Annotated in this window: 56 protein-coding genes and 1 tRNA gene (1 of these 57 only partly in view); 16 read left to right on the forward strand and 41 right to left on the reverse strand. The window is 66.3% G+C overall.

What is annotated here, in order from left to right; all coding sequences use genetic code 11:
- Nucleotides 1-201: 201 nt before the first annotated feature.
- The gene (locus ABIB28_RS15850; RefSeq protein ID WP_010185313.1) at nucleotides 202-1002 is read right to left on the reverse strand and encodes a LytR/AlgR family response regulator transcription factor; all 801 of its coding nucleotides are present in this window, start codon (nucleotides 1000-1002) and stop codon (nucleotides 202-204) included.
- Nucleotides 999-2123: a sensor histidine kinase gene (locus ABIB28_RS15855; protein ID WP_133186092.1), complete on the reverse strand. Its 1125-nt coding sequence runs from the start codon at nucleotides 2121-2123 to the stop codon at nucleotides 999-1001. Before ABIB28_RS15855 ends, ABIB28_RS15850 begins: the two co-directional genes overlap by 4 nt.
- A 186-nt stretch (nucleotides 2124-2309) precedes the next feature.
- On the opposite strand from ABIB28_RS15855, the gene ABIB28_RS15860 reads away from it, so the two are divergent.
- Nucleotides 2310-2900 (forward strand): HD domain-containing protein, encoded by a 591-nt coding sequence (locus ABIB28_RS15860; protein WP_354289046.1) that lies wholly within the window; start codon nucleotides 2310-2312, stop codon nucleotides 2898-2900.
- A gap of 65 nt (nucleotides 2901-2965) precedes the next feature.
- Here the strand turns inward: ABIB28_RS15860 and ABIB28_RS15865 are convergent, their stop codons facing one another.
- Nucleotides 2966-5716 (reverse strand): TonB-dependent receptor, encoded by a 2751-nt coding sequence (locus ABIB28_RS15865; RefSeq protein WP_133186096.1) that lies wholly within the window; start codon nucleotides 5714-5716, stop codon nucleotides 2966-2968.
- Between the two features lie 190 nt (nucleotides 5717-5906).
- Nucleotides 5907-8042 (reverse strand): NAD-dependent DNA ligase LigA, encoded by a 2136-nt coding sequence (gene ligA / locus ABIB28_RS15870; RefSeq protein WP_354289047.1) that lies wholly within the window; start codon nucleotides 8040-8042, stop codon nucleotides 5907-5909.
- A 409-nt stretch (nucleotides 8043-8451) separates the two neighbouring features.
- Here ligA and ABIB28_RS15875 point away from each other — a divergent pair, with 409 nt between their 5' ends.
- Nucleotides 8452-8868 carry a hypothetical protein gene (locus ABIB28_RS15875; protein WP_354289048.1) on the forward strand — a complete coding sequence of 139 codons (417 nt, stop codon included), beginning with the start codon at nucleotides 8452-8454 and terminating at the stop codon, nucleotides 8866-8868.
- 937 nt (nucleotides 8869-9805) lie between these two features.
- On the opposite strand, the gene ABIB28_RS15880 is transcribed toward ABIB28_RS15875, so the two are convergent.
- Nucleotides 9806-10012, reverse strand: coding sequence for a cold-shock protein (locus ABIB28_RS15880; protein WP_010185321.1), 207 nt, complete (start codon nucleotides 10010-10012; stop codon nucleotides 9806-9808).
- Nucleotides 10013-10363: 351 nt separating this feature from the next.
- Here ABIB28_RS15880 and ABIB28_RS15885 point away from each other — a divergent pair, with 351 nt between their 5' ends.
- Entirely contained in the window at nucleotides 10364-10696 is a 333-nt protein-coding gene (locus ABIB28_RS15885; protein ID WP_354289050.1) for a hypothetical protein, read from the forward strand.
- 141 nt (nucleotides 10697-10837) lie between these two features.
- Here the strand turns inward: ABIB28_RS15885 and recN are convergent, their stop codons facing one another.
- Together recN and ABIB28_RS15895 are read right to left on the reverse strand one after the other, a co-directional pair.
- Nucleotides 10838-12502, reverse strand: coding sequence for a DNA repair protein RecN (gene recN / locus ABIB28_RS15890; RefSeq protein ID WP_354289051.1), 1665 nt, complete (start codon nucleotides 12500-12502; stop codon nucleotides 10838-10840).
- 76 nt (nucleotides 12503-12578) lie between these two features.
- A complete protein-coding gene (locus ABIB28_RS15895) occupies nucleotides 12579-13535 on the reverse strand; it encodes an outer membrane protein assembly factor BamD (protein ID WP_133186104.1) in 957 nt (318 codons plus the stop codon).
- 113 nt (nucleotides 13536-13648) lie between these two features.
- On the opposite strand from ABIB28_RS15895, the gene ABIB28_RS15900 reads away from it, so the two are divergent.
- A complete protein-coding gene (locus ABIB28_RS15900; protein WP_322162345.1) occupies nucleotides 13649-14473 on the forward strand; it encodes a class I mannose-6-phosphate isomerase in 825 nt (274 codons plus the stop codon).
- 70 nt (nucleotides 14474-14543) lie between these two features.
- On the forward strand, nucleotides 14544-15716 hold the full coding sequence (locus tag ABIB28_RS15905) for a glycosyltransferase (RefSeq protein ID WP_354289053.1): 1173 nt from the start codon (nucleotides 14544-14546) through the stop codon (nucleotides 15714-15716).
- Here the strand turns inward: ABIB28_RS15905 and ABIB28_RS15910 are convergent.
- The 5 genes from ABIB28_RS15910 to yajC all read right to left on the reverse strand — a co-directional run bounded on the left by ABIB28_RS15910 (nucleotide 15702) and on the right by yajC (nucleotide 20317).
- Nucleotides 15702-16883: a DUF3089 domain-containing protein gene (locus ABIB28_RS15910; protein WP_354289054.1), complete on the reverse strand. Its 1182-nt coding sequence runs from the start codon at nucleotides 16881-16883 to the stop codon at nucleotides 15702-15704. The genes ABIB28_RS15905 and ABIB28_RS15910 overlap by 15 nt on opposite strands.
- A gap of 55 nt (nucleotides 16884-16938) precedes the next feature.
- Nucleotides 16939-17319, reverse strand: coding sequence for an Mth938-like domain-containing protein (locus ABIB28_RS15915; RefSeq protein ID WP_354289055.1), 381 nt, complete (start codon nucleotides 17317-17319; stop codon nucleotides 16939-16941).
- Entirely contained in the window at nucleotides 17319-18278 is a 960-nt protein-coding gene (secF, locus tag ABIB28_RS15920; RefSeq protein WP_354289056.1) for a protein translocase subunit SecF, read from the reverse strand. The genes ABIB28_RS15915 and secF overlap by 1 nt, the downstream gene beginning before the upstream one ends.
- A 103-nt stretch (nucleotides 18279-18381) precedes the next feature.
- Entirely contained in the window at nucleotides 18382-19968 is a 1587-nt protein-coding gene (gene secD / locus ABIB28_RS15925) for a protein translocase subunit SecD (RefSeq protein ID WP_189675958.1), read from the reverse strand.
- Nucleotides 19969-19972: 4 nt separating this feature from the next.
- Nucleotides 19973-20317 carry a preprotein translocase subunit YajC gene (gene yajC / locus ABIB28_RS15930; RefSeq protein WP_133186118.1) on the reverse strand — a complete coding sequence of 115 codons (345 nt, stop codon included), beginning with the start codon at nucleotides 20315-20317 and terminating at the stop codon, nucleotides 19973-19975.
- A 250-nt stretch (nucleotides 20318-20567) separates the two neighbouring features.
- On the opposite strand from yajC, the gene ABIB28_RS15935 reads away from it, so the two are divergent.
- The 3 genes from ABIB28_RS15935 to ABIB28_RS15945 all read left to right on the forward strand — a co-directional run bounded on the left by ABIB28_RS15935 (nucleotide 20568) and on the right by ABIB28_RS15945 (nucleotide 22032).
- Nucleotides 20568-21242 carry a hypothetical protein gene (locus ABIB28_RS15935; RefSeq protein ID WP_354289057.1) on the forward strand — a complete coding sequence of 225 codons (675 nt, stop codon included), beginning with the start codon at nucleotides 20568-20570 and terminating at the stop codon, nucleotides 21240-21242.
- Between the two features lie 69 nt (nucleotides 21243-21311).
- Nucleotides 21312-21388: transfer RNA gene (locus ABIB28_RS15940), tRNA-Pro, on the forward strand.
- Between the two features lie 233 nt (nucleotides 21389-21621).
- The gene (locus tag ABIB28_RS15945; RefSeq protein ID WP_133186122.1) at nucleotides 21622-22032 is read left to right on the forward strand and encodes a hypothetical protein; all 411 of its coding nucleotides are present in this window, start codon (nucleotides 21622-21624) and stop codon (nucleotides 22030-22032) included.
- A 10-nt stretch (nucleotides 22033-22042) separates the two neighbouring features.
- On the opposite strand, the gene ABIB28_RS15950 is transcribed toward ABIB28_RS15945, so the two are convergent.
- The 9 genes from ABIB28_RS15950 to ABIB28_RS15990 all read right to left on the reverse strand — a co-directional run bounded on the left by ABIB28_RS15950 (nucleotide 22043) and on the right by ABIB28_RS15990 (nucleotide 30368).
- Nucleotides 22043-23008 (reverse strand): hypothetical protein, encoded by a 966-nt coding sequence (locus ABIB28_RS15950; protein ID WP_354289060.1) that lies wholly within the window; start codon nucleotides 23006-23008, stop codon nucleotides 22043-22045.
- Complete coding sequence (locus ABIB28_RS15955) at nucleotides 23005-25701, reverse strand: fimbria/pilus outer membrane usher protein (RefSeq protein WP_354289062.1); 2697 nt, start codon at nucleotides 25699-25701, stop codon at nucleotides 23005-23007. The genes ABIB28_RS15950 and ABIB28_RS15955 overlap by 4 nt, the downstream gene beginning before the upstream one ends.
- Nucleotides 25702-25705: 4 nt before the next feature.
- Complete coding sequence (locus ABIB28_RS15960) at nucleotides 25706-26440, reverse strand: fimbrial biogenesis chaperone (RefSeq protein ID WP_354289064.1); 735 nt, start codon at nucleotides 26438-26440, stop codon at nucleotides 25706-25708.
- A gap of 52 nt (nucleotides 26441-26492) precedes the next feature.
- A complete protein-coding gene (locus ABIB28_RS15965) occupies nucleotides 26493-27089 on the reverse strand; it encodes a hypothetical protein (RefSeq protein ID WP_354289066.1) in 597 nt (198 codons plus the stop codon).
- A complete protein-coding gene (locus ABIB28_RS15970; protein ID WP_354289068.1) occupies nucleotides 27089-27697 on the reverse strand; it encodes a hypothetical protein in 609 nt (202 codons plus the stop codon). The genes ABIB28_RS15965 and ABIB28_RS15970 overlap by 1 nt, the downstream gene beginning before the upstream one ends.
- Entirely contained in the window at nucleotides 27694-28233 is a 540-nt protein-coding gene (locus ABIB28_RS15975) for a hypothetical protein (protein WP_354289070.1), read from the reverse strand. The genes ABIB28_RS15970 and ABIB28_RS15975 overlap by 4 nt, the downstream gene beginning before the upstream one ends.
- A 92-nt stretch (nucleotides 28234-28325) precedes the next feature.
- Complete coding sequence (locus ABIB28_RS15980) at nucleotides 28326-28961, reverse strand: hypothetical protein (protein WP_354289072.1); 636 nt, start codon at nucleotides 28959-28961, stop codon at nucleotides 28326-28328.
- A 41-nt stretch (nucleotides 28962-29002) separates the two neighbouring features.
- Nucleotides 29003-29665: a hypothetical protein gene (locus ABIB28_RS15985; RefSeq protein ID WP_133186138.1), complete on the reverse strand. Its 663-nt coding sequence runs from the start codon at nucleotides 29663-29665 to the stop codon at nucleotides 29003-29005.
- Nucleotides 29666-29807: 142 nt separating this feature from the next.
- A complete protein-coding gene (locus ABIB28_RS15990; RefSeq protein WP_189675949.1) occupies nucleotides 29808-30368 on the reverse strand; it encodes a hypothetical protein in 561 nt (186 codons plus the stop codon).
- A 287-nt stretch (nucleotides 30369-30655) separates the two neighbouring features.
- On the opposite strand from ABIB28_RS15990, the gene ABIB28_RS15995 reads away from it, so the two are divergent.
- A complete protein-coding gene (locus tag ABIB28_RS15995) occupies nucleotides 30656-31600 on the forward strand; it encodes a lycopene cyclase family protein (protein ID WP_354289074.1) in 945 nt (314 codons plus the stop codon).
- A 381-nt stretch (nucleotides 31601-31981) separates the two neighbouring features.
- Here the strand turns inward: ABIB28_RS15995 and ABIB28_RS16000 are convergent, their stop codons facing one another.
- Together ABIB28_RS16000 and ABIB28_RS16005 are read right to left on the reverse strand one after the other, a co-directional pair.
- The gene (locus tag ABIB28_RS16000) at nucleotides 31982-32602 is read right to left on the reverse strand and encodes a helix-turn-helix transcriptional regulator (RefSeq protein WP_354289076.1); all 621 of its coding nucleotides are present in this window, start codon (nucleotides 32600-32602) and stop codon (nucleotides 31982-31984) included.
- A gap of 237 nt (nucleotides 32603-32839) precedes the next feature.
- Entirely contained in the window at nucleotides 32840-33907 is a 1068-nt protein-coding gene (locus ABIB28_RS16005) for a helix-turn-helix domain-containing protein (protein ID WP_354289078.1), read from the reverse strand.
- Between the two features lie 136 nt (nucleotides 33908-34043).
- Between ABIB28_RS16005 and ABIB28_RS16010 the strand changes: the two genes are divergently transcribed.
- From ABIB28_RS16010 to ABIB28_RS16020, 3 genes are all read left to right on the forward strand, one after another.
- Nucleotides 34044-34625 (forward strand): hemerythrin domain-containing protein, encoded by a 582-nt coding sequence (locus ABIB28_RS16010; protein WP_354289080.1) that lies wholly within the window; start codon nucleotides 34044-34046, stop codon nucleotides 34623-34625.
- Between the two features lie 47 nt (nucleotides 34626-34672).
- Nucleotides 34673-36142: a diguanylate cyclase domain-containing protein gene (locus ABIB28_RS16015; RefSeq protein WP_354289081.1), complete on the forward strand. Its 1470-nt coding sequence runs from the start codon at nucleotides 34673-34675 to the stop codon at nucleotides 36140-36142.
- Between the two features lie 131 nt (nucleotides 36143-36273).
- Entirely contained in the window at nucleotides 36274-36531 is a 258-nt protein-coding gene (locus ABIB28_RS16020; RefSeq protein ID WP_354289083.1) for a hypothetical protein, read from the forward strand.
- A 13-nt stretch (nucleotides 36532-36544) separates the two neighbouring features.
- Here the strand turns inward: ABIB28_RS16020 and ABIB28_RS16025 are convergent, their stop codons facing one another.
- From ABIB28_RS16025 to ABIB28_RS16050, 6 genes are all read right to left on the reverse strand, one after another.
- Nucleotides 36545-36766: a hypothetical protein gene (locus ABIB28_RS16025; RefSeq protein WP_354289085.1), complete on the reverse strand. Its 222-nt coding sequence runs from the start codon at nucleotides 36764-36766 to the stop codon at nucleotides 36545-36547.
- Nucleotides 36763-37452, reverse strand: a complete 690-nt coding sequence (locus ABIB28_RS16030) for an HAD-IA family hydrolase (protein WP_354289087.1) — start codon at nucleotides 37450-37452, stop codon at nucleotides 36763-36765. The genes ABIB28_RS16025 and ABIB28_RS16030 overlap by 4 nt, the downstream gene beginning before the upstream one ends.
- Nucleotides 37449-38048 carry an FMN-binding negative transcriptional regulator gene (locus ABIB28_RS16035; protein WP_354289089.1) on the reverse strand — a complete coding sequence of 200 codons (600 nt, stop codon included), beginning with the start codon at nucleotides 38046-38048 and terminating at the stop codon, nucleotides 37449-37451. The genes ABIB28_RS16030 and ABIB28_RS16035 overlap by 4 nt, the downstream gene beginning before the upstream one ends.
- Nucleotides 38049-38064: 16 nt before the next feature.
- Nucleotides 38065-39183 (reverse strand): RluA family pseudouridine synthase, encoded by a 1119-nt coding sequence (locus tag ABIB28_RS16040; RefSeq protein WP_354289090.1) that lies wholly within the window; start codon nucleotides 39181-39183, stop codon nucleotides 38065-38067.
- Nucleotides 39180-39554, reverse strand: a complete 375-nt coding sequence (crcB, locus tag ABIB28_RS16045) for a fluoride efflux transporter CrcB (RefSeq protein WP_354289091.1) — start codon at nucleotides 39552-39554, stop codon at nucleotides 39180-39182. The genes ABIB28_RS16040 and crcB overlap by 4 nt, the downstream gene beginning before the upstream one ends.
- Before the next feature lie 92 nt (nucleotides 39555-39646).
- Nucleotides 39647-40426, reverse strand: coding sequence for a hypothetical protein (locus tag ABIB28_RS16050; protein WP_189675938.1), 780 nt, complete (start codon nucleotides 40424-40426; stop codon nucleotides 39647-39649).
- Nucleotides 40427-40548: 122 nt separating this feature from the next.
- Between ABIB28_RS16050 and ABIB28_RS16055 the strand changes: the two genes are divergently transcribed.
- Complete coding sequence (locus ABIB28_RS16055) at nucleotides 40549-40779, forward strand: hypothetical protein (protein WP_354289092.1); 231 nt, start codon at nucleotides 40549-40551, stop codon at nucleotides 40777-40779.
- Between the two features lie 55 nt (nucleotides 40780-40834).
- Here the strand turns inward: ABIB28_RS16055 and ABIB28_RS16060 are convergent, their stop codons facing one another.
- From ABIB28_RS16060 to ABIB28_RS16095, 8 genes are all read right to left on the reverse strand, one after another.
- A complete protein-coding gene (locus ABIB28_RS16060; protein ID WP_354289093.1) occupies nucleotides 40835-41392 on the reverse strand; it encodes a glycine zipper 2TM domain-containing protein in 558 nt (185 codons plus the stop codon).
- A 108-nt stretch (nucleotides 41393-41500) separates the two neighbouring features.
- Nucleotides 41501-41929: an OsmC family protein gene (locus ABIB28_RS16065; RefSeq protein WP_354289094.1), complete on the reverse strand. Its 429-nt coding sequence runs from the start codon at nucleotides 41927-41929 to the stop codon at nucleotides 41501-41503.
- Between the two features lie 72 nt (nucleotides 41930-42001).
- Nucleotides 42002-42325 (reverse strand): glycine zipper 2TM domain-containing protein, encoded by a 324-nt coding sequence (locus ABIB28_RS16070; protein ID WP_133186171.1) that lies wholly within the window; start codon nucleotides 42323-42325, stop codon nucleotides 42002-42004.
- Nucleotides 42326-42982: 657 nt separating this feature from the next.
- Entirely contained in the window at nucleotides 42983-43918 is a 936-nt protein-coding gene (locus ABIB28_RS16075; RefSeq protein WP_354289095.1) for a bifunctional riboflavin kinase/FAD synthetase, read from the reverse strand.
- Nucleotides 43919-43951: 33 nt separating this feature from the next.
- Nucleotides 43952-45118 (reverse strand): dipeptidase, encoded by a 1167-nt coding sequence (locus tag ABIB28_RS16080; RefSeq protein ID WP_354289096.1) that lies wholly within the window; start codon nucleotides 45116-45118, stop codon nucleotides 43952-43954.
- Nucleotides 45119-45218: 100 nt separating this feature from the next.
- Nucleotides 45219-45689, reverse strand: a complete 471-nt coding sequence (locus ABIB28_RS16085; protein ID WP_354289097.1) for a dihydrofolate reductase — start codon at nucleotides 45687-45689, stop codon at nucleotides 45219-45221.
- Between the two features lie 41 nt (nucleotides 45690-45730).
- Nucleotides 45731-46249, reverse strand: coding sequence for a hemerythrin domain-containing protein (locus tag ABIB28_RS16090; protein ID WP_189675932.1), 519 nt, complete (start codon nucleotides 46247-46249; stop codon nucleotides 45731-45733).
- A 58-nt stretch (nucleotides 46250-46307) separates the two neighbouring features.
- The gene (locus tag ABIB28_RS16095; protein ID WP_354289098.1) at nucleotides 46308-47102 is read right to left on the reverse strand and encodes a thymidylate synthase; all 795 of its coding nucleotides are present in this window, start codon (nucleotides 47100-47102) and stop codon (nucleotides 46308-46310) included.
- A gap of 97 nt (nucleotides 47103-47199) precedes the next feature.
- Between ABIB28_RS16095 and ABIB28_RS16100 the strand changes: the two genes are divergently transcribed.
- The gene (locus tag ABIB28_RS16100; RefSeq protein WP_354289099.1) at nucleotides 47200-47616 is read left to right on the forward strand and encodes a JAB domain-containing protein; all 417 of its coding nucleotides are present in this window, start codon (nucleotides 47200-47202) and stop codon (nucleotides 47614-47616) included.
- Here ABIB28_RS16100 and ABIB28_RS16105 read toward each other — a convergent pair.
- From ABIB28_RS16105 to ABIB28_RS16115, 3 genes are all read right to left on the reverse strand, one after another.
- Nucleotides 47611-48372, reverse strand: coding sequence for a class I SAM-dependent methyltransferase (locus tag ABIB28_RS16105; RefSeq protein ID WP_354289101.1), 762 nt, complete (start codon nucleotides 48370-48372; stop codon nucleotides 47611-47613). The two genes, ABIB28_RS16100 and ABIB28_RS16105, sit on opposite strands and share 6 nt — an antisense overlap.
- Nucleotides 48372-49499 carry a peptide chain release factor 2 gene (gene prfB / locus ABIB28_RS16110; RefSeq protein WP_133186187.1) on the reverse strand — a complete coding sequence of 376 codons (1128 nt, stop codon included), beginning with the start codon at nucleotides 49497-49499 and terminating at the stop codon, nucleotides 48372-48374. Before prfB ends, ABIB28_RS16105 begins: the two co-directional genes overlap by 1 nt.
- Before the next feature lie 140 nt (nucleotides 49500-49639).
- Complete coding sequence (locus ABIB28_RS16115) at nucleotides 49640-52183, reverse strand: penicillin-binding protein 1A (RefSeq protein ID WP_354289103.1); 2544 nt, start codon at nucleotides 52181-52183, stop codon at nucleotides 49640-49642.
- 111 nt (nucleotides 52184-52294) lie between these two features.
- Between ABIB28_RS16115 and ABIB28_RS16120 the strand changes: the two genes are divergently transcribed.
- A complete protein-coding gene (locus ABIB28_RS16120) occupies nucleotides 52295-52621 on the forward strand; it encodes a GIY-YIG nuclease family protein (protein ID WP_354289104.1) in 327 nt (108 codons plus the stop codon).
- Nucleotides 52622-52694: 73 nt separating this feature from the next.
- On the opposite strand, the gene ABIB28_RS16125 is transcribed toward ABIB28_RS16120, so the two are convergent.
- Nucleotides 52695-53909, reverse strand: coding sequence for an N-acetylmuramoyl-L-alanine amidase (locus tag ABIB28_RS16125; protein ID WP_133191849.1), 1215 nt, complete (start codon nucleotides 53907-53909; stop codon nucleotides 52695-52697).
- 566 nt (nucleotides 53910-54475) lie between these two features.
- Between ABIB28_RS16125 and ABIB28_RS16130 the strand changes: the two genes are divergently transcribed.
- On the forward strand, nucleotides 54476-55101 hold the beginning of the coding sequence (locus tag ABIB28_RS16130) for an Rne/Rng family ribonuclease (RefSeq protein ID WP_354289105.1). The gene runs 2215 nt beyond the window's last position; the window shows 626 of its 2841 coding nt (coding positions 1-626); the start codon lies at nucleotides 54476-54478; the stop codon falls past the right edge of the window.

The following is a 55101-nucleotide window of genomic DNA, read 5'->3' on the forward strand; positions in this document are numbered from 1 at the left end:
CGCGCGCGGGGGGGGGGGGGGGGGCGGGGGCGGGGGGGGGGGGGCGGGCGGCGGGGGCGCCCGGGGGGGGGGGGGGGGCGCCGCGCCCGCGGGGGGGGGGGGGGGGGGGGGGGGGCCCCCCCCGTGACTGCGGCCGTTGGTCTCGGTGAGACCCGGCCCCACCCCCAACCCCTCCCCTGAAGGGGAGGGGAGCAGCATCACTTAGTGCACGAACCGCGCGACCACGTCGCGATACGAGCGCGACACCTTCACTTGCGCGTTCGACTGCAACACCAGGAAACACTCGCCATTGGTGTGCGGCTTCACTTCCTTGACCAGATCGAGGTTGACGATCGTCGAGCGATGCACCCGCTGGAACCGGCGCGGATCGAGCCGCTTCTCCAGATCCTTCATCGTCTCGCGCAGGATCAGCGTGTTGTCGCCGGTGTAGATGCACATGTAATCGCCCGCGGCATCGATCCGCTCGATCGTGTCGACATCGACGCGGAAGATCTGCCCCCGATCCTTGATGTTGATCAGCTTCTCGAAGCGATTGGCCGACACCTGCTCGCCGCCCTCGGCAAGGTTCTCGACCGAATCGGGCGCGATCTCGGCGATAACTTCCTTCAAGCGGTCGACTTCCTCGACCCCGCGCTTCTCGGTCAGCCGCTGGCGCACGCGGTCGAGCGTATCGGCGAGGCGCGATTCCTCGACCGGCTTCATCAGATAATCGACCGCGTCGGTCTCGAACGCCTTCAAGGCGTGGTCGGAATAGGCGGTCACGAACACGAACAGCGGCGGCTCGACCTCCATCAGCCCCTGAACGACCGAGAAGCCGTCGAACCCCGGCATCTGGATGTCGAGGAAGACCAGATCGGGCTTGTGCGTCTTGATCGCACGGATCGCCTCGCGACCGTTCATGCAGGTGTCGACGATTTCCACGTCTTCGTGCGCGGCAAGGCGCAGCGCGAGCCCCTGGGTAGCTAGTTTTTCGTCATCGACGAGGATGGTGCGGATCGTCATGCAAACTCTTTCTTCGGTTCCTCGAGCTGGAACGGGATTTCAATCTCGACCCCGAAACCGCCCCCCGGGATCGATCGCGTCTCGAATTTGTGGTCCGGCCCGTAAGCCTGGGCCAGCCTCTCCCTGATATTGGCAAGGCCAACCCCGGTTGAAAGAGCCTGGCTTGGAGAAACGCTCTGCCGCGCCTTTGTTTCGTTCAAGCCGGGGCCGGTGTCGGATACGACGATCTGCACCCGATCCCCGGTGAGCCGCGCGGTAACGGCGATTTCGGCGCCATCTTCCTGCGGGGTCACCGCGTATTTGATCGCGTTTTCGACGAGCGGCTGGAGCAGCAGCGACGGCAGCCGCGCCTTGGCGACGCGCACATCGACGTCGAAGGTCGGCCGCAACCGCTCCTCGAAGCGCATCTTCTCGATCTCGAGATACAGTTTCAGCGTCTCGAACTCCTGCTGCACCGTGACGTGCGCGGTCGGCTCGTTGGCGAGCGTGTAGCGCAGGAACGACGACAGCCGCCCGAGCATCGCATTGGCGCGCTCGGTTTCCTTGAGCAGCACGAGCGTCGAGATCGAGTTGAGCGTGTTGAACAGGAAATGCGGGTTGAGCTGATAGCGCAGCATCGCGAGCTGCGCCGAGGATGCGGTGTTCTCGAGCGTGGCGAGCTGGTCGATCTGATCCTCGACGATCAGGTAGAAATTGATCCCGAAATAGAGCGCGGTCCACCCCGCGAGCACGGTGAAGTTGAGGAAGATCGTGCCGAGCACCAGGCTGATGTTGAGCCCCGGGCTCTGCAGCTTGATGAACGAGAAGGAGAAGGCGTCGAGCACCGCGTAGAGCAAGGTCGCGGCGGCGAGCGTGATGATCGTCAGGATCGCCATCGCGAAGCGCGGCTGGCGGCGGTAATAATGGTACACCGTCGCGAGCAGCAGCGTGATGCTGTAGCCGACGATCGACTCGATCACGACAGGCACCACCACCGACACGTCGGCGGCATTCGACACGCTCGAGACGCCGCGGAGGATGAGGTAGCCGGTCCAGCCGGCCGCTTGCAGCGTCCAGAAGGCGCGGCCCTTATCCTCGAAGAAGGGCCGCGAGAAGATCGCGGGTCGGGTGAAAAGCGGCATCGGGCCGTCTTAGCCCGGCTGGGCGCGTTGCGCAAAGTCGCGCGTATGGCACTCGCTATCGCGTCAGCTGCGACCGTCACCCCGGGCTTGTCCCGGGGTCTACCGTGCCGCATGTTCTGCCGGCGTTGCCTACGAGGCGCCGTGGACCCCGGCACAAAGGCCGGGGTGACGAGATAGGAGAGCATCATGAACGACCAGCCCGACCGCGCGCAGTTCACCGCAATGGAGCACGGCACCCAGGCCGACTGGAGCCTGATCGCCGGCCATTTCGGCCAGTTCGCCAGGAAGCTCCCCAACCGCGTGCTGACGCACCTCAAGCTGCTCGACGGCGATTATGGCGGCTTCCCGGTCGACCGGCTCGAACATTCGCTCCAGACCGCGACGCGCGCGCACCGCGACGGGCGCGACGAGGCCTATGTCGTGATGGCGCTCCTCCACGACATCGGCGACACGCTCGGCACCTACAACCATCCCGAGATCGGCGCGGCGATGCTGCGCCCGTTCGTGTCGGAGGAAGTCCACTGGATCGCCAACACCCACGGCGTGTTCCAGGGCTATTACTTCTTCCACTATATCGGCGGCGATCGCGACTTGCGCGAGAAATATCGCGGGCATCCGCATTTCGAGGCGTGTGCCGAATTCTGCGAGAAATACGATCAGGCGGCGTTCGACCCGACCTATGACAGCGCGCCTTTGTCGTTCTTCGAACCGATGGTCGGCCGCGTCTTCGCGCGCCCGATCCAGTCGCTCTACGCCAAGGCCGCAGCGGAAGCGTGAGGCCCAAACGAAAACCGCCGCCCCCTTGCGGGGACGGCGGCAATCGTGACGAACTGTAAGAAGGCTTAGAGCCCGATCACCAGCGAGCCGGTGATCGACCGCGGCGTGCCGATGACGGCATTGCCGATCGAGTAGCGGTTCGGCAGGCCGACAAAGCCGCCCGAGCCGCTCAGGCCGCCGATATAGACCTTGTCGAACAGGTTGCTGACGTTGACCTGGAAGAAGGTTTTGCGGTTGTTGCCGAGCAGCTGGCCGATGTTGATGCGAACGTCGAGGTCGACGATCGTGTAGCTCGGGATCTTCGCACCGTAGATCTGGTTCTGCGATGCCACCGGGCACAGCCCGCCCGAAACGGTGCCGGTGCAGGTGTAGACCGGCAGGTTCTCGTCGTTGACGAAGCGCGAACCGGTGTACTTGGCTTGCGCGCCGAGATCGAAGATCCCGACGGTGCCCTGCAGACGACCGCCGCCCATCCAGGTCGGCGCGCCGCCCTCGCGCTTGCCCGCCGTCTGGAAGTAGTTGATCGTCGTGCCGGTACGGCCCGCTTCGAAATTGTCGCGGATCTTCGAGTGCAGGTACGAACCGAACAGATACGCGGTCAGGTTGCGGACCGGCGTGTACGACACCGAGCCGTCGAAGCCGTATTTGTCGACCGTGCCGAGGTTGCGCGACACGCTGGCGTCGCTCTCGACGTCATAGATGGTGACGGTACGGTTCTTGAACTTGGTGTACCAGCCAGCGATCTGCGCCTGGACCTTGCCCGTCGTGTAGCGTGCACCGAGTTCGTAGCTGTCGGTCGTCTCGGGCTTGGGCTTCGACTGCGGCGAACCGTCGGCATAATAGAACGAGCTGTAGAGGTTGTCCGTGCTCGGCACCGACAGACCCTGCGAGAAGCTCGCATACATGCTGATCGCGTTGGTGAAGTTGTACGTCAGGCCGACGTTGGGCAGCGCGCGGTTGTAGTTGCGGATGCGGTTCTGCGGCGGCGCGAAGCCGACGACGCACGCCGAGGTCAACACCGCGCACGACGTACCCGCGACGACCGGACGGTTGACGCCGTTCACCGTCGTCACGCCCGGCGCGAAGTAGGTGTATGGGTTCGCCGCGGCATAGGCCGCCGTCTGCGTCGGCGAGACGCACGACACGTTGGTGTTGGCAGCGACCGTGAAGCAGTTCTGCGTCAAGTCGCGGCGGAAGAACGTGCCACGCACGCCGAGCGTCGCGACGAGCTTGTCGTCGAAGAACTTGCCGCGATATTCGGCCGAGACCTGGTTGAGGATCGCGAGCGACTTGCGGTTGCGCTTCTCGATCAGCGCGCCGTTCGCGTCCTTGACGCCGTTATTGACCGGGAACACGTCGAGCGGGGTGCCGTCGGTGTTGAGGAAGCCGGCTTCGCCGGTCTGACGATGGCGGCCATAGTCGCCGGTATAGGCGATGCGGACGCGGTTGTTCTCGTCGAACTCATAGGCGAGACCGGCGACGCCGACGAAGCGACGCGTCTGCGTCTGGCTCGGCGCGATTGCGAGAACGCTCGTCGTCGGGCTGATCACGCCGTCGCCGTTGAGATCGCGACCGGTGTAATAGCCGAAGCCGCCGGGCGCGCCGTTACCCGTGTTGCCCGTGGTGTTGATTACGCCGAGCACGCTGTTGGGGCCGCACGTGCGGACCGTCGTGCTGCCGAGATTGCCGCAACCTTCGAGCAGCGACACCGTGCCGCCGCCATTGGCCTTGACGTACTGATAGCTGGCATCGAGCGTGAGGACGAGCTTCGGCGTGAGCGTGAAGCGCGACCCGAAGCGGACGTTGCCGGTGTTCGACGGGTTGAAGCGACGGTCGAACTCGGTGCCGCAGGCAGCGCCGGCGGTCGCGCCGGTCGGCGTCGGGCCACCGATGACGCACGGATAGTTGATGTTGTAGAAACGCTCTGCCCCGGTGAGGGGGGCGCGATTCGAGGAGTTCGGACCGACGACGCGTGCAAAGGCGCCGTTGGTCAGATCGTTGCGCAGCGGCACCGAACCGAGGAAGTTGTTGCGGTTCTCGTTCCACTGGCCGGCGAGCGACAGGAAGTCGCCATTGTCGCCGAGATCCTTGAAGATGCGCGCGTTATACTGCTGCTTCTTCAGGCGCGAATAGTTGCTGAAAGGGTTGTCGGCGCTGATGCTCGACCCCGTGAAGAACGCGCGGACGCCGGTGTGCGCGATTTCGCCGGTGTCGACCGAGCCGTAGACGCGGAAGATCGAGCGGTTGAGCGGGTCGCCCTGGCCGAGATAGGTGCCGTAGGTGCCGCTCATCATCGCGCTGAAGTCTTGCGTCGGCTTGCGCGTGCGGATGTTGACGGTGCCGCCGACGGCCGAAGCGGTCGGGCTGTCGACGTCGGTCGAGCCGAGGTTGACGCTGATCGAGTCGAGCGTCTCGGGATCCTGCTGCTGGTTCGAATAGATCGCGTAGTTGCCGGTGTCGTTGAGCGGGATACCGTCGAGCGTCTGCGAGATGCGCGAGCTGTCGAAGCCGCGGATCGTGAAGGTGCCGCCGGCGGCGCCGGTCGCGTCGTTGTTCTGGAAGCTGACGCCGGGGACCAGATTGATGATCTCGTTGACGGTCTGGCCCGGACGCTGGCGGCTGATCGTGTCGGCGCCGACGGTGATGCGCGTCTTGGGGACGTCGGGAACGGTGATGCCGCCCTTGCCGGTCTTCGTGCCGGTGACGACGATGTCGGTGCCCGCGTCAAAGTCGGTCGAACCCGACGACTGCGCGAAGGCTACGCCCGGAATCAGGAGCGCGGCAAACGCCACGCCAGTGAATAGCTTCGTGTTCATGCTCGTTCCCCACAGAATATCGTGATCGTCGGCGTTCGGCCTCTAGCCGTCACGCTCCGTCGACCGGAGCCCCTGCACGCGTTATATTTCTGTTCAATGACAAGTCATGCAGACTGTTCATCTTCGGTTAAAAACGGTTGGGAACCGTTGCATATTAGCATCACAGGGTAACCGACTGGGAGTCCGGGACTTAGCGGGCGGCGGCGACGATCTCGGCCCAACCTGCTTCGTCGATCACCGTAACTTTCAGATCCGCCGCCTTTTTCAGCTTCGATCCTGCGCCAGGTCCCGCGACGACAAGATCGGTCTTGGCCGAGACCGATCCTGCCACGCGCGCACCGAGCAGTTCGGCCTGCGCCTTGGCCTCGTCGCGACTCATCGTCTCGAGGCTGCCGGTGAACACCACGGTCTTGCCCCTGACCGGCGACTCGCGGGTCTGATGGACGACGTCGGTCGGCGTCACTTCGCGCAGCAGCGCCGCGACGACGTCGCGATTGTGCGGCTCGGCGAAGAACTCGATCAGCGCGTCGGCGACTTCGGGGCCGATCCCCGCGGTCTCGATCGCATCGGCGAGCACGCGCCCGCGCCGCACGACGAACTTCGCCTCGGTCTCGCCGAGCGCGGGCACCGTCGCTTCGCGCACCGCAAGCACGCGCGCGATCATCTCGGCGAACGCCGCATAGCTGACATAGCGACGCGCAAGGTCACGCGCGGTGATCTCGCCGACATGGCGGATGCCGAGCGCGAACAGGAAGCGGTCGAGCCCGATCTGGCGCCGCAGGTCGATCGCCGCGAGCAATTTGTCGACGACGAGCTCGGACATCCGCTCGCGCGTCACCAGCTGGGCGCGATGTTCGTGGAGCCGGAAGATATCGGCGGGCGAGGCGATCAGCCCGTCGCGGAAGAACTCCTCGATCCGCACCAGCCCCAGCCCGCTAATGTCATAGGCGTGGCGCGAGACGAAATGGATCAGCCGCTCGACGCGCTGCGCCGGGCAGATCAGCCCGCCGGTGCAGCGCACGACGACCTCGCCTTCGCCGCGCTCGGCGAGCGAGCCGCATTCGGGGCAGGTCGTGGGGAAGGCGAAGGCGGGGCGGTCTTCATCGCGCGTCAGCACTTCGACGATCTGCGGGATGACGTCGCCCGCGCGCTGCAGCACGACGCGGTCGCCGACGCGCGCGCCGAGCCGTTCGATCTCGTCGGCATTGTGGAGCGTGGCATTGGTGACGACGACGCCGCCGACCGTCACGGGCGCGAGCCGCGCGACCGGGGTCAGCGCGCCGGTGCGACCGACCTGGATGTCGATGGCTGTCAGGGTGGTCTCGGCGCGCTCGGCGGGGAATTTGTGCGCGATCGCCCAGCGCGGCGTGCGCCCGACGGTGCCGAGCCGCACCTGCCAGTCGAGCCGGTCGAGCTTGTAGACGACGCCGTCGATGTCGAACGGGAGGTCGGCGCGCTGGTGCTCGATCGCGCGGTAGACGGCGAGCGCGGCGTCGGTCGTTGGTGCGTGCGCGAAACCGCTCGCGACCTGGAAGTCCCAGTCGCGGAGTTTGGCAACGTTGGCGCTCTGCGTCTCGCCGGGGAGCGCGCTGGTCTCGCCCCAGCCCCAGGCGAAGAAGCGGAGCGGCCGTGTCGCGGTGACCGCGGCGTCCTTCTGGCGGAGCGAGCCGGCGGCGGCGTTGCGCGGGTTGGCGAACTGGCGCGCGTCCTTGCCGGCTGCTTCGGCCTCGGCAAGCAGCCGGGCGTTGAGGGCGGCGAAATCGGCCTTGGCCATATAGACCTCGCCGCGCACCTCGAAAATGTCGGGCGCGTCGGCGGGGAGGCTCTGCGGGATATCGGGGATGTGCGCGACATTGGCGGTGACGTCCTCGCCGACCTGCCCGTCGCCGCGGGTCAGCGCCTGGACGAGCCGGCGCGCTTCGTAGCGCAGCGAGCAGGACAGGCCGTCGATCTTGGGCTCGGCGGTGAGCTCTACCGCTGCATCGTCGGGCAGCGCGAGGAAGCGCCGCACGCGCGCGACGAATTCGGCGACGTCCTCGTCGGTGAAGGCATTGTCGAGGCTGGTCATCGCGCGGGCATGCGCGACCTTGGCGAGATGCGCGGCGGGCGCGGCGCCGACCTGGAACGCGGGCGAATCGGCGCGGACGAGCTGCGGGAAGGCCGCTTCGAGCGCGGTGTTGCGCGCACGTAGCGCGTCGAAGGCGGCGTCGCTGATCTCGGGCGCGTCCTCGGTGTGATAGCGCGCGTTGTGATAGGCGATCTGCTCCGCCAGCCGCGCGAGTTCGGCGGCGGCTTCGGTTTCGGTGGCGGGGAGGGGAGCGCTCATGCGCTTGGCGTTACCGGAGACCGGGGGGCGGCATCAAGGCGTGGTGTTGTGTCCGAGATGCCAAGTAGCGGGAATCGTGGCGAGGCAATCGTCGCGTCAACGACGGTCGGGCACCAAATTTCAGGCACCCTGCCCGTCATTCCCGCGCAGGCGGGAATCCATTGGTACCGCCCGTCCAGTCCTGCGCCGTCAGCCAGTATGGATCCCCGCCTTCGCGGGAATGACGGATATGGGGACAGTTGCCCTCTAAATAACGGCCCGCGACGCACCGGGCTGAACGGCTGCAAATTGTGGGAAGCTGCCCTTCCGGTAAAGCGCGGTTTCCTGATATATCAGCGTCACACGACGTTCGAGAGCCAGCATGAGGTCTATACATTCGGCCGTCGCCGCCGTCCTGCTGGTTTTCCCCGTGCCCGCGCTTGCCACTGAACTAGAGGGGCCAGCCCGTTTCTGCGGCTACGCTCCAATCATCGACCTGCTCCCGGGCGAGAAGGTAACAACGTTGGAAGGGGGCATTCATAGCGGCAGCTTTCGCTGGGAAGGCCCGTTCGGCTCATTTGAGGTTCAAGGTATCGGCTGGGCATCGCCTGCGAAGGGGCGGATGTTGACCCCGCCGACCGCCGACAAACCGGCAATATTCGCGCAGCAGCGCGTGAAAAATGGGTATGAGGTCGCGATCTGGAACGGCGCTCACGCCACTGCTTATTTCGTGTCGCAATCCCGGATGAGAGCGTCGCAAATGGCGGCGATCAAACGGGTCCGCTTGTTTGAAGAAGGACAGGAACCGAGTGCCTGCAAATTGCGAACGATCTTTGTCTGGGAGTGACGGCGCGCGAAGGAGTGAAGCTCTTCTAGAAGTCTGGTTGTGGTCGTTTGACGCCCAACCGCTTTCGCGTCGGAATAGTGCAATGAGTGGCTAGCGGACGATTTTCGTATCCTTCGTATTTCCTCATGAATTTGCTTTCGATGAGAACGAGGACAGGAGGATGATCAACAAACGCTTCAACGCCCTATTATTCTACATCATTTTTACGGCCGCGTGCTTGGCTGTGCTCGGCTTTGTTTGGTTATCCATAACCTTCACTTTTCCATGTGACAGCCTCGAAGACCAAAGGCCGTGTGCCGAGGTCGTCCCTAGGTTCTTTGCAACGCGATGGCTCCTTCCCATTGGCGGTGTCTGGGCCATTGCGACATGGGTGGTGTTCCGGTGTCGCGCGAAGAGGTAGCCGCAGCCGCCTAATGTCTGCAATTGGGTGGGAAGCAGACATGGCGCTGTCCTACACCTATTGTTCATGATATGTACCGAAGCGCTCTTTGAAATCGTCGGTTCTGCCCAATCGCATTATGCCGCAAAAGGAAACGATCGCCGCTGTATATACCGCGTCTTGGGGTCAATCGAGTCAAGCACGTGACACGCGCTTCCGCGGGTCGCGATGTCCGTACGGGGTCGCTAACGGCGGTCCGCCGTTAGGGTGTCACGACCTCGTCGTCATCCTCGGTCATTTCAGCCGCGAGCTTGGCTTCTTCGTTGGTCGACTTACGCTCGGCGGTCTTTTCGGCGCGGGTCGCCATTTCGTCCCACGCCTTGGCGGCGCGCAGATGGCGCGTGCGGACGTTGTCGAGCGTGGCGGTTGCAGCTTCGGACTCGGCCTGGCGGGCGCGGTCGCGATAGAAGATGGCGGTGGTGTTCGTGGGATCTCTCCTGGCAAATCAAAAGGCCACATAAAAAGGGGTGCCGCCGGTTGGCGACACCCCCAAACGCGTCAGGCCTGGGCGAGACGGACGGCCGAGACCTTGCCGCGGCGATCTTCTTCCAGCTCGTACGAAACGCGCTGGTCGCGATCGAGCGTCGCCATGCCGGCGGCTTCGACCGCGCTGATATGGACGAACGCATCGCCGCCGCCGCCCTCAGGCGCAATGAAACCGTAACCCTTGTCGGCGTTGAAGAACTTAACGGTGCCGATAGCCATAGTGTATTCCTTAGTGCCGGATCGCCGCGCAGATCATGCGAAAGCGCCGGAGTGGGGCCGAGATCAAAGACGGATGCGACGTCCGGCCCCGGCCGGCGCATCCGATGACGGTGTCACCCGCGCGCGGTGGGTCCGCAGCGGGCTGGGTGACGAAAGGGGGTGAACAAAGAAGCCAAAACGCGCGTCCGGTGCCAATCAAGCGGGAGCGCAGGGGGTCTCTCAGTCGCGAAAAAGCTTGTACGGACTCGCGCGATGCAAGCGCTATAGCAGGTCGTTACGCAAAAGTCGCGCGCTATACAGCACCGGACGGGCGCGCTAGCCTTTGTGCATCCGGGATGGGGTTTGCCGACAATGATCTTGCCGCTGCTCGTTGCGTTGCAGACCGCCGATTCCCCCGAGCCGCAACGCGCGGCGCGCACGAGCGTCGATCTCCCGGCGGCCTGGCATCCCGGCGGCTGTTCGAGCACCGAGCCGTCGCGCGACATCGTCGTCTGCGGCAAGCGCGACGCGGGCGAACAGTATCGCGTCCGCCCTCTGCCCGAGAAATATGCCGAGGTCGGCGGGCCCGGGATCGGGGTCGATCTCGGCAAGGGCGCGCGGGGGAACCTCCATACCGAGCCTGGCGCGACGATCGACGGCAAGCTCGCCAAGCGGATCCTGTTCACGGTGACGATGCCGTTTTGAGCGGAGCGTCGACCCCGATAGCCGCCACCCCGGCCCTGTGCCGGGGTCCACCGTGCCGCGCATCCTGCCCACGCAGCACGCGTGGGACGGTGCGCCCCGGCACAAGGCCGGGGGGACGACGGGGGGGCTTCGAGGAGTCCCTCAGGCCGTCTCGATCAACCGCTCCGCCTGTGCGCGCGCTTCCGGGGTGATCGTCGCGCCAGACAGCATCCGCGCGATCTCCTCGCGGCGCTGCGCGATGTCGAGCGCGGTCACGCCGGTCCGCGTGACCACGCCGTCGTGGCGCTTGGCGATCAGCAGATGATGCCCACCGCGCGCCGCGACCTGCGGGCTGTGCGTGACGACGAGCAATTGCGTGGCATTGGCAAGCCGCGCGAGCCGCTCGCCGATCGCGCTCGCCACGGCACCGCCGACACCGCGGTCGATCTCGTCGAAGATCATCGTCGCAGCACCACCCTGCTCGGCCAGCGCGACCTTCAGCGCGAGAATGAAGCGCGACAATTCTCCACCCGACGCGATCTTGACGAGCGGTGCGAACGGCGCGCCGGGGTTGGTCGAGATCTCGAACTCGACACGGTCCTTGCCTGCCGCCGACCATGCTTCGGGCGGAGCGGGCGCAACGACGGTGCGGAAGCGCGCGGCGTCGAGCTTGAGCGGGACGAGCTCGCCCTTCACCGCAGCATCGAGCTGGAGCGCGGCGGCGGTACGCGCCTTGGTCAGCGCGGCGGCGGCGGTGTCATAGGCGACGCGCGCCTTGGCCAGCTTCGCCTCGAGCGCGGCGAGCCCCTCTTCGCCGGCCTCGAGCGCCGCGAGCTTGGCTTCGAGCTCGCTCGCCAGACCCGCCAGCTCGTCGGGCTGGACGCGGTGCTTGCGCGCCATCGCGCGTAGCTCGAACAGCCGCGTCTCGTCATCCTCGAGGCTGGCGGGATCGAACCACAGATCGGTCTTCGCCTCGCGCAGCTTCTCCTCGGCAACCGCGCCCTCGATCACCGCGCGGTCGACCGCGGCGAGCGCATCGGCAAGCGCGGCATGGTCCTCGGCGATGCGTTCGAGCACGCGCGCCGCTTGGCGGAGTTGGGCGAGCCCGCCATCCGATCCTTCGAGCCAATTCTCGATCGACAGCAGATCCTCGGCGATCTTTTCCGAACGCTGCATCGTCCGGCGGCGATCGGCGAGCGCTTCCTCCTCGCCCGGCTCGGGCGCGAGCGCGCGCAGTTCGCCGACGGCATGTTCGAGCCACTCGCGGTCGCGCGCCGCGGTGTCGATCGTCGCGCGCGCTTCGGCGAGCGCCGCCTCGGCATCGCGCAGCGCCTTGTAGCTGGCGGCGGTCGATCCCGCCGCAACGCGCCCGAACGCGTCGAGCAGCGCGCGGTGGCCGCGCGCGTTGAGCAGCCCGCGATCGTCATGCTGGCCGTGGATCTCGACGAGATACGGCGCCAGTTCGCGCAGCAGCCCGGCAGACGCAGGCTGATCGTTTACGAAGGCGCGGCTGCCGCCATCGGCCTTGACGATGCGGCGGATCATCAGCGGCTCGCCGGGGTCGAGCTCTAGCCCGTTTTCGGTAAGCAGCGCAACGACCGGGCCATTCGGCGCGGGGGTGTCGAAGGTGGCGGTGACGATCGCCTGCGCGGCACCCTGGCGGACGAGGCCGGCTTCGCCGCGCGCGCCGAGCGCAAGCCCGAGCGCGTCGAGCAGGATCGACTTGCCCGCGCCGGTCTCGCCCGTCAGCACGCCGAGGCCCTGCCCGAACTGCAGGTCCAGCGCTTCGATCAGCACGACGTCGCGAATGGCCAGGGAGATCAGCATGGGGTCGCCTTGCCCTTTAGCCGAGTTGACCGCGTTCCGGTAACGTTCTTTTCAATCGAACCGGCGCCGGTGCGGCTCAGTTGCCCGGATTGGGGTTGCCCGGATTGGTGCCCGAGCCGCCGCCGATCGGGGCGGCTGCGCTGGTGTCGCGCTTGATGTCGTTGCTCTTGCCCGGAATCGAATCGGCGACGCTGGTCCGGTCGGCAACGATCTGCTGCCCCGGCGCGAGCGCGGCGACGTTCACCGGGGGATGCTCGTTGCTGAGCTTGTAGGCGCGCTCGTACCACTGCGTGCCGGGATAATTGGCACCGAGCACGGCGGCCGACTTGCGCGCCTCGTCAGGAACGCCGAGCGCGAGATAGGTCTCGGTCAGCCGCATCAGCGCCTCGGGCGTGTGCGTCGTCGTCTGGTACTCCTCGACGACCTTGCGGAACCGGCCGTTGGCGGCGAGCCACTGCCCGCGCACTTCGTAGAAGCGCCCGATCTCCATTTCCTTGCCGGCGAGATGGTCGCGGACCAGATCGACCTTGAGCCGCGCATCGGCGGCGTAGCGCGTGTTGGGATAGCGGCGCATCAGCTCGCCGAGCGAATCGAGCGCCTGCTGCGTGATCTTCTGGTCGCGCGTGACGTCGCTGATCTGCTCGTAATAGCCGAGCGAGACGAGGTAATAGGCATAGGCGGCGTCGCGGTTGCCCGGATGCACCGTCAAAAAGCGCTGCGCCGACTGGATCGAGGCGGTGTAGTCATGCGCGAGATAGTAACTGAACGCGCTCATCAACTGCGCGCGGCGCGCCCATACCGAATAGGGGTGCTGGCGCTCGACTTCGTCGAACAGCGCGGCGGCGATCTTGTAATTGCGCTGATCGAGCTGTTTCCGCGCTGCCGTATAAAGCGTGCCGACGTCGCGCGCGACATAGGGGATGTCGCCCTTGGTCCTGTTGCGCGCGCACCCCGTGGTGGTGAGCGCGGTCGCGGCGATCAGACCGATCGCGAGGCTGCGGAGAAAGGGCGAGCGGGGCAGGGGGGTGCGCATTGGTGCCAGCCTTAGCGCAACCGCCGACGCGCGAACAATCCTTTTAACACGCACGGATCGCTTGGACGCGACGATGCGTTGGCATATGAGGCACCGACAGGAGAATCATCACCGTGACTGCCACTTTGCTCGCCACCAAACGCGTCGAAAAGCCCTGGGGGCGTCATACCTTGTGGCCCGGTTTTGCCGATCCTGCGCCCGGTGGTGAAAAGGTCGGCGAAGTGTGGTTCCAGACGCCGCATGCGGGCGAGCCAGAATTGCTGATCAAATATCTGTTCACCAGCGAGAAATTGTCGGTGCAGGTGCATCCGGATGACGCTGCCGCGCAGGCCGCGGGCTATCCGCGCGGCAAGGACGAAGCGTGGCTGATCCTCGCCGCCGAACCCGATTCGACCATCGCGATCGGGACGCTCGAGCCTATGACGCACGAGCAGTTGCGCGCCGCCTCGCTCGACGGCTCGATCGAGCATCTGCTCGATTGGAAGCCGGTCAAGGCGGGCGACTTCTATTATAACGAGGCCGGCACGATCCACGCGATCGGCGCAGGGATCACGACGATCGAAGTCCAGCAGAACGTCGATCTGACCTATCGCCTGTACGATTATGGCAGCGACCGCGAACTGCATCTCGATGCCGGGGTCAAGGTGTCCGACCCGGTGCCGTTCGTGCCCCTGCCGACCCCGCCCTCCGACGGCAAGGACCACCAGATCCTGTCCGAAGGCCCCAAGTTCGTCACCGAGCGCTTTGCCGGCGGCCACCGCGTGATCGATCTGCCCGCTGGCGTTCCGGGCTGGTTCGTTCCCGTCGCGGGTTCCGGCACGGTCGACGGTGTCGCGTTCAAGGCGGGCGAGTGCCTGTTGCTCGAGGGCCGCTGCGAGATTTCGTCCGACGCCGAGAGCGACTTGCTGCTCGCCTATCCGGGCGACAAGCGCATCTGATCGATCGCGTCTCCCCTCGCGGACACGCGAGGGGAGAAGACCTTTACACTCTCGTGCTAGCGATGCGGCCATGCTCCGTGTCCTCACCCTCTCCACGCTTTTCCCCGATGCGTCGCGGCCGAACTTCGGCGTTTTCGTCGAGCGGCAGACGTCGGGACTGGCGGCCCATCCGGACATCGATCTCAGGCTGGTCGCGCCGGTCGGGCTGCCGCCGTGGCCGCTGTCGCGCCATGCTCACTATGCGGCGCTATCCGCGCTTCCCGAGCGCGAGACGTGGAAGGGTCTCGCGACCTGTCGCCCACGCTTTACGACGCTACCGGGGACGGCGGGGCGATTCCATGCACGCGCGCTGACCAAGCGGCTGATCCCACTCCTCACCCAGATCCGCCGCGACTTCGCCTTCGACGTAATCGACGCCGAGTTCTTCTTTCCCGACGGCCCCGCCGCGGTCGCGCTCGGCCAGCATTTCGGTGTGCCGGTGTCGATCAAGGCACGCGGCGCCGATATCCACCATTGGGGCACCACATCCGCCACCAGCGCACAGGTCGTGACGGCCGGGCAAACGGCGAACGGCGTGCTGGCGGTATCGCAGGCGATGCGCGCCGACATGATCGCGCTTGGTATCCCGGCGGAGCGGATCCGCGTCCATCATACCGGCGTCGATCTCGACCGTTTCGCGCCGCGCGACCGCAGCGTGGGTAAGGCAAGGTACGGCGTGACGGGGCCATTGGTCGTCTCGGTCGGCGCTCTCATCCCGCGCAAGGGCCATGACGTCGTGATCGACGCGGTCGCGTCGCTGCCTGGCACCACGTTGCTGATCGCGGGCGAAGGTCCCGCGCGCGCCGCGCTCGAGTCGCAGATCGCTACGCGCGGCGTCGACGACCGCGTGCGCCTGCTCGGCGCAATCCCGCATGGCGACTTGCCGGGGCTGCTGGCGGCGGCCGACCTGATGGCGCTTGCATCAGCCTCCGAGGGGCTGGCGAACGCTTGGGTCGAGGCGCTCGCATGCGGCACGCCAATCGTCATCACCGGCGCAGGCGGGGCGATGGAGGTGGTGACCGACGCCGCTTATGGCCAAATCGCCGACCGCACACCGCCGGCCTTCGCGGCAGCGATCGCAGCGCTGCTTGCCGATCCGCCGCCGCCCGCGGCAGTGCGAACCGGCGCAGCGCGCTTCACCTGGGCGGCGAACACCGCCGCCTTGGTCGACCACCTCAGCCAGTTGGTTTCACTGCGCCGCTGAAACCGCCTGCTTGCCCGCCCAGACCTTCGCTTGTGCATCGCTCAGTTCGACCAGATTGCCCATCACGACGGGCATGTCGACCAAGTGCAGTCCCCAATCCTTCAGCATGCGCGTGCCAACCACGACGTCGCCGACGATCGTCTGCGTGCGCTTGTCGGTCGGCTTGGCGTTTACCGACACAGCCAGATAGGTGAACTTGCCGTTGGTGGTGCAGGCGGTGCTGATCAGCCCGGGAACCTTGACGAAGGGCGTGGTCACCGCCGCGGCGTCCGTCGTCCATGGGCCCATCGGCGCGCTCGCCATTCCGGCGCCACGCGTGCCGAGATAGGCGTCGCTCACCGCCGTGCCGCCGCCGAGTGCGGCCGGATTGACGCACGCCGCGACCATCCCGGGCTGCGGCACGACGCCGAAGCGGCTGTTCTCGGGCGGGGGCGAATCGGCGCGGAAGCTGACATAGCTGACGACGCAGCCGACATCCTTGGCGGTGTGGCAGAGCGGCGTCGCTTTGAGATCGCCGCCGACATCCTTGCCCGCGGGCACCGCGACATTGGTGCCTGGGATGAGCACCGAAATGATGAGTCTCTGCGTCGGCGTCCCCTCGATCGCATCGGCGACGAGCTGCTTGAGGATTCCCGAACCCTGACTGTGGCCAATCAGCACGACCCCGCGCCCATGATTGTCATAGGCGAGATATTCGTCCCACGCCGCCTTGACGTCGCGATACGCCATCGCGCGGTCGGCGAGGACGGGCTTGCCCAGCAGCAGTGCCTGGAGGGCGGTGAGCGTGACCTGGCGGTAGAGCGGCGCGAAGACGCGGCAGTGCGCGGCAAAGCGTCCTGCTTGTGCTGCGGCGACGGTGTTCTCCTCGGGCCCGGCGATCATGTCGCTGTTCGGAGTGCGATCGAGCGAGACGGTCGGATAGACGTAGAAGCAGTCGAACTTGGGGTTGCTGGTCGGCGAAAACTTCTCGGTGCTACGCGAACCATCGGCCTTGATGATCGTCGCGTCCTGGTTCGCATCGCACGGATCAACCTTGCCCGGCCGACATAGCCAGTTCTCGGGCTTGCCATAGTCCGGCGAAGCGGCGGGAGCGGCGGCGGGCTGCGTCTGCGCGGCAACGGCGCCCGGCGCGACAAACAGGCTCAAGCCCAGCACGATCGATTTCATGAAACGTCTCCCCCCACCATCTTTGGGCAGGAGGATAGCGCTGCAGCGCCAGCCTTCAAAGCGGATACAGCGCGCCCACGACCCAACGCGTCTCACCGCGCAATACTGCCCAGGCGCGCGCGGCGGCGCGGCTGTCCATCGCCTCGACGCCGATGCCGAGCGCTTCGCACCCCCGCACGAAGCTCGGGGGCGGGCGCTGCATCGTCGCGCCAGTTCCGAGCAGCAGGAATTCCGGGCGCGGATCGAGCGCAAGCAGCGCGCCGAGCGCTTCGACCGTCAATGCTTCGATCGGCGGCGGCGCCCATTCCTCCGACCCGTCGGGCCAGATCCGCAGCGCGCGGTACACGCCGATGAATTCGCCCGCTTCCACCTTGAAGCCACCGCCCGAAAAGGCGGTGATCACCGGCCCGACGCCTTGCTCGCGCTCGACTCGCATCAGCGTACCTTGGGCGTTCCGGCAGTTACGGCAGGGACGTCGTCGACCCGCGGATCGGGGCGCAGGCCGAGCGTGATCAGCAGCGACGACGACACGTAGATCGACGAATAGGTGCCGACGAAGATGCCGAGGATCATCGCCGCGGTGAAGCCGCGCAGCACGTGACCGCCGAAGATCAGCAGCGCGAACAGCGCCAGCAGGATGGTCAGCGAGGTCATCACGGTCCGGGGCAGCGTCTCGTTGACCGAGAGATCGACGATGCTCGACATGTCCATCTTGCGATAGCGGCGCATGTTCTCGCGGATGCGGTCGTCGATCACGATCTTGTCGTTGATCGAATAGCCGATGATCGTGAGCACTGCGGCGACGATGTTGAGGTCGAATTCGTACCAGGTCAGCGCGAAGAAGCCCAAGGTCATCAGCACGTCGTGGACGATCGCGACGACGGTCGAGACGCCGAACTGCCATTCGAAACGGAAGATCGCGAACAGGCCAATGCCGACCACCGCGAGCACGACCGCGAGGATGCCCTTCCAGATCAGTTCGCCGGAGACCTTGCCGCTCACCGCATCCTGCTTGGAGAATTTGGCGTCGGGGAAATCCTTGACGATTGCGGCCTGCACCGTCGCGACGACGCGATCGGTCGCGTCCTTGGCCTGGCTCTTGACCGGCGGGAGCTTGATCGAAATCGTCTTTCCGTCAGTGCCCACGACCTGCAGGCGGGCATCGCCGAGGTTGAGCCGATCGATGGTGGTGCGCAACTTGTCGACCGACGGCGGAGTGGTGAACTTCTCCTCGATCATCAGACCGCCGACGAAATCGACGCCGAGGTTGAGCCCGCGCGCGAAGACGAGGCCGATCGCGGCGAGCGACAGCAGGATGGTCAGCCCGAACGCCCATTTGCGGAGCGAGACGAACGGCAGGTTGGTGTTGTCGGGAACGAGTTTCAGCAGGCGCATGTCACATCCTCGTCATGCCGGCGAACGCTGGCATCTTTTTGGGCGAGGGCGATGCCTGCCGCAGGGAGACCCCAGCTTTCGCTGGGGTGACGGAAAAAGGGGGTCATATGTGGATCTCGGTCGGGCGGTTCTTGCGAATCCACAGCACCACCAGCATCCGCGTGAAGGTCACCGAGGTGAACACCGAGGTGATGATGCCGATCAGCAGCACGACCGCGAAACCCTTCACCGGGCCCGAGCCGAGCATCAGCATGATCAGCCCCGAAATCGCGTGCGTCGCGTTCGCCTCGAAGATCGTCCGGCTCGCTTCCTTGTAGCCCAGTTCGACCGACTGGATCACGCTGCGACCGCGGCGGCGTTCCTCGCGGATGCGCTCGTTGATCAGCACGTTGGCGTCGACCGCGGTGCCGATCGTCAGCACGAACCCCGCGATCCCCGGCAGCGTCAGCGTACCGTTGAGCAGCGCGAGCACGCCCATGATGACGACGACGTTGATGACCACGGCATAGTCGGCATAGAAACCGAAGCGGCCATAGGTCGCGATCATGAACAGCACGACGAGGGCGACTGCGATGCCAGACGCAAGCAGGCCCGCATGGATCGAATCCGCGCCGAGATCGGGACCGACGGTGCGTTCCTCGACGACCTTGAGCGAGATCGGCAGCTTGCCCGAGCTCAGCGCGATCGCGAGATTGTTCGCCGATTCGACGGTGAACGAGCCGTGGATGTACCCCGAGCCGCCGAGGATCGGGGTGTCGATCTTCGGCGCTGAGATAACCTTGTCATCGACGATCACCGCGAAGCGGCGGCCACCATTTTCCTGCGTCACGCGCGCAAACTTCTTGCCGCCCTCGCTATTGAAACCGAAGTTGACGATCGGCTCATTGGTGTCTTGCGCGAAGCCCTGGCTTGCGGTCAGCAACTGGTCGCCGGTGAGGATCGCCTGGCGCTTGACCAGGATCTGCGCGCCGGGGCCAGCCTCGGAATAGGGGAGTGCCTGGCTGCCCGCGGGCACGATGCCGCCGGGCACGTACGGCGTGTCGTCGACCATCTTGAATTCGAGCTTGGCGGTCTTGCCGAGCAGTTCGCGCAGCGCCTTGGGGTCCTTCAGACCCGGCACCTGGACGACGATACGGTCGTTGCCCTGGCGGACGATCGTCGGCTCCTTGGTGCCGAGTTTGTCGATGCGCGTGCGTACGACGTCAGTCGCGGTCGCCATCGCGGTGTTGATCGCCGCAGCGATGCCCGCCTGTGTCGGCGTCATCACGACGCGCGACGAGTCGACCACCTGCAAGTCCCAGTCGCGCTGGCCGGTGTATCCGACGCCGCCGGTGAGCTTGTTGAGCCGCTCGCGCGCGGCATCGAGCTGCGTCACGTCGCGCAGCAGGAAGCTGAGCTTGCCGCCGTCGGTCGCGATGTCGCCGATCGAGATCGGCGGGCCCTTCGCCATTTCGGTGACGATCTGCTCGCGCATCGCCTCGAGCCGGTTCTTGACCAGTTCGTCGGTGTCGGCCTCGATCAGCATGTAGCTGCCGCCGGCGAGATCGAGCCCGAGATTGACCTTGGGGTGCGGAAAGGCGCCCCATTTCGACGTGACCGAATCAGGCAGGAAACTCGGGATCGCCAGCGCCATCAGGCAGGCGAGGAACCCGAGGATCGAGACGACCTTCCAGCGCGGGAAATCGAGCATCGGATCAGTCGTTCGCGGGCTTGGAGCCGAGCGGCGTCACGTCGGCGAGCGTCGACTTGACGACCCGGATCTTGATCGAAGGGGCGATCTCGACTTCGACGAACGCGTCCTCGACCTTGGTCACTTTGCCGAGCACGCCACCTGCCGTAACGACCGAATCGCCCTTCTTGACCGCGCCGATCGTCGCTGCCTGGTCACGCGCGCGCTTTTGCTGCGGGCGCAGGATCAGGAAGTAGAAGACGACGAAGACGAGCAGCAACGGCGCGAACTGGATGATCATCGCGAGGAAACCATCGGGGCCTGCGGCAGTGGCGCCGGCGGTCTGGGCAAAGGCTGGGGTGGCGAACATGGGCTACCTTGGTAAGACTGGACCCGCCTGCGTTTCGACACGCGGGATCGCGCACCCTTTCGGGCACGCCACAAGCCCGCCGCGCTATCAGGTACGCTCCGCCCGCGCAACGCTAACTCGCCGACACCGCGTGCTCCGGGGGGCGGCAAAGGGCGACGTCAGGCCCGCGCGCCGATCCCACGCGACGGGTTGATCGCGCGCCGAAAGATCGTACCATTTCGGCTCTTCTTGTTGAGTAGCGAAGCCCGCGATGAAATCTCTCCTGACCTTAGCGCTCTTTCTGCTGGCGGTACCGAGCGTGGCCGCCGCCGATAGCGGGCGCGAGACGCTGATCCAGACCGCCTTTGTCGTGCGCGATCGCGGCGCGGCGCTGTCGCAGCTCGCCAGCGTCGAGGCGGCGGCCGCGTCGGCGCTGGCCAAGACGCCGGGCGACAGCGAAGCGTTGCTGTCGCGCGCAATGGCGACGAGCTATCGCGCCAAGCTGACGCACAGCCGGACCGAAGCGCTCTCCGCCAAAGCGCAATTCGAAGCGCTGGTGGCCAAGAACCCGCGCGATCCCGAAGCGCTCGCTGCGCTCGGCGCGTGGCATCTGAGCGCGGTCAAGGCGCTCGGTGCGATGGTCGCGCGCGGCGGGCTCGGCGCGCGCAAGGCGGTGGGTCTCGAGGTGATCGACCGCGCGCTCGCGGTGGGCGGCGACCGGGCATTGTTCCCCGGGATCGCCGGGATGCTGCGGCTTGCGATCGATCCCGGCGATGCGCGCGGCATGGCGCTGATCGGGCAGGCGGTGCATGCCTCGGCCGCCACAACGATCGACCGCCTGATGCAACGCCGCGCGGCGCAGCTCGAACTGGTGCTCAAGGGCGGCGATGCCAAGCTGATCCAAGCGCTCGCCAATCGCTTGCTCCCGCTTGGCCAATTCGGTTGAGCCGTCCCGCCAATTTTGCGAAGTGGCTTGCATCCAGACGCAGGTCAGCCTAGACGCGCCACCCTCGGTCGGGGCGTAGCGCAGCCTGGTAGCGCATCACACTGGGGGTGTGGGGGTCGCAGGTTCGAATCCTGTCGCCCCGACCAGAGATACATTGCCTTACGGGCCTGTAAGGCTGTGCCGCGATGAGAGTTTCCATCTCGGCAAGCTCCGTCTTTATCGTGGTCGCTCTGGCGCTGTGGCAGCTTGGCTCCCGCGGTCGGGATATTGCGATTCGTCCACACGCAGGACGACGAAGCTCCAACGAAGTCTTAATCATTGCGCGCGTAGCATAGCGTGTCTCTAGGTTGGGAAAGCTTGAATGCGCCGGAAACTTCAATTGTTCGCAACCGGGATCGCGCTCACGGTCGCTTTCCCTGTCGGGGCCGAACCGATCTCGAGCGAGCTTCGAATTACCGGTGTGGTCCCGACCATTTGCAACGTGAGTTTTCGCGCGGGCATGGCCACGTCTACCGGGTCCGCGATCGATCTGGGGACTATGTCCCGCTTCTGCAACGACTCGGCGGGCTACCGGGTGGTGCTACAGACGCCACATGGCTTGTCCAATGCGACCTTCGTCTATGGCTCGGTCCGCGTACCGCTATCGGCCGACGGCGAAACCGTCATCATCGACAGCAGCCAGCCTGAGCTCGGCGCCGAACCGGCGCGGATCGAAATCGACGGAAAGGCGGCTTTGCCCGACAATTTCAATCTCAGCGTCCGCGCAGAGCCGAAGGGCACTATCTACTAAGCGACGCGGATTACGGCGCCGTCGCTGTCGTCGCGGTGCAGGTCGATCCGGCATAGCCGTCGCTCGGGCGGAAGGTCAGCGTGATCGTGTCGCTATAGTCACCGGCCGGCTGGCTGGCGACCGCGGCCGGATCGAGCGCGACTTCGACGAGCTTGACGTCGCCCACTGGCATTTGCGTGACGGGGCAGGCGATCGTCGTTGCGCCGGGCACGGTGATCCCTGCATATTTGAGGCGATAGCCGATCGCGCCGGTCTGATCGCGGCCGCGGCGTAGACGCTGGCCGTTGTCCGTCGCGATGTCGACCGCATAGGGCAGCGTGCTGAGCGCGGTGACCGATGCGTTACGGACGAGCGCTGCACCGTTGCCCAATTCGCCAAACGCGATCTCGCCGCGCTGCTGGCCGGTCCCGCCGACATAGGCCGATACGATCCGCGGCACGGTGACCGCAAGTTCGGTCTGGCCGTTATACTGTTCCTGCTGCGTGCCGAACAGGTCGCTGCCGGCATAGCATTGGTAGCGGACCACCAGCCGCTCGGCATAGCGACCGGCATAGGCCTGCTGCCCGCGCCCGATGCTGAGCCGGAAGACCGTCTCGCTCATGTCGCGCGCGCGTGCAAAGCCGACGCGCGCCGAATTGAGATCGGTCACCGACTCGGCGGTCGTCACGAACACGCGCCGCCCGCGATCCTCGAGCCAGTCGATCGTGTAGAGATCGGGACCGTCGGTCCCGAACTTCGGCGCGCCGTTGCGCCCGGTCGAATCGACCAGGAGGAAGCGAACCGAGCTGACATTCGGATCGGTGCGCAGCACGCGCAGCGTGAACACATCGACATATTCGGACGGGCTGAACGGGTTGTACGTCCGCTGGATCCCCTGGTTGAGGATCTCGAACTGCGCGCAATTGGTCGGGCCGGCCCAGGCCGCTACCGGGCTCGCCAGCATCGCCGCGGCGATAAGGATAGAAGCGCGCATCATTTCGTCTCCAGCTTCACATCGTTCAGGCGCACCACGCCGCTTGCATCCTTGGCGATCTCGATGATCGCGCTGCTCTTGGGCTCGGTCGGCATTTCGATCCGCCACTTGCCGGGGCGCAAGCCCGACAGGCCGAAGCGGCCTTCGCGATTGGTGAACACCGTCACCGGCTTGGCGCCGGGCTTGGCGAGCTCGAACGCTTCGCCCGCGAGCAGGCTGACCGGCGACCCATCCTCGAGCTTGAAGGTGCCGATCGCGGTGATCGAATAATCGGATCCGACGGTGACGAGATACCCGGCCTTGTACGGCGGATAGACGCGAATGTTGCCTGCGCCCAGATCATAGCCCGCGGGCGCCTTGGGCGCGTCGAAGGTGACGACGCGGTCGGCAAAGGCCGACAGATCGTTTGCGACCGCGCCGCCGAGCAAGCCCGAGCGCGCGGTATAATGCCCGTCGGACGGATTGACGACGACTTGCGTGCCCTTCAGCGAGCGATGCGGCGTGACCAGCGCGAACCCGTCATAGACCGGCCGCGAGATCGCGAAATGGCCATCGGCGAACACCAGCGCGGTGCCGAGCCGTGCCGAGGTGCGCTGATCGGTGACCTTGAACCCGCCAGCATCGAAAGCCGTGGTGTGCGAGACCGCGAGCTCGGCGCGATTGGCGGTATAGCTGACGCCGCCGTCAACCCCGAACGCGCCCTGGCCGTAATCGGCGTTGACCGCGAGCGAGGTGGCGCCGACGCCGGTGCCCGACGAGGTCTGATAGCCGATCCGGCCGCGTCCGCCGCGCGATTCATATTCGGCAGTGGCGCTGCTGCGCCCGCCCAGCCGCAATGTGAGGCCGAGGCGCCCGCCATAGGACGAACCGCCGACGTTGCGATTGTCGTAAAGGCCCTGCGCCTGCAGGTTGAGTCGTTGCGACAGGCGGAAACCGTAGGTCAGCCGCGCCGATTGCTGGTCCGAAAAGCCGCTGCGTCCCTTCGAATAGCGGCCGTCGACCGAAACGAACTGGAACTCGCCGATCGCCTGCGAATAGGTCGCGCCGGCCTCGAAGGCATAGCGATTGTCGGCCGCGATATCGTTCGGGGTCGCGAATTTGGGGCTGCGCGTCTCGAACGTCAGTGCAAACGCCTTGCCGCGCGACCCAGTGCCGCCGAACGTCCGCTGGATCGAGGCATTGAGCGCATAGCCCGTGCCGACGCCGCTGACACGCGAGGCGGCAAGATCGAATCCCACCGTCCCGAGCGGGCTCGCCCAGACAACCTCGACCCCCGCCGTCGCGCCGCGCTTCTGTGCCTGGAAATTGGCGCCGGCGGTGAGCGTGTCGGAGATGCCGCGCCGGATGAACCCGCTCGCGACGGGCTGGTTGAAGCGATAGTTGCGCCCGGTATTGGTCGTCGGCGCGAGCACACCGCCATAGACGCCGAACTCGGTGAGGCCCTTGGCGAGCAGCGTACGGTCGAAGAATAGCGAGAATTCGAGCGTTTCCTGCCGCCCGCTGTCGTCGGTGATCTGCAATCGGACGTCGTTGAGGCCCTGCACGAACGGGAAATCGCGGACGTTGTAGGTGCCGGGCTCGAGCCGGATCTGCCGGATCTGCTGGCCGTTGATGAAGGCGACGACGTTCGACGGGCGCACGACGGTGAAGGTCTGGCTGCCCGTCGGCTGGACGTTGCGCTGCGGCTGCAGCACGGAGTAGGTGCGCGCGAACGACACGCCCGCCATTTGCGGCGCACCCGAGAAACCGCGCGTCACTGGCAGCAGATCGCCGACGGTTACCCGCGCGAGCAGCCGATCATTGTCATAGACGAAGCGCGTGCCCTCGCGCTGGAAGAGCGTCGGTGAACCACGCTGGCCGATCTGCAGCGTGCCTTCGCCCTCGAGCACGACGCCGTGCGCGCGCAGCGCCCAATCGGTCGAAACGATCGGGCTCTGCAGGCCGCGGTTCGAACCCTGCCATTCATAATCGGCGCTCGTCCGCAGATTGACGTAGCCCGCGACTCCGGCGGGGCGGTCGACGTCGCCGACGACGTCCTGGCTCAACTGCGCAAGGCGGACATCGCGCCGCGTCCGCGCCGTCGGCGGAATGACGATGACCAGCCCGATCGTCTGGGGATCGTAACTGATGAGATAGCCGAACGCCGAGAATTGCTCGACCGGCGTATCGCCCAACCCGCCGAGCCCGCTGGCCAATTTGTCATAGGCGAGTGGATCGATGACGGGCTTGACCGCCTTGAGCACTGCCGGCGCGTTGACCAGCACATGATCGTCGCGCGTCAGCGTGAACGGCACTTCGCCCAGCGCGAACGGCCCGTCGCGGAGCGGCGCGGTGAGCACGATGTCGCGTCCGGTCGGATTGAGCTTGGGGCCGGTGGCGTCGGCCGGCGCCGCTGGCGGGGGCGGCGCGGACCGCTGCGGTTGCGGCGCGTCGCCGAGGAACGCATTGCTGCCGCCCGACACCACCGGCGCACCAGCATCGGCCGCGAATTTCGGCAGCAGCGGTCCACGGTCGCGCCCGGGCGGCGGCGCGGTGGTCCCCGCGGCTCGGGCATCGCAGATCAGGTGGCAGAGCTGCGCGCGCGGCTCGGCGCGGTCCGGCCGCCACGGCACCGTTCGATCGACGAACAGGGTGGAGCGGGCCGCAGCCGGAGCTTCGGCGAGCAGCAACGCGCTGCTCGCCAACAGCGCTGCCATCACGCTAGCGCCGTGATTTGGACGTGTAGACTGCCTCAACTGACCCCCCGTCGAGCGGCAAATCTAAAGGAGTCTGCAGCTTCCGTACTTGCCCCGCCCCAACCAGACCGTATCCAAACTGCTGCTGGATTTCGGCGCTGTTCATCGACTTCTTGAAGACTTCCTTGCCTTGCCGGTCCTTCTGCAAGATTTTCAGCGTTCCTTCGGCCAGATAGCCATAGGTGTTCGACTGGTTCTGCAGGTTGAGCAGCAAGCGAACCTTGCCATCCACCCCTTTGACCGCTTCGGCCGACTTGACCTCGATCGCCGATTTCGCCCCCGGCGCGGCGACGCTGACGATCACCTGGAAATTGTAGAGGATCTGCACCGCCGACTGGCCGGCGGGCAGCTTCACGGGCAATTGCGCCACCGTCAGGAAGAAGTGCCGGCTGGTCTTGATGTCGGGATCGCCGATCCACTGGATGCGGAACGATTGTGAGCGCCCCGGCGGCACGATCGCCTGCGGTGGGAAGATCAGCAGATCCTTCGCCTCGCGGGTCGAGGCGACGAGCGCCCCGTCCTTGAAATCGGCTTCGGTCGCGCGAAGTTCGATCGGCAGCGGGGTCGTGAACGAATTCTCGACCGTCACCACTTGCGACGTACGGCTGCCGGTCGTCGACAGATCGACGATCACCGGCTGAACCGTCATCGCCACCGCCGCCGCCGCGAAGATCGCGACGCCGACGGCAAATATCAGCATCATGCGCAAGCGCGCCAGGTACGTCACGTAATGTCCCCCCCACCCATCCTGGTCAGGATGTTGCTTCGACCCGTATCGTTACGGTGTCGTTGTAAATGCCCGCGACGAGCGGCGTGCCGCCGCCGGGAATGCGAATGCCGATCTGCGCGGTACCGGTCGCAGCGTTGCCGACAAGCGTCTGCACCGTGCGTGCCGTGCTGGTATCGAACCCCGCGCTGGTCCCGGCCCATTCCAGCGACACGCTGAAATCGAGCCGGTTGCGCAAGGCGCCGGTCGGGCCGCTGCCCGCTTCGTTCACCAGCCCGCCATTGCGGCTTTCGATCTGGATGCGGTGCGCGGTGTTGCAGGTGATCGGCAACGCTATGCGAATGGCGGCGGGATTGGGCACGCCGGTGAGCGGATTGATGAACCCGGGGCCGCCCAGCGCGACGTCGAGACCGCCCGATTGCGCGACGGTGACGCGCGCATTGTCCTGCTCGGTCGCGCTCGGCGACCCGATCACGCAGCCGGGCGGCGCGGTGCCCTCGACCACCAGATCACGCGCGCCGGCAGTGCCTTCGCCCGACAGCACGCCCGCCGAGCTGGTCTGCGCAAATGTCGCGCTCGGGAGCGCGATCGTCAGGGTCGCGAGCAGGAGCGCGATCCGCATCATTGCGCTCCCAGCGTGACGGTGAGGGTATCGGTGTAGTCGCCCGCGACGAGCGGCGCATTGGCCAGCGCGTTGGTCGCGCCGGGCAGGACGCGGAAATCGATCGTGATCGTCCCGGCCGCCGCCGTCGCCGAGCTGAAGCCCGCCGATTTGGGTGCGCGCGTCGTCGCATCGGCGTCCAGGCGAACGCTGTTCTCCTGCCACGTGACATCGGCGAGATAGGGAACGGCATTGCCGAAGCCATTGGGCGTCGGCGTGCCGATCGTCTGGCGCCACAGCCCGTTGTTCCGCGACGCGACCGTGAGCGTGTAGGGATAGTTGCACGCGGCATCGAAGGCGAGCGATGCGCGCACCGGCCGGGTCGACAGGTTGGTCGGATCGGTCAGCGCTGCGATCCGCAGGATCCGTCCGGTCAGCGCGTTGACGTTGAGCGCCGCGCTGCCCGTGTCGAGCCGCGGGTCGCCGAGGATGCAAAGATCGGGCACGCTGCCCGTGACGGGGAGCGCCGACGTCGGTTGCGGTGCTGCAGGCGCGATCTGCGCAGTGGCCGGCATCGCGCATGTCATCAGCAGGAGCGCGGGGGCGAGGCGAACGGGCAGGGCGGTCATGGCAGCGGCCTCAAGGTCACGCGGATCGCGCCGAGATAGGCACGGCTCGCCAGCGGACGCGTGGCGCTGCCCTCGCGCAGCCGGAAATCGCTGGCGGTGATGATGAGCGGGACGACGCGCGGATCGGGGGCGGTCTGCACCGCGTCGCGCTGGGTGGTCGCGCCGTCGGTACGATAGGTTGCTGCAGTATCGGTCCAGCCCGACGCGGTTGCAGTATAGTGGATGGCGTTCGTGAAGCCGCTGCGCAATTGCGCGGTCGCGCCTTGCGGGGTCAGTTCGATCGCGGAAATCTCGATTTCGGACGGGGCGTTGCACCAGGTGTCGCCGAGTTCTTTCTGCGGCGGCGCGAGATTGCGACGCAGCAAGCCGGTCTGCGTATCGATCAGCACGCCCAGATCGAAGCTGCCGCGCGTATCGGTCGATCCGCCGATCTGGCACACGGGTGGCACGCCGCCGACGAAGCGGACGGTGACGCTGTCGGGTCCGGTCGGGTCGGTCTGGGCATGGGCAGGCATCGCCGTTGCCAGCAGCGCCATTGCTCCAAGACAGAACCGGAAATCGCTCAACGCGGTACTTTCGACGGAAGGAAAAAGGCCGGGGCGGGAGAATCCCGCCCCGGCGGGTAGTCTTACAGGCCAGGCGTCAGCGTCAGCGTGACGGTGCTGGTGTAATTGCCGGCGACCAGGCGGGCGGTCGACGTGTCGTAGCTTGCGCGCGGCAGCGTGCCGGCACCGGCGACCGATGTTGCGGTCGAAGCATCACCGAAGTTCACGAAGGTCAGCGTCGCGCCTGCGCCGGTCGGGCCAAAGCGACCGACGGTTGGGCCGCCGGTGCCATCTTCGGTGGCTTCGATCAGATCGTCCGAGCGATCCGAGCGGCTCAGGCCGTCGATCTTGAGCGCCAGATCATAGACGATGTTCTGCGCGAAACCGCTGTCGGTCAGGCCGCCGGACGAGCCGTCCTTCTGCAGCGACGTGCGCGTCAGCACGACACCGTTCGCGCCGCCGGTGCACCAGGCCTTCATGTTGAGGCCGGTCAGTGCGTTGCCGATCGTCGTGCCGACATTGCCGCGCGCGCGGCCAGTGTCGTTGGTCAGATCGTAATTGGCGAGCGTGACGGTCTGGTCGTCGGCCGCGATGTTGCACTTGGCGGGGGTGTCGGCCTGAACCGTGACGGCGACGTCATGGTTGTTCGAGGACTCATCCGCGAAGGCGGGGGTGGCGATGACGGCCGTCGCGGCCGCGAGCAGATACAGGGTCTTCATGATGATAGTCCTTTCAGAGAGAATTTACAGGTGGTTGTGGATCAGTTGCCGGGGGTGAGCGTCAGCGTGACGGTGCCCGTATAGGTGCCGGCGACCATGCGCGCCGCGTTGTTCTCGGAACCGTTGAACACGGCGCGGGTGACCTCAGCGCCGCCCTGGCCGTTGCTGACGGCGTCAACCGACGTGCCCGGTTCGGTGACGAAGCTGATCTTCGAACCCTGGCCGGTCGGACCGAAGGCGGGAACGGCGATGCCCGAGCCGGCGCCGATGCCAGGGCCGTTGGCCGGGCCATCGCTCGTGCCGTCGAAGAACGCTGCGCCATCGCGCGTCGCGCCATCGATCAGCACGTTGAGATCATAGACGATCGCCTGGTTGAAGCCGTTTACCGCGTTGCCGTTGCCCGTGATCAGCGCCGAGCGCGATACCGCCACGCCGTTGCGGGCGCCGTTGCACCAGGCCTTCAGGTTGAGGCCGCTGAGGGCGTTCGCCACCTTCTGGTCGACGTTGTTGCGAACGCGACCCTGATCGTTGGTCAGGTCGTAGCCGGTCAGGGTGATCGTCGAATCGTCGGCAGCGATGTTGCACTTGGCCGGCGTGCTGCCCTGGACGGTGATGGTCACGTCGTGATTGTTGCTGTCCTGCGCGAAGGCAGGCGTGGCGATCGCGGCGACGGCCGCGGTCGCGAGGATCGTGATGGTCTTCATGTCGTAGGTCTCCCACCTGGTTGCTGCGCTCGACTATCGTTCCGATCGCAGCCGCGCGGTGCGACCTTGATTGGACTCCTGTTGGACGGAGCGCGCGTCCAACGTTGGAATGGCGGGATCACCAGCGCAGGGGCGCGGCGCATCATGTGCGCGGCCCGACGACGATGGTGAGCGTATCCTGATAAGTGCCTGCGGCGCGGCGGATGCCGTCGTCGCCGCCACGCCAGCCGACGATCACGCGGCCGTTGCGGCGGATCGCGGTGCGGCGGCCCGACGACAGGCCCTGGCCGGCGACAGTGCCATAGAACGGACAGGCGCTGCCGGCCGCGACGAGGTCGGCGGCATCGCAGGGCCGCGTCGCGATCGGCGCATCGTCGGTTTCGAGCGCCAGCGCGACCGAATAGGCCTTGCGGTTCGAAAAGCCCGTTTCGGTCCGGCCGACAGGGCCCGCGCGCGTCGGATCGTCGAGCACCATTGCCCCGTTGCTCGAGCTCACCGCGATCGCGAAGGGCGTGTTGCAATCGAGCTGAAAATCGAAGCCGAGGGTCTGCGCGGTTTCGAGGTCGGGCAAGGCGGCGCTCGCCAGTGTCGCGGGACCGCGGGCAATGCCGCACCGCTCGGCGATCGTCGCGGTAACGTCGATCGCGATATGGTCGGCGTCGGCGGCAAAGGCGGTCGACGGCGCCACGAGCGCGATCGCCAATGCCCATGCCTTTCCACGACCGTATGCCATCGGTTTGCAAGCCCCCGTTGCCAGCCCCGGGGTCCGCCTCGACTCGACGAGGTCAGTTCCGAGCTGGTAAAGAAAGCGTTAAGGGCGGGACCGATCCGGCCGCATCACCACCATTGATTAGAGACTTATTTAAAACGGGATATTAACCTTACATGCCGGGCGCCGCCGCGGCATCTGTCCCTTATTGACACGTTAAGAACATCATAGCGCGACCGGAACCGGATGGCCGAGCGCGCAGAGGGGAGAGGCGGGGCGCAATGTCGATCGAGTCGCGGACGATCGACGTGGCAATCGTCGGCGGGGGATTACACGGAAGTCTGGTCGCCCTGGCACTGGCGCGCTGGCGGCCCGAGGCGCAGGTCCTCCTCATCGAAGCGTGCGATCGCTTCGGCGGTGGCCCGATCGCGCCGTTCCGGCTGCGCGACGTAGGGACGGCGATGTCGCTGGTAATCGAGCCCCTGATCGTCGGGGAATGGCCGCGCTACTATGTCGAGCTGGGCGACGAGACGCACAGCGTGGCCGACGCGCTTGGTTTGATCGACCCGGCACAACTCCATGCCGAAGTGTTTGCCCACCTTGGCTCGACGCGATGCTGGCGCAACGTCTCGGCGATTCCTCGCGGCGACCAGATCATCGCGACGCCGCGCGGCGAAATTCGGGCCGGCCTCGTGCTCGATCTCCGACCACCGCCGCCCACGGCGGGGCCAGCGATCCTGGCCACCATGATCGATTATCGCAGTCCCGATCCGCTCGGGCTTCGCTACCCTATTCTGCTCGACTCGGTGCTCGCGTGGCGGACCGGGGCGGCAGTCTGGCAGTATTTCCCGATCGGACGGCACGGCGTGATGGCGCGCGCCTTACGCTTCGATGCGACACCGCTTACTTTGCCGGTGCGCTTTGCGGTCACGACCCTGCGGGCGCCGCGCGAGATTGCGCTGTCCTTTGCCGTCGATCCGCGCTGGTCATCGCTTCCGCCGCATCCGCTGCTGCCGTCGGCGATGGGATCGGCGGCGGCGCTGGCCCAGGCCGTCATCGCGCTCCCCGAATGGACGCCGGCAGCCTATGCCGCGGCCCGCACACGCGCGGCCGGCAAGATTGCGCCCGCAGTCGCCGCGCGCGCCGCGTTGTTCGCCACGCTGCGCGATGAACCCGATCGTCGCTGCACGGTCCTCGCCGAGATGGCGATGGATATGATGGTGTGACGGCCGGACCGGTTCAAGCGGGCATGCGCGCGACTGGCGCAGCGGCGCTCTGCAGCGCTGGCCTGAGCGTCGGCAACGGCAGCCAGTGCGTGGGCACAACCGCGCGGCAGAGATCGTCGCTCCACCAGCATGCGGGTTGACCAGAACTTTCAGCGAGCCACTGGCAGCGACCGATCAACGTGAGGCGATCACCGTCTGCAACCGCGAAGAGAATCTCGCTGCCGTCGGTCTGCGCAGAAGAAATGACACGCCAATATTGCATAGGAGGATTCTGCAGCGCCACTATTCTGTCGAAACCGAACGCTATCCCAGCGCGGCGCGCGTATCAATATGCGTCACCAATATTGGTGATGACCGGGGCGCCGCGCGGGTGATCGCAGGTCACAGCACATAGGCCATGACCTTGTGGAACAGTCCTTCGCGCGACGAGACATCGAGCTTTGCGTAGATCGACCTGATTTGGGTACGCACCGTATCGAGCGAGACCCCGTGACATTCGGCGATGCCGTCGGCGACGCTGCCATTCAGCAGCTTCAGCAGCACCGCATGTTCGGCCTTGGTGAGATCGAACACCCGGCTGAGATTGGCAAAGCGCGGCGTTTCGGTGCGCCAGAAGGTGACGGCGATGAGCGGTCGATCGAGATCGCTGAGGCGGCGGATCTGCATCACGATATGATTGTCGTCTGCGCTGAGCAATTCCCAGCAGCGCGTCGTATCGGTACTGGCACCGATCGCATCGACCAGCTGCGCGTGTTGCGCGCTATCGACCGCGGCCAGCGCGGCCTTGCGCACTTCGAGATCGCGACGCTGCGCCAGGAACGAGTCCGCGGCCTCGTTCGCCCAGACGAGCCGCAGGTTGCGATCGACCAGCACACGCGGCACGGGATCGGTCATCAGCCAGTGGCACAGGCTGCCGTCATGCGACGCGGGTGCCTCGGCCGCGTGGCTCCGCGCGAAAATAGGAGGTGCGCTCTGCAAAGGTATGGAACGCTCGACTACCATGCGCAGCGCCGTCCCAACCCCGTGCATCGGCTCGACGCACACGGTTTTTGCGCAAAAGTCTGTAGAGCTCGCGCGTGCTTGTTCGACGCCCGTTCGAAACGGCCCATCGTTACTATCCCCGTCCTTGTTACCCGTGGTTGCTCCATTTTATTGTTAATGGTTGCTTAACCGCGGCAATTACGCCGCATGTGTAACGATAGAATGACAAGAGCAAAATAGTTGAAGAACCGTACCGAGTCAGGACGCCAGATCGCGAGCCGTTTGCGCGCCGACGAGACCGCGATATTCGCGCGGCGTCATGCCGAAGCGCGTGCGGAAACTGCGGCTCAAGTGCGAAGCGTCGCTAAACCCCAGCCGGTGCGCAATGGCGCCGATCGTTTCGCCGCGGTCGACTTCGGCGATTGCGGTCCGCGCCCGCTCCAGGCGCTGCGAGACGATATAGGCATGCAGGCCACCCGTCTCGGCGAACGCGGCGAATAGCCGCGCACGCGGCACGCCAAGCACCTCTGACAAATTGGCCGCGGTGACATTGCCGGCTCCCAGTCGCCGTTCGATCTCTTCCTTGGCGCGCGACAGCAGAGCCTGTTCGGGCGACGTCCTCGGCGTTTCGCCCGGCGCGACGTCACCAACCAATATCTCGATCAAATCGAGGAAGACGCGACCGAGCGCGGGCGCCAGCGCAGCGCTCAGCCGCGGGAGCGATCGACGCACCTGCGCGGCGTGCGCGAACAGCATGTCGCTTTTCGGTGGGGACACGACAAGACCGTGCAGCGCGCTGAGCGGCCCGAAACGGGCGTGGGCAACAGCGCGCGGGATGATGACGGCATAGGTCTTGCTGGCGGTCGAGACGTGCAGCGACGGCAGACCGAGATCGTGGAAATGCAGCGATCCAGCGGGTTCGTAGAAGGCTTGCCCGTTCATATCCCCCTGCGCCAGCCCTTCGATCATCAGATTGATGATGATGGGATCGAAATCCGACTCGCGAATGTCTTCCTTGCGGCGTTCCCAGCGCTGTCCGGTGATCTCCGTATAGACGAACGTCACCTCGCCCAGTTGGGATGCTTCCCAGCATGTGTTGAATGGCTCGGTAGGTTCGGTACGGTAGACGGCTCTCTCGCGGGGCCAATTGCGCATGCGCCAAGCCCGATAGCGGTCCTCCGCAGGCAAGCCCTCGGTTGAATAATGGTCGATTGGAATCGTGGTCGCCGCCGCTTCATTCTGCTCGTTGCGGCAAGCGCTCATGGGCGACACGGAGTCGATAGCGGCAGGTGGAATTCTTCGCGTTATCGAACCATCAACCGCCATCTGCGCATCCTGTCGCGCGCACTTTGTTCGGTCAATGTCGTTTTAACCATCGTCCGCTCCAGAGTATGGGAGAAGTGCAAAGCGGCTGTGTGCCGAACGCCTTGACGCGGACCTTCCGCCGTCTGAGAGCCGCGTCATGACCCTTTCTCCCGCCTCTGTCCTGCTGCCCGATCGGACGGGGCTGTCTGACGAAATCGCCTATTTGCGTGCGGCCTATCCTGCGGCGCAGTGGCAAAGCCATCGCAATTATGGCGAGCTGACCGCGTTCTGGCTGCACGTCCATGCCAGCCTGCGCGAACAGGCGGCGCGACTCGACGGCATGACCGCGAGCTTTCGCGAGGGCAGCATGGCGGTCGGTGCGTTTCAGGCTGCGGTCGTTCCGGGGCTCAATCACTTCCTGCACCATTTGAGCGGACATCACGGAATCGAAGACCAGGCCTATTTCCCCAAATTCCGCGCGCTCGATCCGCGCATGGCGGCGGGATTCGATGTGCTCGAGAGCGACCATGGGATCATCCATGCCGGGCTTGAGGCGACGCTCGATGCTGCACGCACGATGCTGCGCGCATTCGGCATGCCGGGCGACTCTCGCCCCGCAGTCGATGCCTATGCCGGCACGAGCCACATCCTGTTCGCGCAACTCGTCCGGCATCTGGCCGACGAGGAAGAAATCGTCATTCCCGCAATGCTCGAACACGGCGAACGCCGCGTCAGCTGAGCTGTGGCGATAGCGGTTCCTTAACCGCACGATGGCTATCCCGCGAAATGACCGAGATGGATCACGCCTTCGGTGCCGTCGCCGGAAACGACGAAACGCGCCGCCTTGCAATGCTCGATGGCCTGAACATTCTCGACACGCCCCCCGAGGCAGAATTCGAAACGATCATCGCCTGTGCGCAGCGATTGCTCGGCACTAAGATTGCCTTGCTGTCGCTAGTCGGCGAGGATCGCCAATGGTTCAAGGCGAAGCGCGGGCTCGATGCGAGCGAGACGCCGCGCACGCACTCGTTCTGCGCGCATGCGATCCGCGGCGACGGGTTGCTGGTCGTGCCCGATGCGACGCTCGATCCGCGTTTTGCCGACAATCCGCTGGTGCTCGGGAAGCCGCACATCCGCTTCTATGCCGGCGTGCCGATCCGCGCGACCGATCCCGCGATGCCCGAGCGCAGCTATCCGATGGGCACGGTGTGCGTCATCGATGATCAGCCACGCACGCTCAGCCCCGACGAAGCGACGGTGCTGTGCGAGCTCGGGCATCTGGCCGAATCCCTGCTTTCCGCGCGTGCGCTCGCCGCGCGCGCGAGCATCCTCGCGCAGGAGCGCGGCGCGGCGATGCAGCGGCTCGACATCACGCATCGCCAGTTCCGACAGGCTGAGCGGATGGCCAATATCGGATCGTGGCGGCTGACGCTCGACGACAATCGCACCGAATGGTCCGATCAAATCTATGCGATCCACGGCATGGCGCTGGGGGTGAAGCCCGGTCTCGAAGAGGCGCTCGCTTTCTATCCGCCAGCGGCGCGGAGCCAAGTCGTCGATGCGCTGGGGCGCACGATCGAGACCGGCGTTCCCTTTTCGGTCGAGACCGATTTCGTGACCGCGCAGGGCGCCATCCGCCGGATCTGCTCGATGGGCGAGCTCGAATTGCGCGACGGCAAGGCAGTCGCGGTGATCGGCGTGATGCAGGACATCACGATTCGCTATCGGATGGAGCAGCAATTGCGCCACAGCGCGCGGCGCGACGATCTCACCGGCCTCGCCAATCGCGCTTATTTCAACGAGACGCTCGACGAGGCGCTGGCGACGGCGCGCCGGCAAGACACGCGACTCGCGCTCGCGCTGATCGACCTCGACCATTTCAAGACGATCAACGACACGCAGGGGCATCTCGCGGGCGATGCGGTGTTGCGACAAGTGGCGACGTGCCTTGGCGCCGAATATCTCGCCGGGACCTTTGCGGCACGGCTCGGCGGTGATGAATTCGTCCTGCTGATCACGCGCGACACCGCGTTGCAGGATCTCACCGGGCTGCTCGACCGGCTGGCGCGCGATCTGCGCCGGCTCGGTGGCACGGGCGAGGATGGGATGACGGTGTCGGCGACGATCGGCGCGGCATGGCTCGACCGCGAGGTGCGCGACCGCAGCGACTTGCTCCACCACGCCGATATCGCGCTGTACGAAGCCAAGCGCGCACGGCGCGGGACGGTGAGCGTCTATCGGCGCTCCGCGGGATAGCCGCACGCGTACGGCGAAGGGATGGTGGCGGGACGGTGGGATCGCCTAAGGGAGCTTCACACCGTGCCGTCAGGAGAGTTTCGATGAACGCCATTTGCTGTGTTGCACGGCCCGCGCCACAGGCCTGAGCGGTGGCAAAGAAGCGCTATCTCACCGCGACGCTGCCCGACGGCTATGTCAAGACGATCGGGCCGACGAGCACGGCGTTCACGCATTATTGGCGGATCGTCGCGCTGCTCGCCAACGGCAAGAGCGAGGTGTTCTGGGGCCATACCAAGTCGCTTGCCGAGGCCAAGCGCAAGAAGTCGGCGCTCGCGGAGGCGGCGGCGCAGCGCGGCTGGAAAAGCCATGTCTTCGAGATCGCCGAACTGATCGAAACCCAGCCCTGACGCGCGACCCGCGTTATGCCTCGGGCGGGGTGCGCCAGCGGCGCGCGAGCGCGCGCGGAACGGTCGCGATCATCAGCAGCGCCGACAGCACCAGCGCGGTGCCGATCACCTTGGGAAAGGTCGCGTGCGAGCGTGCGATCAGGATCAGCCCGAGGATCGCGCCCGCCGCACCCGCCAGCCGCGTGCCGATGATCAGGAAATAGCGATTGCGCGCGGTGGTGTCGGCGTCGGTCATGCGATCGGTTCCTGCATCAAGCGCGGCAGCGCCGGCACGACATCGGCAACGGCGTGTGCGCCGGCCGCGGTCAGCTCGCCGACCGGATGATAACCCCATGCCACGCCGAGCGCGCGCACACCGGCGGCGCGCGCCATCAGCATGTCGAAGCTCGTATCGCCGATCATCACCGTCGTCGCCGGGACCGCGCCGGCATCGGCCATCGCCGTCTCGATCATCGAGGGGTGCGGTTTCGAGGGGTGACGGTCAGCGGTCTGCAGCGTGACGAAGCGCGCGGCGATGCCGTGATGCGCGAGGATATGCGCGAGGCCACGGTCGGACTTGCCCGTCGCGACGCCGAGCACCCAGCCGTCGGCCGCGAGGCTGTCGAGCACGTCGACGATCCCCTCGTACAGCGGCTCCTCGGCCATCGCGCCCGAGGTCCGCAGCCGGAAGAAGGCATCCTTGTAATCCTGCGCGAGGCTGCGGTGCAGTGCGTCGTCGCCGAGCGGCAGCAGCATCCGCATCGCCTCGACCAGGCTCAGCCCGACGATCCGGCGAATCGCCGCGCGCGGGGGCGCCTCGATTCGCGCGATCGAAAACGCTTCCTCGACCGAGCGGCAGATATTGTCCTGGCTGTCGACCAGCGTGCCGTCGCAATCGAACAGCGCGAGGCGGTTGGCGGTGGAGGTCTGCATCGTGCTCATGCGTTGCGCATCCAATAGGCGATCCCGCGCCGTCCGGCCGCTTCGACGCCATCCGCCGCCGAAAGGCGCGCCGCGTCGGGCTTGTTCTGCCCGAGCTTGCGCGTGCCGCGCCAGCCTTGCACCTCGAGCGTGAAGCCGACGATCCCGCGCGTCATCTGGTCGAACACGGAAGGGGTCATCTTCGCGCGCGTCCAGGCTGGCTTGGGCGCGAGCCGTGCTTCCTGTTCGGCCGAGAGCTGGTCGAGCTGTCCGACCAGCCCCGCCTGATCGAGCCGCCGCATCCGACCCTCGAGCTCGACCGCGACGTAATTCCACGTCGGCACTTGCTCGTTGCCGAGATCGTACCAGTCGGGGCTGATATAGCCGTCAGGCCCTTGCGCGACGAAAAGCCCGGTCGCGCCATCGAGATGCTTGGTGATGCCATTGCCGCGCGAGACATGCAGCGCGAGCGTGGTCTCATCGCGCCACACCACCGGCAGATGCACCACGCGTGGCCCGTCGGGCGTCGCGGCGAAGAGCGTGCCGAATCCGAGCTCGCGCACCAGATCGCGCATCTCCGCGCGGTCTTCCCAGCGAAAGGTCGAATCGGGATGCATCAGCCGCGCGCGAGGCTCAGGTCGCTGCGCCGCGCCGGCGGCGTTCGCCCTTGCGGTCCTTGCGCATCGTCTTGTTGTGCTGGCGCGCCTGCTGCTTCTTGACCGCGCGGCTCGGGGGCGGGGGCTCCTCGAGCGGCATCGTGTTGCCGAGCATCTCGTCGAAACCGAGTTGCTTGAGGCTCTCGGCGAAATGCGTCGGCAGCTCGGCCTGGACGTCGATCTGCCCGCCATCGGGATGGTCGATCCGGATCCGCCGCGAATGCAGATGCATTTTGCGCGAAATGTTGCCGGTAAGGAACGCGGCCTGACCGCCATACTTCCCGTCGCCGACGATCGGATGGCCGATCGCCGCCAGATGGACACGCAACTGGTGCGTGCGCCCGGTATAGGGGATCAGCTCGACCCAGGCGGTGGTCGTGCCCGCCATCTCGATCACGCGGTAGCGCGTGCGGGCGGGCGAGCCTTCCTTCTCGTCGACATGCATCTTCTCGCCGCCCGAGCCGGGCTGCTTGCCGATCGGCAGTTCGATCGTACCGTCCTCGATCGAGGGAACGCCGACGACGAGCGCCCAATAGGTCTTCCGCGCGGTGCGCGACGAGAAGGACTTCGACAGGAACCCAGCGGCACGCGCGGTGCGCGCGATGACGAGCGCGCCCGACGTGTCCTTGTCGAGCCGGTGGACGAGCTTGGGACGGCCCTCGAGATCGTCCTGCAGCGCGTCGAGCAAGCCGTCGACATGCTCGATCGTCTTCGTCCCGCCCTGCGTGGCGAGGCCGGGCGGCTTGTTGAGCACGATCACCTGCGCGTCGCGGTGGATCACCATTTCGCGCGCGAAGGTCATCTCGTCGTCGCTGAGCGGTGGGCGCTCGCGCTTTACGGGCGCATCGACGCGGACCGGTTCGGCCGGGGGCACGCGGATCGACTGGCCGGCCACGACATGATCGCCGGGCTTGGCGCGTGCGCCGTCGATGCGCAGCTGGCCGGTGCGCGCCCATTTGGCGACCGTGGTGAAGCTGGTGTCGGGCAGATGCCGCTTGAACCAGCGATCGAGCCGGATGCCGTCATCGTCGGCGCCGACGTTGAACTGGCGGACGTCCGACGTCGCCTTGCTCGGCTTGGGCGTGTCGGTGCTCATGCCGCCACCCGCGCGAGCGAGAGGCCGAGGAACAGCGCGACGATCGCGCCGACGACCGAGAGCAGCGTATAGCCGAGCGCGGTGGTGAGATCGCCGCGTTCGATCAGCGATACGACGTCGAGCGAGAAGGACGAGAAGGTGGTGAAGCCGCCGAGCACGCCGACGCCGAGCAACAAGCGCCAGTTCTCGCCCGCGCTGTGGCGGGCGAGGATGCCGACGAGCAGCCCCATCGCGAATCCGCCGACCAGATTCACGGTCAGCGTGCCAAAGGGATAATCGGGGCCGAAGCGCGCGAGCGTGGCGCGGCCGACGAGGAAACGCGCAGCGGAACCGAGCGCGCCGCCCGCCATGACGAGGATGAGATGATACATGCTGCGTGCGTTAGCGCGAATCGCACGCAATGAGAACCTCGCGCGCAACGGTGGCGGTTTTGCCTGGCCTTCGGCGTCAGCAGCGCGGGCGGCTAGCGTCCGTTATTGGCCACCATGTCGACATCGGTCCCGCCATCGCGGCGGCTTGTGAGGAAGAGCACATACGCCCCGCCATCGCGCTGCCGCGTCCCGCCAAGCGTGTGCTCGGCGCCGTCGGACTGATGATCGGCACTGAAACCGGCATTGGTGACGCGGGTATAATACCAGTCGATCACGGTCTTCAGCGACGCGTTGGTCGCAAAGCTGACCGCGCGCAGATGGCACGCTGCGGTATCGGCGCCAGCCGCCTCGACGACGCGCGCGCCGGGATAGAGCGGCACGTCGCCGGGCACACGGTCGGCCCAGGCCGCCGAATAGCGCATCGACCCGGCGCATGCGCTGGTGCGCTTGTCGGTTTGATTCGCGGCCAATGCGCCGAGTGTGAGCGAATTGCGCGCCGCCTGGCAGTTCGGGCAGTCCTTCGACGCCGGCGCTGGGGCTTGCTTGGCGCGCTGGCTGACCGCGCTGCCTTGGGTGCCGGCCGCGCCACCGGCGGTCTGCGCGATCGTGACGGGCGGCACGCCGCCCGAATAGGGTTGCGCCGGGGGCCGGACGGTGTTCGCGTTCGATTGCTGCGCGAGCGACGGGTCGACCATGATCTGATCGTGCAGCGCCGACGTCATCGCCGGATCGCTGCTATTGGGCGCGCCGGTGCCGGCATCGACCAGTTCGTTGTCGAGCGTGTCGAGATCGCGCTCGCCATCGCGCTTGCCGCACGCCATCAACGCCAGCGGCAGCACCAGAACGCTCAGAAAGACCCGCTTACGACTCATCGACGTGACGCTCCACACCCACTGCACCCTTTTGACCGGCTGCAGTTAATAATTGGTTGGGCATAGCATACCCGTTTGCGGCGCGCTTGCGCAGGCGGCTTATCTTGGTTCATGGTCCGGATATGGGACTCATCGTCAATCTGATTTCGATCTTGGCCGGACTCTTCGCCTTGCCGGTGGCGCTGGTCGGCTTGGTGCCGTTCTTCGGCCTCGCCAATTATCTGGCGATCCCGATCGCGATTGTCGGCGCGGCGCTCGGGATGCTGTCGGGCTATCGCTCGGGCCGCAATTTCAACCTGTTCGTGCTGATCGTCGCGGTGATCCGTCTCGTCCTTGGCGGCGGCGTGATCTGACAGCAAAAGGCCCGACGCTTTCGCGCCGGGCCCTGTGGTTAAGTACGTGTCGCGCTCAGCGGCACTGGACCTGGCCGCGATCGACCGACTGGCCGAGCAGCGCGCCCGCGCCGCCACCGATCAACGTACCCAGCGTGCGCGATCCACCGCTCGCGAGCGAGTTGCCGAGCAGGCCGCCGGCGAGACCGCCGATGATCAGGCCGGTCGTGCCGTCGCTGCGGCGGCAATAATAGCGGTTGTCGCCACCGCGATAGATGCGGTCGTTGCGACCGAGGCGCCGCGGCTGGTAATAGCTGCCGTCGCGATAGTAACGGTCGGCCAGATAGGTCCGCTGGCCTGGCTCGTAGCGATTATAGTCGTAGCTGCGATATTGCTGCCAATTGCGCTGGCGCGCATCCTGGCGGCGGTCCTGACGCCAATCCTGACGTGCGTCCTGGCGATACTCGCGGCGGTCATCGCGGCGGTCGGCCCGATCGTCACGGCGATCGTCGCGGCGGTCGGCGCGGTCATCGCGGCGCTGGTCCTGGCGGTCGCCGCGATAGTCTTGCGCGGTTGCGGGGATCGCCGAAAGCGAGGTCGCGGCCATTACGGCGGCGAGAAGAAACTTGCGCATGTCGAATGCTCCTTGAGACAATCCGTGCTGGATTGCAGGTAGAACCGTCGGCATGCCCGGAGGTTGCGTGAACGGGAAACTACGGCCCGTTCACGCCCCCGCAAGAGATCAGGCGTTGAGACTGTGCGTCAGCGTCACTTCGGCGTTGAGCACTTTCGAAACCGGGCAATTCTGCTTTGCATCGAGCGCGATCGTCTCGAATTGCTCTGGCGAGATACCCGCGACGCTCGCCTTGAGATCGAGCGCCGATTTGGTGATGGTGAAGCCGTCGCCGTCCTTGTCGATCGTGACCTTCGCGGTCGTCTCTAGCTTGCCGTCGGTGAACCCGGCACCGGCGAGCGCGAAGCTCAGCGCCATCGTGAAGCAGCTCGCATGCGCGGCGGCGATCAGTTCCTCGGGGTTGGTGCCAGCGCCCTCTTCGAAGCGGCTGTTGAAGCCGTACTGCGTGTCGGACAGCACGCCCGATTGCGTCGAGACATGGCCTTTGCCGTCCTTGCCAAGGCCATCATAGCTGGCCGATCCGCTGCGAGTCGTCATGGGGTGTTCTCCAAAAGATAAGGCGCGGACCGTTGCCGATCCGCGCCTATGGTATACGCCGTACGATACAGGTTAGTTGCAGCGGCGATCCGCAGTGCTGGCGCGATCGAGCGCGCGGCCACCGAAGGCGCCGGCAACGCCACCGAGCACGGTGCCGAGCGTCTTGTCGCCGCGGCCCGCGATCGAATTGCCGAGCAGCGCGCCGCCGACGCCGCCGACCAGCAGGCCGGTCGTGCCGTCCGAGTGGCGGCAATAGCGACGACCGTCGCGGCCCTCATAGACGCGCGGCTGATAGTGATGGCGGTGGTCCCGCGCTTCGGCGTGCGTCGCGGGGGCAACCATCGTTGCGGGGATAGTGACGGCTGCCGCGCTGAGTGCGAGGATCAAGGTGCGCATTGGTAAAACTCCCGTGGAATGCATTTTGCTCTGGATGAAGTCCAAAGCGGTAACGATGGGCGTTTTAGTCAGGTTGCATGAACCTGAAACAACCTCGCGTTCAGAAAGTCGAAGCGCGGCGATAAAGCCGAGAATGACGAGGCGGATCTGTTCACGCTTTCCGCACTATTCACAGCGCGGCGATAGCATTTGCGGCCTTGGTGCAACTCGCAAGTCGTGAGGGTATCTGGACTGTAGGCGAGCGACGGCGCGACCGGAAACAGGAGCGGCATCAGGCGCTTATGTCGCGACGTCAGCCTAGGTGCCCGCGGGAAACCAGGCCGGTGTCGCGACGAGGGCATCGGGCAGAAGGGCAGGCGCCTCCCCAGGGGTTTACGGCCGCGAGAAAAGATATCGCAAGCGTGGCCTGCGATTCAACTTGAGCGCCGTGCTGGCCACCGGGATTCCGGGTGGAACGGTTCGCGAGAGCCGGCCCGCTCCTGGCGACCGAACGCAAGACCTGGCGTCGCTTGGCGGCGCAGGGGGCGCGAGCCGCCGAAACCGGATGGCGCGGGTAGGTTTGCCAGCAACCCGCCAAGCGGATCGAAGTCCGGCGACAGGGGGCGGCAGCACTGCCAGCCCCTTTTTGTCGAAGATCCGCGACGCAGAGGCGCCGGCTCAGCGGGGCTCGGCCGCCAGAATGTCGCGCGCGCGTGCGCAGTCGGCATCCATCTGCGTCGTCAGCGCCTCGAGCGTGTCGAATTTCGCTTCGGGGCGGAGATACTCGATCAACTCGACTTCGATCTGTTGGCCATACAGGTCTTCGGAAAAATCGAAGAAATACGGCTCGAGCAATTCCTTCGGCGGATCGAAGCTCGGCCGGATCCCGAGGTTCGCCGCACCGTCGAGCACACGCCCATCGGCGAGCCGCCCGCGCACCGCATAGATGCCGTACGCCGGCCGGAGATACTTCCCCATGTCGAGATTGGCGGTGGGATAGCCGATCGTCCGACCGAGCTTGTCGCCATGCTGCACCGTTCCCGCGACCGTGAAGGGGCGCGTCAGCAGCTTGGCCGCGCCGCGCGGGTCCCCCGCCTTGAGCAAGTCGCGGATCCGGCTCGATGAGACGGCAACACCGTCGAGGGTCACTGCGCCGACCGTCTCGACCGCAAAGCCGTGCTCGATGCCAAGCGTGGCGAGCACCGCGACATTGCCGCTCTTGGCCTTGCCGAAGGTGAAATCCGCGCCCGTCACCACGCCGCCGACCCCGAGCTTGTGGATCAGCCGATCGGTGACGAATTCGCGCGCGGTCAACGCGGCGAGCGCTGCGTCGAACTGGAAGACGACCATCGCATCGGCACCCGCCGCAGCGAACAGCCGCTCGCGCTGGTCGAGCGTGGTCAGGCGGAAGGGGGCGTTGTCGGGCTGGAAATGCCGTACGGGATGCGGATCGAACGTCGCGACCAGCGCGGGCCGCCCCTCGGCGCGCGCGCGCGCGACGGCAAGCCCGACCACAGCCTGATGCCCCAGGTGAAATCCATCGAAATTCCCGAGCGCGACGATGCCAGCGCGCATCGCCGCCGGAACCGTCGAGCCGCCGTCGAGCCGCTTCATGGCGTCGGCTATACGGTCGGCTTCGCGCGCGCGCTAGGGGGCGGGCGCGATCCCGGCGCGGAGCACGCGCAGCACATTGCCGCCCATCACCTTCGCCACATCGGCGTCGCTGAAGCCGCGGTCGATCAGCGCTTGCGTGACGGCGGCAAGCTGGCTCGCGTCGAACCCCGTCGTCACCGCGCCGTCGAAGTCGGAACCGAGCCCGACATGGTCGATCCCGGCCACATCGCGGACATGCGCGATCGCGGCGGCGGCCGCCGTGGGCTTGGTCGAGCAGATCGCGGCATCCCAATAGCCGATGCCGATCACGCCCCCGGTCCGCGCGATCCCGCGAATCTCGTCGTCGGTCAGGTTGCGGTTGACCTTGCACGTCGCCTGCACCCCGCCGTGGCTCGCGACGATCGGACGGCGTGCCATGCCGATCACCTCGGCGATCGTCGCGTGGCTCGAATGTGCGACATCGACGATCATGCCGATCGCTTCCATCCGCCGCACCACTTGCCGTCCGAGCGGGGTCAGCCCGCGCTTCGCTACGCCGTGCATCGAACCCGAGACTTCGGTGTCGAAGAAATGCGCAAGCCCCGCCATGCGGAACCCGGCGGCGTGGAGCGTCTCGAGATTGGCGAGCTTGCCCTCGAGATCCTGCAACCCCTCGATCGACAGCAGGCCGCCGACGACCTTCTGCCCGCGCGCACGGTCGGCGAGCAGGCGGTCGAGCTCGGCGGGGGTGCGGATCACGCGCAGCTGGCCGTTCGAGGCGGCGGCATAGCGATCGAGCTTCTGCGCGTGCCACAGCGAGCGCTCGAGCAGCGAGCTCCAGGTGCGTGGCGGCTGGAGATCGGCGATCGCGAGTGCGGTGATATTATCGCTGTCGGCGCGGTTCGAATCGTAATTCTGGCCCTTCGGCGTTTTGGTCACCGACGAGAAGATCTGCAGCGCATAATTGCCCGCGAGCAAGCGCGGCAGGTCGATCTGTCCACGGTCGGCGCGGTCGAGCAGGCTGCGCTGCCACAGCAGCGTATCGGCGTGCATGTCGGCGATCTGCAGCGTGGCATGCAGCGCGCGGGCACGCGGGCTGATGGTAAGCGCGACGGGTTCGACCTTGTTCATCGATCGCTCGACGATCGCGGGGGCGAGCGCGAAGAAGGCGATCAGGCCGAGCACGATGAGCACCGCTACCCCAGCCAGCACCTTGCGCATCTCGCTCTCCCCGTCGTGCCGGCTTTCTCGGGCAGGGTCTGCCGCGTCCGGTCAGCGCGGGGTATGCGGGATCGTCGGCGCGGCGACAAGCCGCTGGCGGTCACCGCCTGCTGAGCGTCACGAAGGCATAGGCTGGACGCGCGCCGTCGGCCGGATGCGGGTCGCGAGCCCGCTCGTGCCAGCCGTCGAACGGGGGAACGACGGCATCGCCGGGCGGGCTCACATGCACCTCGGTCAGCTCGATGGCTTCGGCGCGGGGCAGCAGCAGCGCGAAAATCTCGGCACCTCCGATCACTGCAATATCGCCATCGCCCGCCAGCGCGAGCGCTTCGTCGACCGAATGGGCAACCTCTGCGCCAGCCGCAGCCCAAAGCGGGTCGCGCGTCAGCACGATATGGCGGCGGCCGGGCAGGGGCGACGGGAAGCTCTCGAAGGTCTTGCGCCCCATCAGCATCGGCTTGCCCATCGTCAGCGCCTTGAAGCGCTTGAGGTCTGCGGGCAGGTGCCACGGCAGTTTGCCGTCGACACCGATGACGCCATTGTCGGCGCGCGCGAGGTACAGCGTGATCATGCCGCCGTCATGCCCGCGCGCGCCGCGATTGGCGAGAGGGCTCAGTCTGGAGCGTGATCCTTGACCCACGTCTTGGGATCCTTGTCGACCGCCTTGACGCCGGTGAGATGCTCGGCCTCGAAGGTCGCGAATTTGACCCCGAGATCGTGGCGCTCCTGCAGCGTCGCATTGAGGCGGAAGTCGGTCAGGCCCTGGCGTTCTTCCTCCGCCATATGATCGCTGTTCGCCTTGTTGCATTCGCCCAGCGCTTCGAACCACGCCGTGCTGCCGACCTTTTCCTTGTCGACCGCAGCGGCGGTGTCGCGGATGTCGTTATGATCCTCGATCGCGTCCTCGGTCTCCTCGGCGGCCGAATCGGCATCGTTGCCGCCTTCGCCGATTTGCATCAGGCGCGGATAGAAGAAGCGCTCCTCGGCCTCGGCATGCGAATCGAGCAGTGCGTGGAGGCGGTTCCACAGCGCCGACAGTGCGGTCGTGTCCTTGGGATCGATCTGTTCGATCTGCGCGAACAGCGCGCGCTGCTGGCCGTGTTCGTCGAGGATGAGTTGCGTGATGTCCATGATCGGCCCCTGCGTGAATTTCAGGAGCTAAGCGCGCATCGCGCCGCGCGGTTCCGTGTCAGACCGCGACGGCTGCCTTGATATGCGGCTGCGCGACATAATCGTGGAGCACGAAATCCTCATAGGCATAGCCGTCGATCGCGTCCGCCTTGCGCAGGATCTCGAGCCGCGGCGGCGGCCCCGGCGTGCGCGACAGCTGTTCGCGCGCCTGGTCGAGATGGTTCGAATACAGGTGGCAATCGCCCCCGGTCCAGATGAACTCGCCGGGCTCGAGATCGCATTGCTGCGCGAGCAGCATCGTCAGCAGCGCATAGCTCGCGATGTTGAAGGGCACGCCGAGAAAGATGTCGGCGCTGCGCTGGTAGAGCTGGAGCGAGAGCTTGCCATTCGCGACATGCGTCTGGAACAGGCAATGGCACGGCGCGAGCGCCATCGCGTGGAGATCGCCCGGGTTCCACGCGCTGACGATCTGGCGGCGCGAGGCGGGGTTGGTCTTGATCTGCTCGATCAGCTCGGCGATCTGGTCGATGTGGCGGCTGTCCGCAGTTTCCCAGTCGCGCCATTGCTTGCCGTACACCGGGCCGAGATCGCCCTTCTCGTCGGCCCATTCGTCCCAGATGCTGACTTTCCGCTCGCGCAGCCAGTCGACATTGGTGTCGCCGCGCAGGAACCACAGCAATTCGATCACGATCGAGCGCAGATGCAGCTTCTTGGTGGTCAGCAGCGGGAAGCCAGCGGCCAGATCGAAGCGCATCTGGTGGCCGAACACCGACAACGTCCCCGTGCCGGTGCGGTCCATCTGGGGGGTGCCGTGGTCGAGCACGCGGCGCATCAGGTCGAGATAGGCTTGCATGGCTGAGAGTCTAGCGCGCCCGTGCCGCGACGCCAACCGTTGCCGTTTCGGAGACGCTTTGTGTGGCGCCGTGCGGAGCCGCTGCGCAGAGCGGGGCATGGGGACGGGGCTTTTCGAGGAGCGCGCGAATCGCGGCGCTTGCGCGGCGCTCGATCTGCCCGACGCCGTGCTCGCGCGCTTCCTGCCGATCGCGACCGCCGCGCAGGAGGTCGCGGCGTTCGGCTATTTCGATCCGGAATGGCGGCTTCTCGCGATGCGACACCTTCCGCCGCGCTGCGTCGATGCGGTGACGATCCCGTTTCGCACGATCGTCGCCGATGCGCTCGCGTCCGACTGCGCGCTGGTGGTGATGGCGCACAACCATCCGAGCGGCGATCCGACGCCGAGCGCCGCCGATTACAGGCTCACGCGCCGGATCGCGCAGGCGTTGCAGTTCATCGACGTGGCGCTGTTCGACCATCTCGTGATCGCAGCGCAGGGCTATCGCAGTTTTCGCGCGCGCGGGCTGCTATGAGCGCGCGTGGAGCCGGCACGCCTTGATCGCGCTCGGCTCGGGGCGCGGGCCCGTCGCGCGGAAGGCGGCGAGATAGCCGCCCGCCGACGGCATGTCATAGGTCGCGACTTCGCTATAGCCGACCGCGGCGAACTCGCATTTGAGCAAGGCGGGCGGGGTGCCGTGATTCTGCGTCGGGCGATCGGCGTCGACGACGATCGCGAGGCCACCGGGCTTGAGCGACGGGCGCATCCGCCACAGGAATTCGTAGGGCTGCTCGATCTCGTGATACATATGGACCATCAGGATCCGATCGAAGCTGGCGGCCGGCAGCCGCGGATCGTTCGGCGCGCCGAGCCGGACGCTCACGCTCTCGAGATGCTCGCGCGCCACCCGCAGCGCGAGCGCATCGCGGACGTCAGCGACGATGTCCTCGGCGAGCACACGGCCTTCCTTGCCGACGCGGTTGGCGAGGCGGATCGTGTAATAGCCTTCGCCCGCGCCGATATCGGCGACGGTCATGCCGGGCTTGATCCCGGCCTTGGCCATCACTTCGCCCGCTTCATTGAGCCGGTCGCGATTCTCCTCGGTCGACCAGCGCGCCGAGACGATCGCGGCGACCGGCCGATCGGCGGCGGGGAAGGGGCCGACCTTCGGGCTGCGATCGGGCACCGTCGCCGAACCGCCGTCGCACGCGGCGAGGGCAAGCAGCGCCGCGCCGACCAGGGCGGCCTTCCCCCGTCTCGCCGGGGACGAAGAGACGAGGGAAGCGCGCATTATTCGACGTCCTCGACCTCGACCGTCTCGCCGGTCACGCGCTGCGATAGCGCCGCCGCCATGAACGCTTCGAGATCGCCGTCGAGCACGTCGGACGGGCTCGACGAGGTCACGCCGGTGCGCAGGTCCTTCACCATCTGATACGGCTGGAGCACGTACGAACGGATCTGGTGGCCCCAGCCGATGTCGGTCTTGCCGGCATTCTCGGCATTGGCCGCGGCCTCGCGGATCGCCAGCTCGCGTTCGTAGAGTCGCGCGCGGAGCTGGTTGTACGCTTCGGCCTTGTTCTTGTGCTGGCTGCGCTGGTTTTGGCACTGCACGACGATGCCGGTCGGGATGTGCGTGATGCGCACCGCCGAATCGGTCGTGTTGATGTGCTGCCCGCCCGCGCCCGATGCGCGATAGGTGTCGATGCGCAGGTCGCTCTCGTTATATTCGACCTCGATATTGTCGTCGACGACCGGATAGACCCACACGCTCGCGAACGAGGTGTGGCGGCGTGCCGCGCTGTCGTACGGGCTGATGCGGACGAGGCGGTGGACGCCGCTTTCGGTCTTGGCATAGCCATAGGCGTTCTCGCCTTTCAGCAGCAGCGTCGCCGACTTGATCCCGGCCTGCTCGCCCGAATGCTGGTCGATCAGCTCGACCTTCAAACCGTGGCGCTCGCCCCAGCGCGAATACATCCGGCTGAGCATACCCGCCCAATCCTGGCTCTCGGTCCCGCCGGCGCCGGCATTGACCTCGATATAGGTGTCGTTGCCGTCGGCCTCGCCCGCGAGCAGCGCCTTGACCTTGTCCTTGTCGGCGCGCGCGGCGAGATCGGCGAGCGCGGAGACGCCCTCGGCCTCCATCTCCGTATCGCCTTCGGCCTCGGCCATCTCGATCAGCTCGGCGGTGTCGTTGAGCTCGCTCTCGATCGCGCGCGTGGCGGTGATCGCCTCCTCGAGCCGACGTCGCTCGCGCATCACGACCTGTGCCGCCTTGGGGTCGTTCCACAAGGCCTGGTCCTCGACGCGCGCGTTGAGCTCGTCGAGCCGGCGCAGCGCGCGGTCCCAGTCGAGGAAGCGGCGGAGCAGCGCGAGCGCGTCCTTGATCGAATCGATATGAGCCTGCGCTTCAGCGCGCATGGGGTTACTCCAGACTTGAATTCGTCGCCCCGGCGAAGGCCGGGGCCGGTATATAGGATGCGAGACGCCAATTGTCCCGCGACAACCGGGCGGCCCCGGCCCCCCTTTGAGATTGGCGCCGGGGCGACGGATATATATCGCTAGTAGATGCCACCCTGCTTTTGCAAGAAGTCGCTATCCTTGCGCGCCTCGCTCTGCGCCTGCGTCGCCGCGCGCGCGCGCGCTGTAGCGGCGGCTGCGGCCGTGGCTGCGGCAGCGGGATCGGGCACGATCGTACCGCGGTGGATCACGCGACGCGGCTCGCTCTCGGGCTTGAACGCTTCCCAGATCACCGATGCCTTGGGGTCGTCGCTCGGCCAGGCGCCGAACACCGGCTTGCCGCTCTGGCGGTCGATGCGGACCATGCGGATCCCGGCGGGCGCGCGGAACGGGAGCTTGTCCATCCCCTCATAGGCTTTCACCGCGAACGCCTTGAAGATCGGCGCGGCGAGCGTCCCGCCCTGCGCGCCGCCGCCGAGCGAATGCGGCGTGTCATAGCCGATATACAGCCCGCCGATCATCTGCGGCGTGCCGCCGATGAACCACACGTCGGTCGGCCCGGTATTGGTGCCGGTCTTGCCGAACATCGGCCGGTCGAGATCGCGCAATACGGTCGCGGTGCCGCGCTGGATCACGCCCTCGGCGATGTGGATCATCTGGTACGCGCTCATCGCATCGACGATCTGCTTGCCGCCCGCGACCGGTCGCGGCATCGGCCGGCCGTTCCAGTCGGGCGCGTTGCAGCGGTCGCACGCATGCCAATTCTCGGGCCAGACCACCTTGCCGTGGCGATCCTGGACGAAATCGATCAGCGACGAGGGGTGCGAACGCCCTTGGTTGGCGAGGATCGCATAGGCGTTGACCATCCGCGACACCGTCGTCTCCCCAGCACCCAGCGCGAAGGATAGGTAGGGCGGGTATTTGCCGACGCCGATGCGGTCCATCAGCGACACGACGTGCGGCATGCCGGTGGTCGCGGCGGCGCGCACCGTCATCAAATTGCGTGACTGCTCGACGCCCCAGCGCATCGTATGCGCGCCCGATCCGCCGACGCCGCCGAAATTCTTGAAGCATTTTTGGCCGAGCCGCGCTCCCTGATAGACGCAGAACGGACCGTCAACGATGATCGAGGCCGGCGTCATCCCACCCTCGAGTGCTGCGGCATAGACGATCGGTTTGATCGTCGACCCCGGCTGACGCATCGCCTGAGTCGCGCGGTTGAACGCCTGGACGCGGAAGTCGAACCCGCCCTGCATCGCGAGCACGCGGCCGGTCTGCGGCTGCTCGACGACGAAGGCGCCGGAGATCTTGGGCACCGAGCGCAAGGCGAATTCGCTCCCGCTGGGCGCGACCGCGATGATGTCGCCGGGGACCATCTTGGCGAACGCGGTTCCGCCGCCGCCCCGCACCGGCATTTGCGCGGCGAAGCGGGGGAGCGTCCCGGTGCTGCCGTCGGAGAAGCCGAGCTGCGCCGCGCCGGCATCACGCGCGATCACGATCGCGGCGCGCCAGTCATCATAGTCGAGCCCGATATTGGTGTTGAGCAACGCGCCCTGCCACCTGTCGTCGGTGATTTCGGCATGTCCGATCGGCCCGGACCAGCCGCGCCCCTGGTCGAAGCGCAGCAACCCCTGGCGCAACGCGGTCTGCGCGTACTCCTGCATCTTCTCGTCGAGCGAGGTCCGCACCCACAGCCCGCCCGAATAGACGCTGTACGGCCCGGCGCGCTCGTCTTCGCCGAACTTGTCGATCAGCTGGCGGCGCACTTCCTCGACGAAATAGCCCGATCCCGCGGTCTCGGTCTTGGGGGTCTGGCGCGGCACGGTGCCGAGCGGCTCGGCGCGCGCTTGGTCGTGCTGCGCCTGGGTGATGAAGCCGTTCTTGAGCATCTCGCGCAGCACATACGCGCGGCGGCCGAGCGCGCGGTCGGCGTGGCGAACGGGATCGTAGTTCGACGGGCCCTTGGGCAGGATCGCGAGATACGCCATCTGCGCGAGATCGAGCTGCGTCAGATCCTTGCCGAAATAGGCGTAGCTCGCCGCCTCGACGCCGAATGCGTTCCGGCCGAGCGCGATCTGGTTGAGGTAGAGCTCGAGGATCTGCGGCTTGGTCAGCGTATCCTCGATCCTGTAGGCGAGGATCGCCTCCTTGATCTTGCGCGCATAGCTCGTCTCGTTGCCGATCAGCAGGTTCTTGGCGACTTGCTGCGTGATCGTCGAGGCGCCGGCGGGGCGCTTGCCGCTGGTCAGATTGTTGACCGCCGCACTCGCAATGCCGAGATAGTCGACGCCGTGATGCTCGAAGAAGTTCTTGTCCTCGGCGGCGAGGAAGGCGCGCACCAGCAGCGTCGGATATTCGTCGTAGCTCAGCTCGACGCGGCGCTCGCGCGCATACGCGTGGATCGGCATGCCATCGACGTCGCGGACATTGGTCGGCAACGGCGGCTCATAGGTGCGCAACTTGTCGACCGAGGGCAGGCCTGCGGCAAACGCGAAATAGAACACCGTCGCGCCGAGCACACCAAGCACGCCGAGCGCGGCGAGCGTCTTGACCCACCAGCGCCCCCAGACACGCTGGACCACGCCGGCGAACCCGTCGATCTCGCGACGGATACGGAAATTCACGCTGTTTTCGGGTTCGGCCATATCGGGGTGAGGCTCTAGCAAGATTCGCGAGGCTTGCCAGCCGCCTTGACTCTCGCCGTCATGCCGGACTTGATCCGGCATCCATGCGAGCCGTCAAAAAAGGGGGCAACGATGCGCGAGCGGACACCTGCGGTCTATATCCTGGCGGGACAAAAGCGTGGCACGCTGTACATCGGCGTTACATCGGACCCTGTGGGCCGGATGTATCAGCACAGATGCGAAACGACGCCTGGATTTACCAGTCGCTATAACGTCAAGCGTTTGGTCCATATCGAGTTCTTTGGCGATATGGAGACCGCTATTCGCCGTGAGAAGCAGCTGAAAAACTGGGCGCGCCAATGGAAGCTCGAGCTGATCGAAGCGAAGAATCCTGGCTGGCGGGACTTGGCGCCGGAGTACGGCATCGCGGCTGCCGCTCCACCCAAAGCGCTCGCATAGACCCCGGATCAAGTCCGGGGTGACGACGCGCCTGTAATACCGGACTTGCCATCTTCGACGCCAACCCTCGCGTTCAATCCCGCGACGCCATCCGCCGGGCGAAGTGGACCTGGACCGCGCGTTCGATGCTTTGCGCGATCTTGTGGCGGCCCTCGGCGCTGTCGATGAAGTCGGCGTCGTGCGGGTTTGAGATATAGCCCGTCTCGAACAGGATCGAGGGCATGTCGGGCGCCTTCAGCACCATCAGCGAGGCCATGCGGTGGAAGTTGGCCTTGACCGGGATCAGCGGCTGCGCCTCGCGCCCGAGCAGCCGCGCGAAGCTCGCCGAGGCGTTCATCGTCTCGCGCTGCGTCAGGTCGATCAGGATCGACGAGATGTCGGCCGACGTCGAAGCGAGGTTCACGCCCGAGATGATGTCGGCCTTGTTCTCGCGCGCCGCGAGCTTGGCCGATTCCTTGTCGGAGGCGACTTCGGACAGCGTGTAGACCGACGCTCCGCTCGCATTGCCCGAACCGACGCTGTCGCAATGGATCGAGATGAACAGGTCCCCGCGCAGCCGTCGCGCGATGCCGAAGCGTTCCTGCAGCACGAGGAAGCGATCGTCGTCGCGCGTCAGCGCCACCCGCACGCGGCCCGAGCGGAGCAATTCATCGCGGATCGCCTTGGCGATCTTGAGCGTCACGTCCTTCTCGCGCCGCCCGTCGAGCGGCGAGATTGCGCCCGGATCGACGCCGCCATGCCCGGCATCGATCACCACCAGCGGGCGGCTGTCGTCGTCGCCATAGATCCGCGGCAGGCCTGCGCTGCGCCGCGCGGGCGGGATCGGCACGGTGACCTGGTAGCCGCTCGTATCGGCCGCTTGCGCCAGCCCCATCGTGAAGGGCGGCAGGAAGTGCATCCGGCGCTCGCTTGCGGCGCGGACAAAGGTCGTGTCGTCGACGGTACGCAATTCGAGCGTCAGCTCGCGCCCGTCGCGGCCGAACTGGCCTTCGGTGATCAGCGTCGGCCGCGCGAGATCGAACACGATGCGCACGCCGTCGGGACCGCGCGGCGAGAGTCGTACCGCCGAGATCGCGCCGCCACTCGTCAGCGCGCCGCCCGGCCGCGCGCCCTTGAGGTCGAGCGCGATGCGCTGCGGCTGCGCAAGGATGAAGCTCGACGCATCGGCGATCGGCTGGTCGAAGCGCAGCACGATCCGGTCGTGCTTCACCTCGACGCGTTCGATCGACGCCGCCCAGCCGGGAGCGCCGGCAAACCAGCAGGCCAGCAATGCGAGGAGGAACGACACCGCCTTGTAATGCAGCCGGATCGCAGGGGCGGTAAAGCGAAAAGGCGTTGGCTGCCCGGTGCAGGCACGACAATCGGCGGGAGCGGGGGATGCGGTCATGCAGCTTGGGTAGAGGGCGAGGTCGCAAGACCGCCTTGCCGGGTGCGGTTAATGCCGGGGTAGGCATAGATTTGCCGGTGCCCGGCAAAAAGCTGCCAGTTGCTGCGCACGACAGGGGATGCTACGCAATAGACAGTACCCCGTCCTCTGCCTGGTTCAGGCAGCGTTCAGGGCCACTTGGCCGCCCCACAATCCTTTGGCGCGGCCCATCCAGGTTGACGTTCGCATGCTGCATTTATCCCGTCCCTCGCTCCGCCCGGCTTTCGCCGGCGGAATCGCGAGCGCGCGGGGTGCTCCAGGCCGGAAGGCGGAGCGTGCAGCGCGAGCAGAGGCAGTTTTCGTAACAACCCAGGGCGGCGAACCAGGCGACCTTTTTGCCGGGACCAGCCCTTTCATTGATCGCGCGCGACCAGCGCCACGGCGCTCAGCGCCCTTGGACCCTGTGTCGCGCGACCGGAGAATATTACATGACCACGCGTATGCTGATCGACGCACGGCACCGGGAGGAAACCCGCGTTGCTGTCGTCAAGGGAAACCGAATCGAAGAGTTTGATTTCGAGAGTGCCGAGCGCAAGCAGCTCAAAGGGAATATCTATCTTGCCAAGGTGACGCGCGTCGAGCCGTCGCTCCAGGCAGCCTTCATCGATTACGGCGGCAATCGCCACGGGTTCCTCGCCTTCAGCGAAATCCACCCCGATTATTACCAGATCCCCAAGGAAGATCGCGACGCGCTCCTGCGCGAAGAGGCCGAGCATGCCGCTGAAGAAGCTGCATTGCGCGCCCAGCAGGATGCCGAAGACGATCTCCACGACGACGAGCATGAAGACGACGGCTTCGAGCGCGATTCGGACGTAGACGAAACGTCGGTCGAGCGTTTCGACGACGCCGATGAGCTTGGGGGCGGGCACGAGCCCGACACCGAAGTCGTCGCCGAGGGCGAAGCGCGCGGTGGCGAAGGCCGTGGCCGTCGCCGCAAGCGTTCGGCATCGGACGATGCCGCCGACGATCTGCAGCAGCGCCGCACCTCGCTGCGCCATCGCTACAAGATCCAGGACGTCATCCGGCGCCGCCAAGTGCTGCTCGTCCAGGTCGT

This window comes from Sphingomonas sp. UYEF23, from assembly GCF_040546165.1.
Taxonomy (GTDB): Bacteria; Pseudomonadota; Alphaproteobacteria; order Sphingomonadales; family Sphingomonadaceae; genus Sphingomonas; species Sphingomonas glacialis.

Coding starts and splice junctions, on each gene's coding strand:
- ABIB28_RS16090 (WP_189675932.1), bottom strand. CDS start 46,249: ATGGACATCACGCAACTCATCCTCGACGAACACGGCCAGCAGCGCGCG.
- ABIB28_RS15965 (WP_354289066.1), bottom strand. CDS start 27,089: ATGCGGATCGCGCTCCTGCTCGCGACCCTGACGATCGCGCTCCCGAGC.
- ABIB28_RS16100 (WP_354289099.1), top strand. CDS start 47,200: ATGGGGACGGGGCTTTTCGAGGAGCGCGCGAATCGCGGCGCTTGCGCG.
- ABIB28_RS16070 (WP_133186171.1), bottom strand. CDS start 42,325: ATGCGCACCTTGATCCTCGCACTCAGCGCGGCAGCCGTCACTATCCCC.
- ABIB28_RS15855 (WP_133186092.1), bottom strand. CDS start 2,123: ATGCCGCTTTTCACCCGACCCGCGATCTTCTCGCGGCCCTTCTTCGAG.
- ABIB28_RS15995 (WP_354289074.1), top strand. CDS start 30,656: ATGTCGATCGAGTCGCGGACGATCGACGTGGCAATCGTCGGCGGGGGA.
- ABIB28_RS15975 (WP_354289070.1), bottom strand. CDS start 28,233: ATGGCGCTGCTGGCAACGGCGATGCCTGCCCATGCCCAGACCGACCCG.
- ABIB28_RS16120 (WP_354289104.1), top strand. CDS start 52,295: ATGCGCGAGCGGACACCTGCGGTCTATATCCTGGCGGGACAAAAGCGT.
- ABIB28_RS16035 (WP_354289089.1), bottom strand. CDS start 38,048: ATGCATCCCGATTCGACCTTTCGCTGGGAAGACCGCGCGGAGATGCGC.
- ABIB28_RS15950 (WP_354289060.1), bottom strand. CDS start 23,008: ATGATGCGCGCTTCTATCCTTATCGCCGCGGCGATGCTGGCGAGCCCG.
- ABIB28_RS16075 (WP_354289095.1), bottom strand. CDS start 43,918: ATGAAGCGGCTCGACGGCGGCTCGACGGTTCCGGCGGCGATGCGCGCT.
- ABIB28_RS16115 (WP_354289103.1), bottom strand. CDS start 52,183: ATGGCCGAACCCGAAAACAGCGTGAATTTCCGTATCCGTCGCGAGATC.
- ABIB28_RS16015 (WP_354289081.1), top strand. CDS start 34,673: ATGACCGAGATGGATCACGCCTTCGGTGCCGTCGCCGGAAACGACGAA.
- ABIB28_RS16080 (WP_354289096.1), bottom strand. CDS start 45,118: ATGCGCAAGGTGCTGGCTGGGGTAGCGGTGCTCATCGTGCTCGGCCTG.
- ABIB28_RS15970 (WP_354289068.1), bottom strand. CDS start 27,697: ATGACCGCCCTGCCCGTTCGCCTCGCCCCCGCGCTCCTGCTGATGACA.
- ABIB28_RS15860 (WP_354289046.1), top strand. CDS start 2,310: ATGAACGACCAGCCCGACCGCGCGCAGTTCACCGCAATGGAGCACGGC.
- ABIB28_RS15885 (WP_354289050.1), top strand. CDS start 10,364: ATGATCTTGCCGCTGCTCGTTGCGTTGCAGACCGCCGATTCCCCCGAG.
- ligA (WP_354289047.1), bottom strand. CDS start 8,042: ATGAGCGCTCCCCTCCCCGCCACCGAAACCGAAGCCGCCGCCGAACTC.
- ABIB28_RS16055 (WP_354289092.1), top strand. CDS start 40,549: ATGGGACTCATCGTCAATCTGATTTCGATCTTGGCCGGACTCTTCGCC.
- secF (WP_354289056.1), bottom strand. CDS start 18,278: ATGCGCCTGCTGAAACTCGTTCCCGACAACACCAACCTGCCGTTCGTC.
- ABIB28_RS15960 (WP_354289064.1), bottom strand. CDS start 26,440: ATGCTGATATTTGCCGTCGGCGTCGCGATCTTCGCGGCGGCGGCGGTG.
- yajC (WP_133186118.1), bottom strand. CDS start 20,317: ATGTTCGCCACCCCAGCCTTTGCCCAGACCGCCGGCGCCACTGCCGCA.
- ABIB28_RS16005 (WP_354289078.1), bottom strand. CDS start 33,907: ATGGCGGTTGATGGTTCGATAACGCGAAGAATTCCACCTGCCGCTATC.
- ABIB28_RS16025 (WP_354289085.1), bottom strand. CDS start 36,766: ATGACCGACGCCGACACCACCGCGCGCAATCGCTATTTCCTGATCATC.
- ABIB28_RS15935 (WP_354289057.1), top strand. CDS start 20,568: ATGAAATCTCTCCTGACCTTAGCGCTCTTTCTGCTGGCGGTACCGAGC.
- ABIB28_RS16060 (WP_354289093.1), bottom strand. CDS start 41,392: ATGCGCAAGTTTCTTCTCGCCGCCGTAATGGCCGCGACCTCGCTTTCG.
- prfB (WP_133186187.1), bottom strand. CDS start 49,499: ATGCGCGCTGAAGCGCAGGCTCATATCGATTCGATCAAGGACGCGCTC.
- ABIB28_RS15910 (WP_354289054.1), bottom strand. CDS start 16,883: ATGAAATCGATCGTGCTGGGCTTGAGCCTGTTTGTCGCGCCGGGCGCC.
- ABIB28_RS15915 (WP_354289055.1), bottom strand. CDS start 17,319: ATGCGAGTCGAGCGCGAGCAAGGCGTCGGGCCGGTGATCACCGCCTTT.
- ABIB28_RS16050 (WP_189675938.1), bottom strand. CDS start 40,426: ATGAGTCGTAAGCGGGTCTTTCTGAGCGTTCTGGTGCTGCCGCTGGCG.
- ABIB28_RS16095 (WP_354289098.1), bottom strand. CDS start 47,102: ATGCAAGCCTATCTCGACCTGATGCGCCGCGTGCTCGACCACGGCACC.
- ABIB28_RS16010 (WP_354289080.1), top strand. CDS start 34,044: ATGACCCTTTCTCCCGCCTCTGTCCTGCTGCCCGATCGGACGGGGCTG.
- ABIB28_RS16085 (WP_354289097.1), bottom strand. CDS start 45,689: ATGATCACGCTGTACCTCGCGCGCGCCGACAATGGCGTCATCGGTGTC.
- ABIB28_RS15895 (WP_133186104.1), bottom strand. CDS start 13,535: ATGCGCACCCCCCTGCCCCGCTCGCCCTTTCTCCGCAGCCTCGCGATC.
- ABIB28_RS15980 (WP_354289072.1), bottom strand. CDS start 28,961: ATGAAGACCCTGTATCTGCTCGCGGCCGCGACGGCCGTCATCGCCACC.
- ABIB28_RS15865 (WP_133186096.1), bottom strand. CDS start 5,716: ATGAACACGAAGCTATTCACTGGCGTGGCGTTTGCCGCGCTCCTGATT.
- recN (WP_354289051.1), bottom strand. CDS start 12,502: ATGCTGATCTCCCTGGCCATTCGCGACGTCGTGCTGATCGAAGCGCTG.
- ABIB28_RS16030 (WP_354289087.1), bottom strand. CDS start 37,452: ATGAGCACGATGCAGACCTCCACCGCCAACCGCCTCGCGCTGTTCGAT.
- ABIB28_RS15880 (WP_010185321.1), bottom strand. CDS start 10,012: ATGGCTATCGGCACCGTTAAGTTCTTCAACGCCGACAAGGGTTACGGT.
- ABIB28_RS16000 (WP_354289076.1), bottom strand. CDS start 32,602: ATGGTAGTCGAGCGTTCCATACCTTTGCAGAGCGCACCTCCTATTTTC.
- ABIB28_RS16105 (WP_354289101.1), bottom strand. CDS start 48,372: ATGCGCGCTTCCCTCGTCTCTTCGTCCCCGGCGAGACGGGGGAAGGCC.
- ABIB28_RS15850 (WP_010185313.1), bottom strand. CDS start 1,002: ATGACGATCCGCACCATCCTCGTCGATGACGAAAAACTAGCTACCCAG.
- ABIB28_RS15985 (WP_133186138.1), bottom strand. CDS start 29,665: ATGAAGACCATCACGATCCTCGCGACCGCGGCCGTCGCCGCGATCGCC.
- ABIB28_RS15955 (WP_354289062.1), bottom strand. CDS start 25,701: ATGGCAGCGCTGTTGGCGAGCAGCGCGTTGCTGCTCGCCGAAGCTCCG.
- ABIB28_RS16065 (WP_354289094.1), bottom strand. CDS start 41,929: ATGACGACTCGCAGCGGATCGGCCAGCTATGATGGCCTTGGCAAGGAC.
- ABIB28_RS16040 (WP_354289090.1), bottom strand. CDS start 39,183: ATGAGCACCGACACGCCCAAGCCGAGCAAGGCGACGTCGGACGTCCGC.
- secD (WP_189675958.1), bottom strand. CDS start 19,968: ATGCTCGATTTCCCGCGCTGGAAGGTCGTCTCGATCCTCGGGTTCCTC.
- crcB (WP_354289091.1), bottom strand. CDS start 39,554: ATGTATCATCTCATCCTCGTCATGGCGGGCGGCGCGCTCGGTTCCGCT.
- ABIB28_RS15905 (WP_354289053.1), top strand. CDS start 14,544: ATGCTCCGTGTCCTCACCCTCTCCACGCTTTTCCCCGATGCGTCGCGG.